Raw genomic sequence first — 55331 nt, forward strand, 5'->3', positions numbered from 1 at the left:
GGCTCGACCAGCAGCAGCGGCTGCGGGACGCCGAGAGCACGGAGGCGCAGAACCGCCTGAACCGGCTCAACAACCAGATGACGCTGTACCGCGCGCTCGGCGGCGGCATGCGCTGAACGGCGCGCGGCGCGGCGGCGGCCACGCGAACGCGCGGCCCCGCCGGCTGTGCGTCATTCCGCCAGCGCCGCCCCGCGCCGCGCGGGCGCGAACGCTAGCGCGCTTGCCGTCGCCAGCACGGCGCGCGGCGGCGGCCACGCAAACGCGCGGGCCCGCCGGCTGTGCGTCATTCCGCCAGCGCCGTCCCGCGCCGCGCGGGCGCGAATGCCAGTGCGCTCGCCGTCGCCAGCACCGCGCGCGGCGGCGGCCACGCAAACGCGCGGGCCCGCCGGCTGTACGTCATTCCGCCAGCGCCGTCCCGCGCCGCGCGGGCGCGAATGCCAATGCGCTCGCCGTCGCCAGCACCGCCACGCCCAGCGCGCCATACGTCATCACCCAGCCGAAACCATGCACGAGCGCCGCGTGCAGCGCCGCGCCCGTCGGGTCGGCGCGCGCGAGTTCCGGCGCGAACGTGCGCAGCCCGTCGGTGCGGCCGGCCGCGATTTCCTGCGCGAGCGCGCGCAGCGCCGCGTCGCCGATACCACCCGCCGCGCCCGCCTTCAGGCTCGACACGATCCCCGCGACCAGCACGAAGCCCATCACCGCGATGTTCAGCGCGAGCGAGATCATCCGCGCGCTCATGTCGATGCCCGACGCCATCCCCGCGCGCGCGCTCGGCACCGCGCCCGTCGTCGTGTTGGTCACCGGCGTGTTGGTCAGGCCGAGCCCGATGCCCGCGATCACGCAGCCGGGCAGCATCGTCAGCCAGCTCGCCGGCGCGGCCGCGCTGCCGATCCGCATCAGCGCGAAGCCAGCCGCGATCGTGAAGAGCCCGGCCGGAATCACGACGCCCGGCCCGACGCGCAGCGCGAGGCGCTCGCCGAACGGCGGCGCGACCAGCGTCGGCAGCGTGTATGCGAGCAGCGCGAGGCCGGCCGTCACGCTGTCGTAGCCGAGCGCGACCTGGAAGTAGATCGGCAGATAAATCATGAACGGCCAGAAGCTGAAGTTCATCCCCATCGAGCCGAAGATCGCGCCGGTGAACGCGCGGATCCGGAATACCGAGAAATCGAACATCGGGCGCGCGCTGCTGCGCTCGGCCATGACGAATCCGGCCAGCGCCAGCACGGTCGCGCCGAGCACGCCGCGCCCCGCCGCGCTCGTCAGGCCGAGCGCGTCGCCCTGCGTGATATAGAACGCGAGGCCGAACACCGCGAGCGACAGCGTGACGATGCCCGCGACGTCGAGCGTGCCCGCGTGCGGATCCCGCGACTCCTGCACCGCGCCGGCGATCAGCGAGAGCGCGACGGCCGCGAGCGGCGCATGCACGAGAAACACCCACGGCCAGCTCGCGAGCGCGACGATCGCGCCGCCGACGATCGGCCCGAAGCCGAGCCCGATGCCGAACACGATCCCCCAGATGCCGAACGCGCGGCCGCGCTCGCGCCCCTCGCGGAACTGGTGCGACAGCACCGCGATCTGGCAGATCAGCATCGCGCCGCCGCTCGCGCCCTGCAGCAGCCGGCCCGCGACGAGCACCGGCACGTTCGGTGCGAGCCCGCACAGCAGCGACGTCGCGCCGAACAGCACGGTGCCCGCGACGTAGACGCGCTTGCGGCCGAAGCGGTCCGCGAGGGTGCCGGCCGCCATCAGCACCGTCGTGCAGGCGATCGTGTACGCGTTCATGATCCATTGCATGCCGTTGAAGTCGCCGTGCAGCACGCGTTCGAGCGTCGGCAGGATCACCGGCACGCTCGAGATCTCGAGACCGAACATCAACGAAGTGAGACAGACGGCCGCGAGCGCGACCGCATTGCGGCGGGAAGCAGAAGACGTCATCGATATCGCGGCGTCGCCCGGCAGCCGGGCGACCCGCACCTCCAGAGTCGAACAGGGCGTTCGCTGCGCACGGGCCGCGGCGTCGCACGCGATGAACGGGAGTCGGTACTATAGTGAGAATCTTGCTCCCCATTGAGTCATCTGCTTCGCATGACTCGGGACTCCCAGGAACCAATAGACACTCACCAACGATGACCGACAAACTCGACGGCGTGACGACCTTCGTGCAGGTGGTGGAATCCGGCAGCTTCGCGCTCGCGGCGGAGCGCCTCGACATGACGCGCTCGGCGGTCGGCAAGGCGATCGCGCGGCTCGAGAAGCGGCTCGGCGCGCGGCTCCTGCAGCGCACGACGCGCAGCCAGAGCCTGACCGACGACGGCCAGGCGTACTACGACCGCTGCGTGCGCGCGCTCGCGGAGCTGGAAGCGGCGGAGGCCGATCTCGACTGCGGCCGCCACGAGGCGCGCGGCAAGCTGCGGCTGAGCGTGCCGCTCGCGTTCGGGCATCACTGCGTGACGCCCATCGTGCTTGACCTCGCGCGCACCTATCCGCACCTGCGGATCGACGTGTCGATCACCGACCGCTTCGTCGATCTCGTCGAGGAAGGCATCGACCTCGCGGTGCGGATCGGCACGCTCGCGGACAGCACGAGCCTCGCGGTGCGACGGCTCGGCACGCAATACGGCAGCCTCGGCGCGGCCCCGTCGTATCTCGCGCGCCACGGGATGCCGAAGTCGCTCGACGACCTGAAGCATCACCGGACGATCGCCTATTCACGTTCGGGGGTGCCGCAGCCGTGGGAATTGCGCGCGCCGGACGGCTCGACGGTACGCGTCGACATGCAGCACCAGCTCAGTTTCGACGACGTGCAGGCGATCGCGGCGGCCGGCGCGTCGGGGTTCGGAATCGCGTGGCTGCCGAGCTGGCTGCTCGACCATTACGTGAAGCGCGGCGAGATGGTGGTCGTGCTCGACCGCTGCTTCGTCTGCGAAGGCGACATCCATGCAATCTGGCCGAAAACCCGCTACCTGCCGCGCAAGACGCGCTGCGTGATCGACGCGCTCGTGCAGGCGATTCCGCCGATGATCGCGCGCGAGGACGAAACGAAATGATGCAATGAGATGGACCCGACGCGCCGCACGGCGCGTCCGGTCGTTACGCGCCGCCGAGATCGACGAGCGGATGCGCGAACAGCTTCCACGGCGACGTGAGGAAGTGCCGCACGCGCTCGGCGCGCAGCTCGACGAGCGACGCGGGCGCCCAGCGCGGCTTGCGATCCTTGTCGATCAGGTGCGCGCGCACGCCTTCGCGGAAGTCGCCCTCCTCGATCGACCGCGCGACGATCCCGAGCTCCATCCGGAACGATTCGGCCAGCGTCATCTGCCGGCCGCGCAGCAGGGCCTCGCGGGTCACCGCGAGCATCGTCGGCGAATGGCCGAGCAGCGCGTCGAGCGTCGCCTGCAGCCACTGGCGATGCTCGCGCGTCAGCTCGTCGCGCACGAGTTCCTGCCGCAGCGTCGCGACGATCCGCTCGACCGCGGAACGCTTGTCGAAATGGCGGACGATCCACGGCAGCTGGCTCGCCAGCGTCGCGTGCGGCACGATGTTGCACGGCGGCTCGAACACCCTGCGCAGCGCGGCGAGCACGTTGCCGTCCCATTTCACGTTGCCGATGCGCGTCTCGAACGTGTCGAGCCATGCCGACGGCACGCACAGATCCGCGAGCTTCGCGGTCAGCGCATCGGCGCCCGACAGCATCGCGCCGGTCAGCCCGACGTACAGCGACAGCTCGACCGGCATGCGTGCGAGGAAATGCGTCGCACCGACGTCCGGCACGAGGCCGATGCGCGTCTCCGGCATCGCGATCTTGCTGCGCTCGGTTGCCACGCGCAGCGCCGCGCCCTGCGCAAGCCCCATCCCGCCGCCCATCGTGATGCCGTCCATCAGCGCGACGACCGGCTTCGGGAACGTATGGATCGCGTAGTCGAGCCGGTATTCGTCGACGAAGAACGGCAGCCACGCATCGCGCCGCGCCGCCATCTGGTGCAGCGCGCGCACGTCGCCGCCCGCGCAGAAGCCCTTCTCGCCCGCGCCGCGCAGCACCACGGCGACGATCTGGTCGTCGTCGCGGCAGCGCGCGAGCAGCGCCGCCAGCTCGCGCACCATCTCGTGCGACAGCGCATTCAGCGCGGCCGGCCGGTTCAGCGTGATCAGCGCCACGCGGTTCAGCACGCGGAACAGCACGTCCGGCGCCGCTTGCGCGAGCGCGTCGTGCGTCGTGATCGGGGTGCTCATCGGCCTTGCTCTCCGTCGGGTTGCCAGTTCGGCGCGCGCTTGCCGAGAAACGCGGCCACGCCTTCGCGCGGATCGTTCGTGTCGAACAGGTCGACGAAGCGCTCGCGCTCCACCGCGAGCGCCGCGCTGCGCGGCACGCCGCGGCGCGCGAGGCCGATCAGTTCCTTGCTGTAGGTCACCGCGTGCGGGCTCTGCCGCGCGACGTTGCGCGCGAGCGCAAGCGCCGCGTCGCGGGCCGCGCCGCTGTCGACCACGTCCTCGACGAGGCCGATCCGCAGCGCGGTGGCCGCATCGACGCGCACGCCGGCGAGGATGATCTTCTTCGCCCAGCCTTCACCGACGAGCCAGGGCAGCGTCTGCGTGCCGAGCCCGCACGGCAGCAGCCCGACCGACGGCTCGGGCAGCGCCATCTGCGCATGCGTCTCCGCGATCCGCAGGTCGCATGCGAGCGCGCATTCGAGCCCGCCGCCCATCGCATAGCCGTTGATCGCCGCGATCGTCACGAAGCGCGCTTCGGCGAGCGTCTCGAACGCGGTGCCGAAGCGGATCGCCATCGCGCGCGCGACCGCCGGATCGCCGTCGGCGAACGTGTTCAGGTCGGCGCCCGCGCTGAAGAACTTCGGGCCGTCGCCGGTGATCACGAGCGCGCGCACGCGCGGGTTCGCGTTGAGCTCGGCGACGATCTGCTGCATCTGCAGCAGCCCGTCGGCGGTGAAGGCGTTCGCGGGCGGACGCTTGAGCGTCGCGCGCGCGATCGCGCCGTCGTCGACGTAGTCCAGTTCGATCATTGCGCGTCCTTCTTCGGGGCCGGTTGATAGAGGCGGATCACCGCCGAGAAATCGAGCTGCCCGTCGCCGCGGCTGCTCATCGCCTGATAGAGCTGCTGCGCGAGCGCGCCGAGATAGACGGGCTGGCGCGCCTGCTTCGCCGCGTCGTTCGCGAGGCCGAGATCCTTCAGCATCAGGTCGGTGCCGAAGCCGCCCGTGTAGCCGCGCGACGACGGCGCGGTGTCGATCACGCCCGGATACGGGTTGTACGTGTCCGAGCTCCAGCAGCGGCCCGTCGACGTGTTGACGATGCCCGCGAGCACCTTCGGGTCGATGCCGAGCGCGACGCCGAGCGACATCGCTTCCGACACGGCCGCCATCGAGATGCCGAGCACGAGGTTGTTGCAGACCTTCGCGACCTGCCCCATCCCGGTCGCGCCGCAATGGACGATGTTCTTGCCCATTCCCGCGAGCACCGGCTTCACGCGCTCGAAATCCGCGTCGCTGCCGCCGACCATGAAGGTCAGCGTGCCGGCCGCCGCGCCGCCCGTGCCGCCCGACACCGGCGCATCGACGAACGCGCCGCCGTGCTCGCGCACCAGCGCGCCGAACGCCTGCGCGCTCGCCGGGTCGATGGTGCTCGAATCGATCACCGTCGCGCCCGCGCCGAGCCCGGCCAGCACGCCGTTCTCGCCGGTCAGCACCGAGCGCACGTGCGGCGCGGCCGGCAGCATCGTGATCACGAACGCCGCGCCGGCCGCCGCGTCGCGCGGCGAGCCGGCCACCTGCGCGCCCGCGTCCTGCAGCGCGCGCAGCGCATCGGCGCTCAGGTCGAACGCATGGACTTCGTGGCCGGCCTTCAGCAGGTTCAGCGCCATCGGCGCGCCCATGTGGCCGAGGCCGATAAAACCGATCTTCATTGCAGCCTCCCTTGAACTGTCAGTGCAGACGGATCGTCGTGTTCACCGGGCCCGCCGTCGCGTCGTCGTCGAACCAGCGCGCGGTGACGGTTTTCGTCTGCGTGTAGAACTGCACGACCTGCTTGCCGTACGGGCCGAGATCGCCGAGCTTCGAGCCGCGCGAACCGGTGAAGCTGAAGAACGGCACCGGCACCGGAATCGGGATGTTGATGCCGACCTGGCCGACGTCGATCTCGCTCTGGAACTTGCGCGCGGCCGCGCCGCTCTGCGTGAACAGCCCCACGCCGTTGCCGAACGGGTTCGCGTTGACGAGCGCGATCGCGTCGTCGAGCGAGTCGGCTTCCAGCACGACGAGCACCGGGCCGAAGATCTCGTGCGTATAGATCGACATGTCCGTCTTCACGCCGGAGAAGATCGTCGGGCCGACGAAGTTGCCGCTCTCGTAGCCGGGCACCTTCACGTCGCGGCCGTCGAGTTCGAGCTTCGCGCCTTCCTTCACGCCCGCTTCGATCAGCGACAGGATGCGCGCCTTGGCCCCCCGCGACACGACCGGGCCGACGTCGGTGCCGGCTTCGGCGCCCGCGTTGACCTTCAGCAGCTTGGCCTTCGCGACGAGATCGGGCAGCCAGTCGCGCGCCTCGCCGACCAGCACCGCGACCGACGTCGCCATGCAGCGCTGCCCGGCCGCGCCGAAGCCCGCGCCGACCAGCGCGTTGAGGGTCTGCTCGCGATTCGCGTCGGGCAGCACCACCGCGTGGTTCTTCGCGCCCATCATCGCCTGCACGCGCTTGCCGTGCTCGCTGCCGAGCTTGTAGACGTGCGTGCCGACCGCGGTCGAGCCGACGAACGAGATCGCCTTCACGAGCGGATGCGTGCAGATCGCGTCGACCACTTCCTTGCCGCCGTGCACGACGTTCAGCACGCCCTTCGGCACGCCGGCTTCGACCGCGAGCTCGACGAGCTGCATCGTCGACAGCGGGTCCTGCTCGGACGGCTTCAGCACGAACGTGTTGCCGCACACGATCGCCATCGGGAACATCCACAGCGGAATCATCGCGGGGAAGTTGAACGGCGTGATGCCCGCGCATACGCCGAGCGGCTGGCGCAGCGTGTAGGTATCCACGCCGCCCGCGACGTTCTCCGCGAACTCGCCGAGCTGCAGCGTGCCGACCGAGCATGCATGCTCGACGACTTCCAGCCCGCGGAAGATGTCGCCTTCGGCGTCGGGCAGCGTCTTGCCCTGCTCGGCCGTCAGCGTCTTCGCGATCCGCTGCAGGTTCGTGCGCACCAGGTCCTGGAACTTCAGCATGATGCGCATGCGCGCGGAAATCGGCGTGTTCTTCCACGTCGCGAACGCCGCCTGCGCGGCCTGCACGGCCGCGTCGACTTCGGCGACCGTCGCGAACGGCACGCGCGCGAGCACCTGCTGCGTCGCCGGGTTGACGATGTCCCGCCACTCGTTCGTGGCGGATTCGACGAATGCGCCGTCGATCAGCAGCTTGACCGTCGGTGCGTGTTGCCCCGCCTGGGGCGTCGGATTCGCGTTCATCAGTTGATTCTCCTTGGGAGAGCCGCCGCGCGACATCGCGCGCAGGCGGCCGGTTCGGTTCGATCGCGGGCGGCACGCGCCGCGATCATTTCAGCTCAGCCGCAAAATCCTCTTCCCAGTATTCGCCGGGCATGCGCGCGCTCGCGTCGTCGCCGCGCTCGATCTCGCGGCGGCGCAGCTCGACGCGGCGAATCTTCCCGGAGATCGTCTTCGGCAGGTCCGCGAACTGCAGGCGGCGAATGCGCTTGTACGGCGCGAGTTTCTCGCGCGAGAAGCGGAAGATCTCCAGCGCCAGCGCCGGGCTTTCCTCGTAGCCCTGGCGCAGCGTGATGAAGGTTTTCGGCACCGCGAGCCGCACCGGGTCCGGGCTCGGCACGACCGCCGCCTCGGCGATCGCCGGATGCTCGATCAGCACGCTTTCGAGTTCGAACGGGCTGAGCCGGTAGTCGGACGACTTGAACACGTCGTCCGCGCGGCCGATGTAGACGAAGTAGCCGTCGTCGCGACGCATCGCGATGTCGGACGTACGGTAGTGGCCGTCGCGCATCGCGTGCGCGGTGGCGTCGGGGTTGTTCGCATAGCCTTTCATCAGGCCGACCGGGCGCTCGGCGCCCGCGCCGACCGGCAGCGCGACCTCGCCTTCGCTCACCGGCGCGCCGTCCGGGTCGAGCAGCGCGATCCGGTAGCCGGGCATCGGGCGGCCCATCGACCCGGCCACCACCGGCTGGCCCGGCGAGTTGCCGATCAGGCAGGTGGTCTCGGTCTGGCCGTAGCCGTCGCGGATCGTGATGCCCCACGCCTTCTTCACGCGCTCGATGATTTCCGGGTTCAGCGGCTCGCCCGCGCCGACGATCTCGCGCAGCTTCACGTCGAACGACGCGAGCGGCTGCTGCACGAGCATCCGCCACACGGTCGGCGGCGCGCACATCGTCGTCACCTGGTGCTTGACGATCGCATCGAGCACGACCTTCGGCTCGAAGCGCGCATAGTTGAACGCGAACACGCACGCCTGCGCGTTCCACGGCGCATAGAAGCAGCTCCACGCATGCTTCGCCCAGCCCGGCGAGCTGATGTTCCAGTGGATGTCGCCCGGCTGCAGGCCGACCCAGTACATCGTCGACAGGCTGCCCACCGGATAGGTGCGGTGCGTATGCTCGACGAGCTTCGGCTTCGACGTCGTGCCCGACGTGAAATACAGCAGCATCGGATCGCTCGCGTGCGTGACGCCGTCCGGCGTGAACGCGGCGGGCGCCGCGTAGCCGTCGTTCATCGCGAGCCAGCCCGCGCGCGGCGCGCCGGCGACGATCTTGTGCTTGAGGCCGAGGCCCGGCTGCTCGAATTTCGCGGCTTCGTTCTCGTCGACGATCGCGTAGGTCGCGCCGCCGATCTGCACGCGGTCGCGCACGTCGTCGGCCGACAGCTGCGTGGTGGCGGGCAGCACGACCGCGCCGAGCTTCATCGCGGCGAGCATCGCGTCCCACAGCTCGACGCGGTTCGGCAGCATCAGCAGGATCCGGTCGCCGCGCACGACGCCGATGCCGCGCAGCCAGTTCGCGACGCGCGACGAGCGCTCCGACATCTGCGCGAACGAATACGGGTCGCCTTGCCCGGTCGCGGCATCGACGATCCACAGCGCGGGCTGGTCGTTGCCGCGCGCCATCGCGTCGAAGTAGTCGAGCGCCCAGTTGAACGTGTCGAGCGCCGGCCACTGGAAATCGCGGTAAGCGGTTTCGTAGTCGGTGCGATGGCGCAGCAGAAAGTCGCGTGCGTCCAGGAATGCCTGTACCGTCATCGTGTCGTCTCCTGTTGATGCCCCGTTGTTTTATGTGCTCGCGGGCATGCGGCCGTTGCGGTGGATCACGCCTGCAACTGCCGCGCGATCACCATCCGTTGCACTTCGCTGGTTCCCTCGTAGATCTGCGTGATGCGCGCGTCGCGGTAGTGGCGCTCGACTTCGTAATCGGCGAGATAGCCGTAGCCGCCGTGGATCTGGATCGCGTCCGAGCACACGCGCTCGGCCATCTCCGACGCGAACAGCTTCGCCTGCGACGCTTCCGACAGGCACGGCAGGCCGGCCGTGCGCAGCTTCGCCGCGTGATGCACGAGCAGGCGTGCGGCGTTGATCTGCGTGGCCATGTCGGCGAGCTTCTGCTGGATCGCCTGGTGCTCGGCGAGCGGCTTGCCGAACTGCACGCGCTCGCCCGCATAGCGGCGCGCCTTGTCGAACGCGGCGCGCGCGATGCCGAGTGCCTGCGCGGCGATGCCGATGCGGCCGCCCTCGAGGTTCGACAGCGCGATCTTCAGCCCTTCGCCGCGCGCGCCGAGCAGGTTCTCCTCGGGAATCGCGCAGTTCTCGAACGTGATCGGGCAGGTGTCGGACGCCTTGATGCCCATCTTCTTCTCGGGCTTGCCGACGATGAAGCCCGGCGTGTCGGTCGGCACCAGGAACGCGGAAATGCCGCGCTTGCCGGCCTCCGGATCGGTGATGGCAAAAACGATCGCGATGCCGGCGCGCTGGCCGTTGGTCACGAACTGCTTCGCGCCGTTCAGCACCCACTTGCCGTCGCGCAGCTCGGCGCGGGTGCGCAGGTTGTGCGCCTCGGAGCCGGCCTGCGGCTCGGTCAGGCAGAACGCGCCGATGGTGCGGCCGGCGGCCATCTCGGCGAGCCAGCGATCCTTCTGCGCGGCCGTGCCGAAACCGAGGATCGGCCCGCAGCCGACCGAGTTGTGCACGCTCATCATCGTCGCGCACGCGGCGTCGCCGGCGGCGATCTCCTCCATCGCGAGCGCATAGGCGACGTAGTCGGTGTACGAACCGCCCAGCTCCTGCGGCACGATCATCCCGAGCAGGCCCAGTTCGCCCAGCTGCGCGACCACCTCGTCCGGCAGGTGCGCGTCGCGGTCCCACTGCGCGGCGTGCGGCGCCAGCACCTCGGTGGCAAAAGCGCGCGCGGCGTCGCGGATCATCCGCTGGTCTTCGGTGTAAAGCTCGTCCATGGCGCTGCTGTCTCCCGGCGGCCCGCGTCGCGCGGCCGCGTTCAGTTTTGGATGAATCAAGTGTAGGCAAGCGTGCGCTACTGTTCGATGCTCGCCCCGCTCATTTACACTGAGCGTTTTTGCCACACCAGCGCAGTCGATGAAGCAGGAAGAAAAGGGAACCATCGCGATCAGCCTGGTCGCGTACAGCGTCGCGCTCGCGACGCGGCGCGGCGTCGCGGCCGAGCCGCTGCTCGCGCAGGCCGGCATCGCGCCGGCGCTGCTCGACCAGCCGCGCGCGCGGGTGTCCGCGCAGCAGTACGGCGCGCTGTGGAACGCGATCGCGCGCACGCTCGACGACGAGTTCTTCGGCCAGGACCGCCACCCGATGAGGAGCGGCAGCTTCATCGCGATGAGCCAGGCGGCGCTCACCGCGCGCGACGGGCTGCGTGCGATGGCGCGCGCGATGAACTTCATGCACTGCGTGCTCGACGACCTGCATGCGGAACTCGACGCGAACCCGCAGCGCGTGCGGCTGCGCTTCGTGCACCGCAACAACGGCGCGACGCCCGCGATGTTCACGTACGCGACCTATTTCATCATCGTCTACGGGCTCACCTGCTGGCTGATCGGCCGCCGCATTCCGCTGCTGCACGCGAGCTTCCGCTGCGACACGCCGCCCGCCGAGCACGAGTACCCGTCGATGTTCTGCGACGACATGCGCTTCAACCAGCCCGATTCGTATGTCGATTTCGATCCCGAATTCGCGGCGCTGCCGGTCGTGCAGACCCCGAAGACGCTGAAGACGTTCCTGCGCAACGCGCCGGCCAGCTTCATCGTCAAGTACCGCAACCCGAACGCGCTCGCGCAGCGCGTGCGCACGGTGCTGCGCGGCATGCCGCCCGCCGCGTGGCCGGGCGCGGGGCAGATGGCCGCGCGGCTGCACGTGGCCGAGGCGACGCTGCGCCGCAAGCTGCACCAGGAAGGCCACGCGTACCAGTCGATCAAGGATGCGCTGCGGCGCGACCTCGCGTTCGAGGCGCTCGCCGATCCGTCGCGCACGATCGCCGACGTCGCCGCGGCGGCCGGCTTCGCCGAGCCGAGCGCGTTCTACCGCGCGTTCCGCAAGTGGAGCGGGCGCAGCCCGGCCGAGTTTCGCGACGAGGCGCTCGGGCGCACGGGGGGCACGGGCTGAGATCGCACGGCCCGCGCGGCGGCGCGCGTCATCGCGCTTTGCGCGGAAACCGCCTAATCTTTAAACATCGGGCCAGCGCCCTTCCTGCGGGCCGGACGGCGTGCACTCGCGCGCCGCCCGGACGCCCCGATGCGCTTTCACCGTTCCTGGCACCTGCCGACGCACGACGCGTCGGGCCGCCATCTTCCTCACCCGCTGCCGGCGCGGGTCGCGCGCGCCGCGCTGTTCGCGGCGCTGCTCGTCGTCTGCGCGGTGGCCGCGGCGCCGCCTGCCGCCAACGCGCCTGCCGCGCCCCCGCCCGTCATCGTGATTCCGATCAACGGCGCGATCGGGCCGGCCAGCGCCGACTTCATCGTCCGCTCGCTCGGCCGCGCGGCGCGCGAGCACGCGCCGCTCGCGATCCTGCAGCTTGACACGCCCGGCGGCCTCGACACGTCGATGCGGCAGATCATCAAGGCGATCCTCGGCTCGCCGGTGCCGGTGGCCGCGTTCGTCGCACCGAGCGGCGCGCGCGCGGCGAGCGCGGGCACCTACATCGTGTATGCGAGCCACGTCGCGGCGATGGCGCCGGGCACCAACCTCGGCGCGGCGTCGCCGGTCCAGTTCGGCATCGGCGGCGGCCCGCCCGGGGGCAACCCGCCGTCGCCGACCGGCGTGTCGCCCAAGTCGCCTGCATCGGGCGCGTCGGCCGCATCGGCCGCGCTGCCGTCCGACACGCAATCGACCGAGATCCGCAAGGCGATGCAGGACGCCGCCGCGTACATCCGCGGCCTCGCGCAACTGCGCGGCCGCAACGCGGAATGGGGCGAGCGCGCGGTGCGCGAGGCGGTCAGCCTGTCGGCGACCGAGGCGCGCACGCAGCACGTGGTCGACCTGATCGCGCAGGATCCGGCCGACCTCGCGCGCCAGCTCGACGGCCGCACCGTGACGACCTCCGCCGGCGCGCAGCGGCTCGCGACCGCGCACGCGCCGCTCGTCGTCGTCGAGCCCGACTGGCGCAGCCGCTTCCTGTCGATCATCGCGGATCCGAACGTCGCGCTGATCCTGCTGACGATCGGCATCTACGGCGTGTTCTTCGAATTCGCGAACCCCGGCTTCGTGCTGCCGGGGCTCGCGGGCACGATCTGCCTGCTGATCGGGCTGTTCGCGATGCAGCTGCTGCCGATCAACTACGCGGGCCTCGGCCTCGTGCTGCTCGGCCTCGCGTGCCTCGTCGCCGAGGCGTTCCTGCCGACCTTCGGCGTGCTCGGCTTCGGCGGGATCGCGTCGTTCACGATCGGCGCGCTGATGCTGATCGATACCGACGTGCCCGGCTACGGCATCCCGTGGCAGCTGATCGCGGGCCTCGCGCTCGGCGGCGGGCTGCTCGTCGCGGGCGTGTCGAGCCTCGCGCTGCGCGCGCGGCGCCGGCCGGTCGTCTCGGGCGCGGAAGCGATGGTCGGCAGCATCGGCGAGGTGCTCGACGACGGCCTCGTGCCCGACCAGCCGCATACGGGGGCCGGCCCTGCGCCGTCTGCCGCCGGCTGGGCGCTCGTGCACGGCGAGCGCTGGCGGGTCGCGAGCAATGCGCCGCTCGCGGCGGGCTGCCGCGTGCGTGTGACGGGCCGCCAGGGGTTGATGCTCACGGTCGCGCCGCTGTATGACCGGCCGGAAGCCGCGCTGCGTGGGAGCGGCGTAGGCGCTGAAGCGCCAGCGACGGCCGACTCCCGCGTGGGTGGGACCGCCGTAGACGCTAAAGCGCCAACGGCGGTCGACAAAGGAGAAAAACCATGATCGGCTACACCTTCGGCTTCAGCAGCCTGCTGATCGTCTTCGCGGTGCTGCTCGTCGCGTCGTCGATCCGCATCTTCCGCGAGTACGAGCGCGGCGTCGTGTTCATGCTCGGCCGCTTCTGGAAGGTCAAGGGGCCGGGGCTCGTGCTGATCATCCCGGTGGTCCAGCAGGTGGTGCGCATCGACCTGCGCACGGTCGTGTTCGACGTGCCCGCGCAGGACGTGATCACGCGCGACAACGTGTCGGTGAAGGTGAACGCGGTGGTGTACTTCCGCGTGGTCGATCCGGAGAAAGCGGTGATCCAGGTCGCGCGCTTCTTCGACGCGACGAGCCAGCTCGCGCAGACCACGCTGCGCTCGGTGCTCGGCAAGCACGAGCTCGACGCACTGCTCGCCGAACGCGAGCAGCTGAACGCCGATATCCAGAAGACCCTCGACGCGCAAACCGACGCGTGGGGCATCAAGGTGTCGACGGTGGAAATAAAGCACGTCGACCTGAACGAGACGATGGTGCGCGCGATCGCGCGGCAGGCGGAAGCCGAGCGCGAACGGCGCGCGAAGGTGATCCACGCGGAAGGCGAGCTGCAGGCGTCCGAGAAGCTGCTGCAGGCCGCGCAGCGGCTCGCGCAGCAGCCGCAGGCAATGCAGCTGCGCTACCTCCAGACGCTGACCACGATCGCCGCCGACAAGAACTCGACGATCGTGTTCCCGCTGCCGGTCGACCTGCTGAACGCCGTGCTCGACCGGTTCGCGCCGCCGCGCGAACGCTGATGCAGTTCGCTGACGGCTGATCTGCTATGCAATGCCCCGACAGAAATGCGCGCTAGCGTTTCGGAGCAATTTTCCCCATGCGATTCGAGGCCGGCACGCACTCGTGGATGCTGCCGGCATCCTCTTCCGCGTCAAGCAGCCGACGCCAAAATGGAATCTATCAACTCGGCGCCGCCCTCGATGTCTTCATTCCCCACGAATCGAGAGATTTCCATGTGCCCGTCGTCGAATACGTCGATCTCGATACGTTGCCCGACGACGGTTACGGAAACGAGGATGGAATCCGGTCGGTGACGACTGAGCGCGTAAGCGACGTGTGCAGCATCCAGTTTCGTCAGCAGGTCGAATATTGAATGGGCCATGCTGGATCCTATTTCTTGAACCGATTGTCGTTAAGGAGCTTGAGTGCTTTTCGGGCGTCCTTGACACCATTGCGCGCATCGCTCTGAATATCGTTGAGCGTCGTGCCCAGATACTGGCTCGGAAACTCGCGCAACACGGAGCCTTTGCATTCCGCCGAAATCACATCGCAAGCATACAGGTCGCCACGATCAATACCAGCCAGCGCCATCGCGTCGCCGGTCGGTTCATCGCGACTGTATTCGAACGCCTGCGCACTTCCGAGTGGCTTGGCGATCGTACCGTCAGGCAGTACGTCCCCCGGATTCGCAAACCATATCGCAATTCCATCCTGGGCTCGGAGCCTTTTCCATCCGCTGCTCGGCAATTGCCGACCGACCGCTGGCCTGGCCACCGCACGCCTGAATATTTGAGACGGCGTGAACGTGATCGATCGCGGACGCGGCCCGTCATCGGCTATTCGACTGGGCACCCCGGATGAACGTAACGGCTCGACGACCGCAATGACGTCGCCCCCGCTTACGGCGTGCTGCAATGCGCGTAACAGTGGCAGCGGCTCCGTGCGTTGAGCGTCGTGCCCGACATGGCAATTCCGAAGAAAATCGCAGAGGCGCGCCAGTTGCGCGGTATCGCGCGCCAGATCTCCCGCGACAGCCGATTCGATGAGCGTCTTTCCCGCGGTTTCCCCCGGCGCGCCGACAGGGCAGCATGAGCGATATTCAACGCGCGAATACAGCGTGCAGTGCCGACCACCGCCTACTGCCAGATGAAATGACATGCGATCTCCATTCGGAGAGCGTGCGACGGCACATGAGGCGCTTGGTCATGCCTCGCCGTTTCTCCCCCCCAAAGGACGCATCATAGAAACATTGGTGCAAGCCTCCGACAAGCAGAGACTTGCATGCCACACCCTTATCGGCAACAGAATGAGCGGAACGCTGCCGCAACGCAGTTGCGGCCGATTTTTTTCGAATTCACGACAGTGCCCAGCACTATTAGCAACTGTCATCACGGCCCCGCGCACACCGCGGCGTCGGCTCCTGCGCTACCTCCAGACGCTGACCACGATCGCCGCCGACAAGAACTCGACGATCGTGTTCCCGCTGCCGGTCGACCTGCTGAACGCCGTGCTCGACCGGTTCGCGCCGCCGCGCGAACGCTGACGGCCGCGCGTCACGCCAGCAGCCTGCGCTCCGTCTTGCCGTACTTGATCGACTTCTCGTCCGGGATCATCAGGCCCGTGTGCTCGTCGCGGCCCTGCAGGATGAAGCGCGCGTCCGGGCTGCCGATCTGCGCGGCCGCGAGCTTGCTGTCCGCGCCGATCTCGCCTTTCTTCATCCGGTTGACGATCACGCCCACCGCAGTGTCCTTGAAGTCACGCAGCATCCACGCGTCGCCGTCGCTGTCGCCGGCCACCAGCACCGGGCCGTAGCCCTTGCTCGCCTGCAGCACGTTGCGAATGCCGACCGTCTTGCCCGGCCCGTAGTTGAAGTGCCAGCCGTCCGGGTAATGGCTCACGTACTTGCCGTCCTTCTTGTCCAGGCGCAGGCCGATCACGTTCTCCGGCGGCACGCCGTAGCCGTAGTTCGGGTGGCCGGCGAACACGCGCACCACGTCGTCGATCGATGCGGTGCTCACGTACACGTCGATGCCGTTCGCGCGCAGCGTGTGCATCAGCCCGCGGATTTCCTCGTGGATGCGGATGCCGTGGAAATGCGTGGCGGCGACCACGCCGGCCTTGCCCGGCAGCGTCTTCGGGCTTTCGTACTTCACCTTGCGCAGCGCGTCGCCGATGGCGCGGTCGTTCGACGCCTGCGCCATCGCCTGCAGCTCGGCGGTCGTCATGTTCCGGTAGAAATAGATGATCCACTTGTAGCCGATCTCGAGCGGATGCGTGTCGCAGATCGCGTCGTACATGTAGTACAGCTTCGCGCGGAAATCCTTGAACTGATCGGTCTCGTGGATCTCGTCGAGGCTCTTGCCGCCGCCGAATCCCTGGTAGTTCGCGTAGAGCCAGCGATAGTCGGCCTCGACGTCGGCGGCGAGATCCTCCATCGTCACCGGCTTGCCGTCCACCGTCGTGTAGTCCTTCGCGAACGCGCCCTTCGGCACGTCCTGCCACATCACGTCGACGAATTCGTCCGGCGTCAGCTTGTACTGCAGATGGTCGATCTGGTACATCAGCAACGCCTCTTCGCAGTCGTTCATGATGCACGTGTTGTCCCAGTCGAACACCGCGTACGGGCGCCGCTTCGCGTCGTAGCCCGCGCGCCCCGCGCCATGCCGGTCGAGCACCGCCTGCAGGCGCGCGGCGTTGAACGGCGACCAGCGGCCCGGGTCCAGCGCGTCCGGCGCGGACGCGTTCTTCGCGTCGGCGGTGCCGGCCTTGAGCATCAGCGACGTCGCGGCGCTCGCCGCGGCAAGGGTATTCAGGAAGGTGCGGCGCTGCATGGACTCTCTCCGTGGAAACGACGATTCGGGTTCGGTCGCCAACCTGCTCGACGCGCGGCGCGCATCGCGGCGTACCTGCGGCTCATCCGTCCGGCCGGGCCGGGGCGGCGACGGATTGGGGACGCATGATCTGGCGAAAATATTGCGGCAAATTGTCCGTGTCGCCGCGCGATGCGACATCGAGTTGATCCGCAGCGACATGCCGGGGCCGCCCGGGAAGCGCGATTTGCGTGGAGGGATTCCACTAGATGCGCCCCGCGCCGGCCGAACCGGCCTCGCCGCCTTCCACGCCGGGCCCGCTCGCGAAAACCCCGCAACGGCACCCTCCGCCCGACCTAGGAAAAGCCCTCACCCCGAAACACTGGCATGTTCGGCCGAATTCGCTATGATCGTTACATCATTCAATGGCGCATTAAAAGCTGACTGAATAACCTGCGGCGGCGACGCGCGGCGGGCGTGTTCCGGATCAGCGCCTCGCTTTGCATGGGACCCGAGTCGGCGCCGAAGCGCCGACGCCGGTCGACACTGGAGACACCTCATGCCCGACCATCCGCTGCCGGAAGTCCACCAGGAAGAACTGGCGCAATTCCGCGCCGTCCAGCAACTCGCGTACCGCTGCGTCGAGACCGTCGGCGGCCTGCTGTATCCGGGCATCACCGAGAAGGAAGCCGCGCGCCTGCTCGCCGAATGGCTGCAGGACCACGGCGTGCGCGACTGGCTGCACAAGCCGTTCGCGTGGTTCGGCAACCGCACCGCGTTCGACGGCTTCTCGGGCCTCACGCACCTGGGCGGCTTCAATCTCGCGTTCTTCCCGAGCAACCGCCAGCTCGAGCCCGACATGCCGGTGATCCTCGACGTCGCGCCGGTGCTCGACGGCATCGTCGCCGACGTCGGCTACGCGCACTGCCTCGGCACGAACCCGATCCTCGAGCAGCTGCAGGACGACCTGATGGATCACCGCGAGCTGATCGTGCGGCTCGTGAAGGCGCGCCGCACGATGGCCGAGGTCGCGCAGGAAGTCGACGCGCTGTGCCGCCAACAGGGCGTCGAGCCGCGCCACAAGGCGTATCCGTTCAAGGTGCTCGCGCATCGCGTCGCGAAGATCCACAAGCTGTCGAAGCCGCGCTTCGTCGCGCGCTTCGGCCTGAACGCCACCCGCAACCTGCTGCTCGACCAGGGCCGCGCCGCGAAGCAGCAGGGCTGGTCGCCGCTGTGGTCGATCGACCGCCGCTCCGAGCACGCGCCGGTGCCGGGCCTGTGGGCGGTCGAGCCGCACCTCGGTTTCGCCGGCGTCGGCGCGAAGTTCGAGGAGCTGCTCGTGATCACCGACGACGACGCGTACTGGCTCGATGACGACCTGCCGCACGTGCGCCGCTGGGCACGCCGCCAGGCAGCGCGCACGCCCGCGCTCGTACCGGCCGCGCCGGCCGTCGCCGCCGCCCCGGCCGCGGCCTGACGCGGCGCGCGGCTCCCCCCCTTTCCGAACGAACGTGTACGGACCCACGATGCAGCCACTTTCCGATGAAGCGCCGCTGGCCCTGTTCGATTCCGTGTTCACCGAAACCGCGGTCGCGTCCGGCGACCTGACGCTCGCGGTCCGAACCTGGGGCGACCCGTCCCGCACGCCGGTCGTGCTGGTGCACGGCTATCCGGACACCAGCAGCGTCTGGCAGGACGTCGCGCCGCGGCTCGCGCGCCAGCACTACGTGATCGCGTACGACGTGCGCGGCGCGGGGCTGTCGAGCGCGCCCGCGCGCACCGCCGACTACCGGCTCGCGAAGCTGACCGACGATTTCATCGCGGTGATCGACGCGCTCTGCCCCGGCCGCCCGGTCCACCTGATCGCGCACGACTGGGGCTCGATCCAGGGCTGGGAATTCGTCACCGAGCCGAGGCTCGCGGGCCGCATCGCGTCGTACACATCATGCTCCGGCCCGTGCCTCGACCACGTCGGCCACTGGCTGCGCGAGCGCCTGCTGCGGCCGACGCCCGCGTCGCTCGGCAAGCTCGCCGGCCAGCTCGCGCGGTCGTGGTACGTGTACCTGTTCCACCTGCCGTTGATCCCCGAGTTGGGCTGGCGGCTGTGGCTCGGCCGCGCGTGGCCGCGCCTGCTGCGCCGGATCGAGAAGACGCCGGTTGCGCCGCGCGCGACGCAGGCCGACGACGGCGCGCGCGGCGTGCGCCTGTATCGCGCGAACTTCATCCGCTGCCTGTTCACGCCGCGCGAGCGCTACGCGCATGCGCCGGTGCAGACGATCGTGCCGCTCGGCGACAAGTACGTGAGCCCGGCGCTGTCCGAGGACCTGTCGCGCTGGGTGCCGCAGTACTACCGGCGCGAAGTGGCCGCCGGCCACTGGCTGCCGCTCGCCGATCCGGCGCGCTTCGCGGGCCTCGCGCAGCAGCTGATCGACGCGGTCGAATCCGGCGACGAGCCGCCCGCGCTCGCGAACGCGCGGCGCCGCGCGACGAGCGGCCGCTTCAGCGGCAAAGTCGCGGTCGTCACCGGCGCGGGTAGCGGGATCGGCCGCTGCGCGGCGCTGGCGTTCGCCCGCGAAGGCGCGACGGTGGTCGCGGTCGACATCGACCTCGCGAGCGCCGAGCGCACCGCGCTGCTGCTCCGGCTGATCGGCGCGGCGGCGCATGCGCGGCGCGTCGACGTCGGGGCCGCGGACGAAATGGCAGCGCTCGCCGGCTGGGTCGGCCGCGAACTCGGCGGCGCGGACGTCGTGATCAACAACGCGGGCATCGGCATGGCGGGCGGCATCCTCGACACGAGCGCCGCGCACTGGGAGCGGATCCTGCACGTGAACCTGTGGGGCGTGATCCACGGCTCGCGCCTGTTCGCGCAGCAGATGGCCGCGCGCGGCACGGGCGGCCACATCGTCAACACCGCGTCGGCGGCCGCGTTCGGGCCGTCGCGCGACCTGCCCGCGTACGCCACGACCAAGGCCGCGGTGCTGATGCTGAGCGAATGCATGCGCGCGGAGCTGGCCGAACAAGGCATCGGCGTGACGGCCGTGTGCCCCGGCTTCGCCGAAACGGGAATCATGGCGTCGACGCAATACGCGGGCGCCAATGCGCAGGACGAAGCGCGCCTGCGCAAGCGCGCGACGAAGCTCTACCAGATGCGCGGGCTGAAACCCGACACCGTCGCGCAGGCGATGGTCGACGCCGTGCTGCGCAACCGGCCGGTCGTCGCGGTCGGCACGGAGGCCCACGCGCTGCGCTTCGTCGGCCGCTTCATGCCGTGGCTCGGCCGGATCATCGCCCGCGTCAGCATGGCATCGCATTGACGGCGCAACGACACAGCAACAACGCCGCACAGGGAGACACGCATGAACGCACCCGCCGACTACCACCCGATCAAGGCCCGCCACGTGAAGTTCGACTTCAGCGCGACGCCGATCACCTGGGTGCCGGACGACCCCGGCAGCACGCACATCATCAACACGCTGAACCTGCTGTTTCCGGAAGGCGAGCTGTGGTTCTGCCGCGTGTATAACAAGGCGCTGCCGCACATCACCGATGCCCGGCTGCGCGACGAGGCCGAGGGTTTCCTGCGCCAGGAAGCCGTGCATTCGCGCTCGCACGGCGGCGTGCTCAAGCACTACTACGACCGGCACGGCATCGACACGAAACCGTTCACGCAGCGGCTCAACCGGCTGTTCACGCGCGTGCTCGGCGAAGCGCCGCTCGGGCTGAAGATCGGCCATACGCGATTCTGGCTTCGCCAGCAGCTCGCGGTGATCGCGTCGCTCGAGCATTTCTTCGGCTATCTCGGCAACTGGGTGCTCAACGCGCACGGGCTCGACGAAGGCCGCGCCGATCCGACGATGGTCGACCTGCTGCGCTGGCACGGCGCCGAGGAAGTCGAGCACCGCACCGTCGCGTTCGACATCTATCGCCACCTCGGCGGCTCGTACCCGGAGCGCTGCGTGCACATGGCGTTCGTGATCGTGCTGCTGCTCTACTACATCACGAAGGGCGCGAAGTTCATGTACCGGCGCGACCCGGGCGCGGGCCGCTATCCGGGCTTCGTGCGCGCGTGGGCGCAAGGCGCGCGGCGCGGGCACCTGCCGTCGTTCTGGAAGGTGATCGGCGCGGCGCTGCGCTATTTCAAGCCCGGCTATACGCCGCACCACGAAGGCTCGACCGAGCAGGCGCTCGCGTACCTCGCGCGCTCGCCGGCCGCGCAGGCCGCCGCGCACGGCGGCAACTGGGGGACGACGAAGGCGTCGTGACACCGTGACGCCGCCCCGCCGCCGCCGCGCGCGCACGGCCCGGCGAAATGCGTACAATCGCGGCTTCATTTCCCCGGAGGTGCCGCGATGGCCATGAAAAAAACCGATCTCGAGAAGAACAAGGCGCTCAAGCTGACGCACGCGATGAAGCAGTCGAGCTCCGCGCGCTTCGGCAAGGGTGCCGAAGACACGGCGAAGCTCGACCGCCGCGCGCAGCGCAAGCTCGACCAGGAACAGGGGCTCGTGCCGTTCGCGTGCAAGCTCAACGCGGATCTCGTCGAGCAGCTCAAGGCGCGCGCGGCGACGCATCCGAACGGCATGACGGGCCTGCTGAGCGAACTGCTGGTGAACGGGCTCGCGCAGCACGACGCGTGAACCATCGCGCCCCAAACACCGGTGAACGCCCATACGGGTCGATCACCGGAGGCGCTTGCGCTTCAGCATCGAGCGCCGTACTGCATGACACGAGGCCTCACCGGAAACGGATGAGGCTTTTTTGTTTTGGTGCGCGTCATCCCGGCCGGCTCGACGGATCGAGCTGACGATGGCGATGCCGGGGATGTCGGGGATGAAGGAAGCGTCGCCGCGCACGCGATGCGCGTGCCGGCGACGTCAGGAAAGCACCCACCTGCGACGCGTCGCATCGCGGGTGTGCACCGAATGACGCGGCACGCCGCTGCGTGCCGCGAGCGATCGCGCGCCGCGCGCGGACATCAGGTGCTGGCGGCGAGACGCGGGCCCGTGCCGCGAGGAGTGGACTCGACGTCCGGCTTTTGCGACGCCTGCGCGCTCACCCAAGGTTCGATGCCCTGCTTCTGCACTTCCTCGAGAAAGGACACGCGTGTCCGCCAGTAGTCCGCCTGCAGTTTGACATCGATCACGCGCTGCTCGGCGGCAAACAGCTCCATGCGCGCAGTGACGAGCATCGACGCGGCGGTTTTCTCCGGCGTGGGGGCGTGGCGCATTGCCCAACGGCTGATCCAGTTCAGCATACTGACCTCCGTGATAACGGACGAACCCGCATCGGGCAATCGCATTCGGCCGCGCGCTGCCCGCACGCGCATCGGCCGCCGCCGCACGTCACTGCCGGGCGCTGCGCGGGCCGCCTGCTCCCCCGCATCGGCGGCGATCGGCCCGGTGTGCGTGCACGGTTTCTCTATCCTAGAAACAGTTGCTGATTAACGCGATACGGTCTTGCACTCTTTTACACAGAAACCACAGTCCGCAGCGCAGCACGCGATGACTGTTGCGCACGGGACGGCTTCGGCGCAGGATTGTTCGATTCCCGCGCGGCAATGGACTGAAGAATAAGAATCACCGCGCGCCCCTTGCATCCAGCATGCGGATGCACCGTTTCAGCCGCGTGTCTGCGCCGCCCCCGCACGCGGCGGCGCATCCCGCCCGCCCGTTTTCCGCCGCGCTCCCCCCGTTTCGCCGCCGCTTGCCGCCCGAACCGGTAAAATGCGCGCCGCCGTCGCGCGGCCATGCCGCCGGCACGCGTGCCGCGGCCGATCGTGCCCCACGACTATATCGTCCGACCTATCCCGGCTATTACAATCCGCCGATAGTCGCGCAATAGTGGCTGGTTACAGTACGCCGGCCCTACCCGGCTGGCCGCACCGCTAAAACAAATCAACGCAACAAGCAACACGACAACCCGACCGGAGAAACGCCTACATGGAATCCATCAAGCGGTATTTCGGCTTCGATGAAGCCGGCACCGACTTCCGCACCGAAATACTCGCGGGCGTCACCACGTTCCTGACGATGGCCTACATCATCTTCGTGAACCCCGCGATCCTCGGCGACGCCGGCATGCCGAAGGAATCCGTGTTCGTGGCCACCTGCCTCGTCGCGGCGCTCGCGTCGATCATCATGGGGCTGTACGCGAACTACCCGATCGCGTGCGCGCCCGGCATGGGCCTCAACGCGTACTTCGCGTACACGGTGGTCAAGGGAATGGGCTTCACGTGGCAGGCCGCGCTCGGCGCGGTGTTCATCTCCGGCTGCCTGTTCCTGCTCGTCACGCTGTTCCGCGTGCGCGAGGCGATCGTCAACGGCATTCCGAAATCGCTGCGCATTTCGATCACCGCGGGCATCGGCCTGTTTCTCGGCATCATCTCGCTGAAGACGTCCGGCGTGATCGTCGGCAGCCCGGCCACGCTCGTCACGCTCGGCGACCTGCACAAGCCCACCACGATCCTGTCGATCATCGGCTTCTTCACGATCGTCACGCTCGACCACCTGCGCGTGCGCGGCGCGATCCTGATCGGCATCCTCGGCGTGACGATCCTGTCGTTCTTCTTCGGCGGCAACGAATTCCACGGCGTGTTTTCCGCGCCGCCGTCGATCGACGCGACGCTGTTCAAGCTCGACATCGGCGCGGCGCTGTCGACCGGCGTGATCAACGTGATCCTGGTGTTCTTCCTCGTCGAGCTGTTCGACGCGACCGGCACGCTGATGGGCGTCGCGAACCGCGCGGGCCTGCTCGTCGAAGGCAAGATGGGCCGCCTGAACAAGGCGCTGCTCGCCGACAGCACGGCGATCGTCGCCGGCTCGGTGCTCGGCACGTCGTCGACCACCGCGTATATCGAAAGCGCGTCCGGCGTGCAGGCCGGCGGCCGCACCGGCGTGACCGCGATCACCGTCGCGGTGCTGTTCCTCGCGTGCCTGTTCATCGCGCCGCTCGCGGGCGTCGTGCCCGGCTACGCGACCGCGCCCGCGCTGCTGTACGTGTCGTGCCTGATGCTGCGCGACATGGTCGACGTGCCGTGGGACGACGCGACCGAAGCCGTGCCGGCCGCGCTCACCGCGCTGCTGATGCCGTTCACGTATTCGATCGCGAACGGCGTCGCGTTCGGCTTCATCGCGTACGGCGGCCTCAAGCTGCTGACCGGCCAGGTGAAGCAGGTCAAGCCGATCGTGTGGATCATCGCGGCCGTGTTCCTGTTCCGCTTCTTCTACCTCGGCAGCGAATGAGCGCGACCTGACGCGCCGCAAAAAAACGACGACGCCACCTTCGGGTGGCGTCGTCGTTTTTGCGCGCGGCGCGCATGTGAACATGCCGCGCGGCATCGGCCGAACGGCACGGATTCGTCAGGAAGAGGGGTTCACCGGCATGCGCGGCAGCGGACAGGAAACCACCGCGCGCGTCGCTCGACGCGCGCAGAATCGATGCCGTCCGGGCGCCCGACTGATCGGCACCGAACGCGCTGCGCCGGCTCGACCGTCAGCGCCAGTTCGCCTCGTAGAAGCGCACGTAGCCGCTGCGCAACGTCACGCATTGCGCCCGCGTTTCCGACAGCAGGCGCCGGGCAGCCGCCTCGATCCGCTCCCGGTGCATGTCGAACGCGCCGACCATATCCTCGAAGCGCGGTGAAGCCGCCCCGAAGTGGTCTTCGAGCGCCTCCGCGGTGATGTGGCACTGGACTCGCTCGCCATTGACCAGCGCCGGAAATGCGAGCATCAGTTCGCGCCCCGAATACTCGGGCGCCTCATTCGGGAAATGAATCTGCATGAGCGCCTCAACCGTCCGGTAGAAAATGAATGACCGCGTACGTCGTCCGCTACCGGCCGGACGAAGTGTTCGCGGGCTGGCCGGCCACTGCATGACGCGCGGGGCATGGCGCGGACAATGCTGACCGGTTGCATTCACTTTAGACGGTTTCGCGCAGGAGGCAAATATTGCGACGCGCGGCGTTCCGACGCGGGTTTCGTCAGGTCAATCGGGGAGCCGGCGCAGGCGCCGGCGCGGCGTCAGTGCGGGTCTTTCGGCCACACGTTGAGCGTGATCGCGGCGGTCGTGACGCCCAGCGCGATCGCCGCCGCGCCGTATCGCAACGCGTCCTCGATATCGAAGAGCAGGCCGTGGATCGCGACGGCAATGCCGCCGAGCATGATGAACGTGGCGATGGCCGCCAGTACGATCCTCAGTTCCGTCCGAACCATGATGGTTCTCCCCGCACGGAGGCATGTCGCGGCGCATGCGTGCTGCAATGCGGAACCAGGCGCGAGCGTGCTCCGTTTCCATCATTGCAGCCGCCCGCCCAAAAGCAAGCAGAATTTGCCCGTGGTCGCGCATCCGGCGCGGCGCTTGTATGATGAAGCGTTGCCCGCGCGGCCGGCCTGGTGCTCGCGCGTCGCGAGCGGGGAACGTACCCCGCCGACGGCTTCAGGACTGGAGACACGTCATGCCCCAATCTTCCGTGCTGCCCGCCACCGCGGGCCGCGTCGACCTGCTCGCGCAGGCGCATGCCCGCTCGAGCGCGGTCGGCCTGCGCGCGGACGAACTGCCCGATTTCTCGCCGCTGTCGCGCGTCGCGCTGCGCGAGCTGATCGACGTCAATCATTCGCTGTTCGCGCACGCCCGCCCGGTGATGGAGAACCTGCACGCGCAGATCGCCGACACGCAGAGCCTCGTGCTGCTGACCGATCCGCACGGCGTGATCCTGCACAGCATCGGCGATGCGGACTTCATCGAGAAGGCCAACCGCGTCGCGCTGTGCCCGGGCGTGTCATGGGCCGAGGGCGCGCGCGGCACCAACGCGATCGGCACCGCGCTCGCGTCGGGCCAGGCGCTGGCCGTGCACGGCTCGGAGCACTTCCTGCGCGCGAACCGCATCCTCACCTGCTCGTGCGCGCCGATCGTCGATCCGTTCGGCCGCACGCTCGGCGCGCTCGACGTGAGCGGCGACCCGCGCGGCGTCAGCTCGCACACGCTCGCGCTCGTGCGGATGTCCGCGCAGCTGATCGAAAACCACCTGTTCGCGAACCAGTGCGCGGAGGCGCTGCGCGTGCGCTTCCACGCGCACGAGGAGTGCGTCGATTCGCTGTTCGCCGGGCTCGTCGCGTTCGGGCCCGACGGCGGGCTGATCGCCGCGAACCGCAGCGCGCTGTTCCAGCTCGGCGCGCCGTTCGACGCGCTGCAGCATCAAGGCTGCGACGCGCTGTTCGGGATGTCGTTCGGCCTGCTCGCGCAGCAGGCCGCGCGCGCGGCCGGCGCGATGGTGCGGCTGACGCTCGCGAGTGGCGTGCGCGTGCTCGCCCGCTGCGAATTCGCGGATGCGCAGAAGACGACGGCCGCCGTCACGCCGGCTGCCGTGCAGATCGCGCGCGCCCCGGCCGCCGATCCCGGCGCGATCACGTTCGCGACGCTCGACACCGGCGACGCGCGGATGGCCGCGGTGCTGGAACGGGTCGCGAAGATCCGCGGGCGCGACCTGCCGCTGCTGATCCTCGGCCAGACCGGCACCGGCAAGGAATGGCTGGCCCGCGCGCTGCACGACGCGTCGCCGCGCGCGGACGGCCCGTTCGTCGCGGTGAACTGCGCGGCGCTGCCCGATTCGCTGATCGAGGCCGAGCTGTTCGGCTACGAGGACGGCGCCTTCACCGGCGCCCGCAAGCGCGGCAGCCCCGGCAAGATCGCGCAGGCCGACGGCGGCACGCTGTTCCTCGACGAGATCGGCGACATGCCGCTCGCGCAGCAGGTGCGGCTGATGCGCGTGCTGCAGGAACGCGCGGTGATGCCGCTCGGCGGTGCGCGCGCGGTGCCGGTCGATTTGCGGGTGGTGTGCGCGACGCACCGCGACCTGCGCGCGATGATCGCGGAGGGCACGTTCCGCGAGGATCTGTTCTACCGGATCAACGGCCTCGCGGTGACGCTGCCGCCGCTCGCGACGCGCACCGACCTGCCGGCGCTCGTCGAACGGATTCTCGACCGGCTCGCGCACGGCGAACCGATGCCGCGCCGCATCGCGCCCGACGTGCTCGCGGCGTTCGCGCGCCATCGCTGGCCCGGCAACCTGCGGCAGATGACCAACGTGCTGCGCACCGCGGGCATGCTCGCCGAGGACGAAGCGGAAATCGCGCTCGCGCACCTGCCGGACGATTTCTGGCTCGATTGCGACGCGGCGCCGCCCACATCGGCCGCGCCGGAAGCGCCGGCAAGCCGGGCGGCGGCGCCCGAGGCGACGACGCTGCAGGATCACCAGGCGGCCGTGATCGACGCGGTGCTCGCGCGGCACGGCGGCAACGTGTCGGCAACCGCGCGCGAGCTCGGGCTCGCGCGCAATACCGTGTACCGGCATCTGCGCAGGCACTGACGGCGCGGGCCGCCGGCCGCCGCGGGCTGCTTCGGGTATGCTTGGCGGCTTGCCGTGGCGCCCCGCCGCCTTGTACCGACATGACCGATTCCACACACCCGCCTCTCGTGCGCATCGAACCGCTCGGCGTGAGCTTCGACGCACCCGACTCGCTGACGCTGCTCGAAGCCGCCGCGTTCGCCGACGTGTCGCTGCCGCGCTCGTGCCGCAACGGCACGTGCCGCACGTGCCTGTGCCGGATCGTCAGCGGCAGCGTACGCTATACGATCGAATGGCCGGGGCTGAGCCGCGAGGAAAAGGCTGAAGGCTATACGCTGCCGTGCGTCGCGATCGCGACCTCGGACGTCGTGCTCGACGTGCCGGATGCGGTGATGCGGTGATGCGCTAACGCGCACGCAGGACAGCGGCGACGTTTCATGAACCCAAGGAGAGCGTCATGACACAGCAGACCGATCGCATCGAAAAGCAGACCCTGTTGGCCGCATCGCCGGATCGCGTGTGGGAAGCCGTCAGCAATGCCGGCGAATTCGGCATCTGGTTCGGCGTGACCTTCGACGGGCCGTTCGTCGCCGGCCAGCGGCTGTTCGGCCGGATCACGCCGACGCGCGTCGACGCGGACGTCGCGAAGGCGCAGGAGCCGTACGCCGGCACGGTATTCGAAATCGTCGTCGACCGCGTCGAGCCGAAGCGCCTGTTCTCGTTCCGCTGGCATCCGTTCGCGATCAATCCGTCCGTCGACTATTCGAGCGAGCCGATGACGCTGATCGAATTCGTGCTCGCGGAACAACCGGACGGCACGCTGCTGACGCTCACCGAATCCGGTTTCGACCAGCTGTTCGCGGAGCGGCGCGCGAAGGCGTACGAGATGAACGACCACGGCTGGACCCTGCAGATGATGCTGATCGGCAAATACCTGGCAAAGCACGCGTAGCCCGCGCCGTCACGCCCCCGCCTGGCGCCGCGCGGCCAGCACCGCGTCCGCGATTTCGACGAACCCGGCGCCGCCGGGCCCGCGGGTGATCCAGCGCGGCGCCACCGGAATCTGGTCGAGATACGCGGTGACGGTGCTGACGCCGACCGTATGCGCGAAGAATTCGAACATCGGCGCATCGTTGGTGGAATCGCCGCTGTAAAGGATCGCGTGCCGTTCCTGTTCGATATCGACGCCGTAGTGCTGCGCGAGCACGCGGCGCGCCATCGCGAGCTTGTCGTATCCGCCCAGCCAGCCGAGCACCCACAGGTTGTTCACGGTGACGTCCGCGCCGGCCTGCCGGAGCGCCTGCGCGACGCGATCGTCGAACGCGGCGTCGCCGGAACGGGCGAACGCCACGCTCGTCATCCGGAACGGCTGATCGTCGGCGAGCCGTGCATCCGGCAGCAACTGCATCACCATCTGCGCGATCGGCGCGACACAGGCGGCGATCTCGTGCGCCGGGGTGTCCGCGTGCCAGAAGTGCCGGACGACGCCGTGCCCCGTGTCGTCGCGCCGGAAAAACACGCCGCCGTTCTCGCCGATCACGCCGTCGACCGGCCACATCCTCGCCATCTGGTCGCACCAGCCCGCGGGCGCCGCCGTCACCGGGATCACGCGAATGCCCGCCGCCTGCAGCCGCTCGAGCGCCGCGTAGGTCACGGCGGACAGCCGGCCGCGATACGTGAGGGTCTCGTCCATGTCGGTCAGCACGAAGCGGACCGCGCTGAATTCGGTATCGGGGGCGTCGGACAAGGCGCGCATCGTGACCTCGTGTGCGATGAAGGGAATCGGCATTATGCCCGCATCGATCGTGGAACCGGCGTCATCACCGACGTGAATATTCACCCGGGATGACGCGCGCGACATGGCCTGCGCTGTGAGGCTTTCCGTCCTCACGAAACTATCGGCCGTGCCCTCGATCGATCCAGTGCCGCGCGCCGCGGGCGACCTTGTCGCGGATGAATTCGACATCCACCGCCGCGTCGATCTGGCGCAGCAAGTGGTCCTTCGGCACGCGTTCCTCGAGCGTCACCCTCTCGAGTTCGTGCTGGGCGAGCGTCGGGGTCTTTAGCATGACGCCCATTAAACAACAAAGCCCAGGGAATGGCCCTGGGCTTTGTCGGCAATCTGGACCGGGCATTGCCCGGTCTTTTCATCTTCGTCGATGACGCGAATCAACCGCCCAGATACGCCTGCTTGATCCGGTCGTTCGCGAGCAGGTTCGCGCCGGTGTCCGCCAGCACCACCCGCCCCGTCTCCAGCACATACCCGCGATCGGCGACCTGCAGCGCCTTGTTCGCGTTCTGCTCGACGAGGAACACCGTCACGCCCTCGTCGCGGATCGTGCGGATGATGTCGAAGATCTGCGCGATCACGAGCGGCGCGAGGCCGAGCGTCGGCTCGTCGAGCAGCAGCAGGCGCGGCTTGCTCATCAGCGCGCGGCCGATCGCGAGCATCTGCTGCTCGCCGCCCGACATCGTGCCCGCGCGCTGCGCCGAACGCTCCTTCAGGCGCGGAAACAGCTTGAACACGTGCTCGATGCCGTCGTCGATCTCATGGCGGCTCGCGAAGAACCCGCCCATCTTCAGGTTCTCGAGCACCGTGAGGCTCGGGAACACGCGCCGCCCTTCCGGCGAGATCGCCATCCCCTGCCGCATGATCTGGTGCGTCGACATCCCGGTGATGTCGTTGCCCTCGAACAGCACGCGGCCCGACGACGCGCGCGGCGTGCCGCACACCGTCATCATCAGCGTCGTCTTGCCGGCGCCGTTGCTGCCGATCAGCGTGACGATCTCGCCCTTGTTCACTTCGATCGACACGCCCGCGAGCGCCTCGACCGCGCCGTAGTGCGTATGGACCTGTTCCAGCTTCAGCATCACTCTTCCCCCAGATAGGCCTTGATCACGCGCGGATCGTTGCGAACCGCCTCCGGCGTGCCGATCACGATCGGCCGGCCGTGCTCCATCACGAGGATGCGGTCCGACACGCCCATCACGAGGCTCATGTCGTGCTCGATCAGCAGCACCGACACGCCGAACTCGCGGCGCAGCCGGTCGATCAGCTGCTGCAGCTCGATCTTCTCCTGCGGGTTGAGGCCGGCCGCCGGCTCGTCGAGCATCAGGAGGCGCGGCTCGGTGATCATGCAGCGCGCGATCTCGAGGCGGCGCTGGTGGCCGTACGACAGCGTGCCCGCCGGCCGGTTGGCGACCGACGTCAGGTTCATCCGCTCGAGCCACACCGCCGCGCGTTCGAGCGCTTCCTTCTCCGCGCGCCGGTAGGCCGGCGTCGCGAACAGGCCGTGAAACAGCCCGGATTTCACCTTGCGGTGCTGCGCGACCAGCAGGTTTTCGACGACCGTCAGCGACTTGAACAGGCGGATGTTCTGGAACGTGCGCACGAGGCCCTTCACCGCGATCTGGTGGCTCGCGAGCCCCGCGATGCGGTGCCCGTCGAGCACCACTTCGCCCGCGGTCGGCTTGTAGAAGCCGCCGACGCAGTTGAACACCGTGGTCTTGCCCGCGCCGTTCGGCCCGATGATCGCGAACACCTCGTCGCGGCGCACGTCGAAATCGATGCCGTCGACGGCGAGCAGCCCGCCGAAGCGCATCTGCAGCCCGGCAACCTTCAACAGTTCTGCATTCGCGCTCATTGCGGCAGCTCCACGTGGGGACGGCTCGCGGGCAACAGGCCCTGCGGACGCCACATCATCATCAACACCATCACCAGGCCGAAGATCAGCATCCGGTACTCGGCGAAGCCGCGCGCGACTTCGGGCAGGATCGTCAGCAGGATCGCCGCGAGGATCACGCCGAGCTGCGAGCCCATCCCGCCGAGCACGACGATCGCGAGGATCAGCGCCGACTCGATGAAGGTGAACGATTCCGGGTTCACGAGGCCCTGGCGCGCCGCGAAGAACGCACCGCCGATGCCCGCGAACGCCGCGCCGAGCGTGAACGCCGACAGCTTGATGCGGGTCGGGTTCAGGCCCAGCGAACGGCACGCGATCTCGTCGTCGCGCAGCGCTTCCCACGCGCGGCCCATCGGCATGCGGATCAGGCGGCTCGTCACGAACAGCGTGAAGCCGACCAGCAGCAGCGCGAGCAGGTACAGGAAGATCACCATGTGCTCGCCGCTGTATTCGAGGCCGATCAGCTCGTGGAACGTCTTCGCGCCTTCGACGCTCGCCGAGCGCGCCATCTCGAAGCCGAACACGGACGGCTTCGGAATGCCCGAGATGCCGTCCGGGCCGCCGGTGAGGCTCGTCAGGTTGTTCGCGAGCAGGCGGATGATTTCGCCGAAGCCGAGCGTGACGATCGCGAGATAGTCGCCGCGCAGCCGCAGCACCGGGAAGCCGAGCAGGAAGCCGAACGTCGCGGACGCGATCGCCGCGAGCGGCAGGCATTCCCAGAACGTGAGCCCGAAGTACTGGTTGAGCATCGCGTACGTATAGCCGCCGACCGCGTAGAAGCCGACGTAGCCGAGGTCGAGCAGGCCCGCGAAGCCGACCACGATGTTCAGCCCGAGGCCGAGGATCACGTAGATCAGCGCGAGCGTCGCGACGTCGACGGCGCCGCGCGAGCCGAAGAACGGCCACACGAGGCCGACCGCGAGCAGCGCCCAGACGATCGCGCGCTGCTGCTTCGCGCCCATCTCGGGCAGCGCCGGCAGCGCGACCGCGGCTTTCGCGCGCGTGAGCCACGGCTTGAACAGCTGGAACAGGAACACGGCCGCGACCGCGATCCACACCGGGCGCCAGTGCGGCTCGAGCACGACCTGGTAACCCTCGAGCTTCAGCTGCAGCCCGAGCACGGGCACCGTGAGGATTGCCGTCAGCAGCGCGGCGGCCACGGCATTCTTCAGCGTATCGCCGAACGACGCGCCGGCGGCCGGCCGGCGAACGGAAATGACTTGACTCATCTGCGTCTCCCTCAAACCTTTTCGATGTCCGACTTGCCGAGCAGGCCGGTCGGGCGGAAGAGCAGGATCAGCACGAGCAGGCCGAACGCGACGACGTCCTTGTACTCGGCCGGCATGTAGCCCGCTGCGAAGGTTTCGGCCAGGCCGAGCAGCACGCCGCCGAGCATCGCGCCCGGAATGCTGCCGATCCCGCCGAGCACCGCGGCGGTAAACGCCTTGATGCCCGCGACGAAGCCGATGTACGGGTTCAGCTTGCCGATCGTCAGGCCGATCAGCACGCCGCCGACGGCCGCGAGCATCGCGCCGAGCACGAACGTGAACGAGATCACGCGGTTCGTGTCGATGCCGAGCAGGTTCGCCATCTTCATGTCTTCGGCGCACGCGCGGCACGCGCGGCCCATTCGCGAATGCGAGATGAACAGCGTGAGCGCGATCATCAGCGCGATCGTCACGCAGACGATCAGCAGGCGCGCATACGGCACCGTCACGTCGAAGTCGCCGCCGAGGTGGATCTCGAACGCGCCGGAGATCAGCACCGGCACGGACACGTCGCGCGCGCCCTGGCCGATCTGCACGTAGTTCTGCAGGAAGATCGACATGCCGATCGCGGAGATCAGCGGCACGAGGCGCGGGCCGCCGCGCAGCGGCCGGTACGCGACGCGTTCGACCGCGAAGCCGTACAAGCCGGTGACGAGCACCGACACGATCAGCGCCGCGCCGAGTACGAGCGGCAGCGGATAACCGGCGGAGATGCCGATGGCAGTGAGGGTCACGAGGCCCACGTATGCGCCGATCATGTAGATCTCGCCGTGGGCGAAGTTGATCATGCCGATGATGCCGTAGACCATCGAATAGCCGATGGCGATCAACGCATAGATCGCGCCCAGCGTCAGGCCGTTGACCAGCTGCTGGGCGAATTGCGGAAAGAAATCAGTCATGTGCGGGAAGCTCCCGGTAGCGCCGCGCCGCGCGCCGCCGCCGGATCGCGGCAGGGCTGCGGGCAAAGCGCACGGTATCGTCACGAGCCGCCCGATGGCCGCATGCGCAGCCAATACGCACCCGCCCCGCTCGGGTTTCGAGCGGGGCGGGTGCGTGGGCGGGTACTCCGTTTAGTTGGCGGCGACCGTCTTGGTCGCGTCCTTGTGCCACGTGTAGACGACGAACTTGAACGCCTTCAGGTCGCCCTGCGCGTCGTACGCGACCTTGCCGATCGGCGTGTCGAACGTCGTCTTGTGGATGTACGCGGCCACCTTCGTCGGGTCGGTCGTCTTCGCGCCCGCGATTGCGTCGGCGATGATCTTCACCGCCGCGTAGGCCGGCATCTGGAACGGGCCGTTCGCATCGCGCTTCTTGTCCGCGAACGCCTTCACGAGCGACGCATTGGCCGGATCGGCCGTGAAATCGGCCGGCAGCGTGACGAGCATGCCTTCCGACGACGGGCCGGCGATGGCCGTCACGTCCTTGTTGCCGACGCCCTCAGGCCCCATGAAGGTCGCCTTCACGCCCTGCTCGCGCGCCTGGCGCATCAGCAGGCCCATTTCCGGGTGGTAGCCGCCGAAGTAGACGAAGTCGACGCCTTGCGACTTCAGCTTCGTGATGATCGCCGAGTAGTCCGAATCGCCGGCGTTGACGCCTTCGAACAGCACGACCGGGATCTTCGCGGCCTCGAGGTCCTTCTTCACCGACGAGGCGATGCCCTGGCCGTACGACTGCTTGTCGTGCAGCACCGCGACCTTCTTCGGCTTCAGGCTCGAGATGATGTATTTCGCGGCGGCCGGGCCCTGCTGGTCGTCACGGCCGATCGTGCGGAAGATGAAGTGGCGCTTCTTGCCTTCGGTCAGCTGCGGCGCGGTGGCCGACGGCGTGACCATCACGATGCCTTCGTTCTCGTAGATGTCGGAGGCGGGAATCGTCGAGCCCGAGCACACGTGGCCGATCACGTACTTGATCTTCTGGCTGACGATCTTGTTCGCGACCGCGACGGCCTGCTTCGGCTCGCACGCGTCGTCCATCAGTACGACTTCGAGCTTGTTGCCGCCCGCACCACCCGCTGCATTGACCTGTTCGATCGCGGTCAACGCGCCGGCCTTCACCATGTCGCCGTACTGGGCGACCGAGCCGCTCATCGGCCCGGCGATGGCGATCTTCACGGTTTCCGCTTGCGCGGCGGCGGCGCCGGCGGCGAACAGCACGGCGGCGAGGGAAATGGACGTAAGACGGGACAGCGTCATCAGGAGCTCCTCGATGTTGTTAGTCATACGGGCAAAGGCGGCATGACTTGCGCAATCGAACAGCACCCGGGGCGAGGACATGGGACACGCCCGAGACGCGGAGACGGACCTGCGGCGGAATGAGACTTGTGCGGGGCCCGGCTCTTACCATCCCCGGAGGGGATGAGTGGTTCGGAAAGACAACGTGATGCGTCTTGCATTGCGCAAGCGTTTCGCCTGCCCCGCTTGCCGAACCGCACGCCGGAGGGATGGTCCGACAGCCGTTGGCAAGGCAGTCGAAATTATATGGGCGTTTTTCAATCATCTGTCAAAAATGCCGGCTGACCAAGGGAAAACACGTAGGATTGCCCTGGGTGCGGTGGCGATGGTGGCGCAACCCGATTTAAAAGGGCATGGTTGACGGAAGCGCAATCCGGTTGCGATCGCAACCCGGCGTCGCGCGCTTTGCCTTGTCAGGCAAGGCATTCTGGAATCCGTCCTATCCGGTGGCGGAGCAGCGCGATGCAAAGCGCCGGACCGGACCGGCGATAGGCACGGGCAGCATGTGGACCAGGCACCATTGCAGTGCGTCGCGCAGGGATCGAGACCCATTCAATTCGCCGACGATTATTGGCTGTGCGAAAGCATGTCGTTATTTTTATGAAATAATGCGAAGCCGTTTCCGCAGTCCAGCCAGCCCTCCGCCGCGATGCGCGCCTGCCGCCAGCCAGCGATCTGCCCGTTTGTTTCAACGCCTGTCGCTTGCCTTGCATCGTCCATGAATCACGCCATTCGCTTCGTTCCCGCCGCCGCGCTCGCCGGTGCGCTTTTCGTCATGACTGCCCGTGCATGGAGCCAGGACATACCCAACCCGGACGCTGCCGGCACGAACGTGTTCCGTGCCGAGCGGCGCGCGACGAACGGCGTGCGCGTCCCGCGCGACGCGCACGCCGGACGCTACGCCGCACCCACGACGCACGGCCCGTTCGAGACGAACGACACCCGCGAGCTTCGAATGTCCGGCGGCCGCCTCGTGCCGCGTGCGCGGGACAAGCGCGCCGGCGATTCGCACTGGCCCGCGAACCGCGTTACGCCCGGTGCGGACGGTCTCGGCCGTCGCGTGCCCGAGCATGAACGGCGGGCGCTCAACTGGGACGCGTATCTGAAGGACAACGGCTCGCCGTACGGGGGCGGCTTGTCCGCGACGCGGACGTACTCGCCGTCGAACCCGCGCGTACCGGTGCGTCCGTATGGCCGCCCGCACGGGCTGCCCGGCGTGCCGAATCCGTACGACCCGTCGGTGCCGCAGCCCGAGACACGCACGTTCTATGACAACGGCACCGGCACGCGTTGCACGGCGACGGGTGGCGCGGGGGTGTCGCGATCGTCATGCGATCTCGGATGGTGACGGCTCGCGCGTCTGACGTTCGCCCCTCCTTCACGCCCAGCTGAACCGGACGCTTCCGGTTGCCTAAAATGGATTGAACCAGCCCGCTCCACCCACCGTGGAGGATCGACGGCGCGATACATTCGTCGGTCACGCCCGGACGTTGCCCGAGCGTCGATTGGTCAGCGGATAGCAGGAGGGTAAGCGATGAAATTCTTGCTGACTTTCACTTGGGCCCCTGACACGCAATCCAGGGCGGAAGCCTTCGACCGGTTCAGGCTCACCGGCGGACTCCCACCTTCGGGCGTCACGCTGCTGGGCCGATGGACCCGGGCCGACCTGAGCGGCGGCTTCGACCTGCTCGAGACGGATGACGTGAAGAAGCTGACCGAGTTCGCGTACATGTGGAGCGACCTGATGTCGCTCGATATCGCGCCGGTGCTCGAGGATGCGGAATTGGGTGAAGTGCTTGGGCGCGTGATGAAGTAGTTCGGCGCGGCGGGTGTTCCGCGACGACGACGCGCGGCAGCGGGCTGCCCTATCCGCCGTGCTACGCGGTTTCGCGTAGCACGGCCGCATACGCGGCGGCGTATCTCACAGCGCCGTGATGATCAGCCTGCCCGGCTCGATCGTAATCCGCGCCTTTCGGCCCGGGACAAAGCCCGCATCGTTGATCAGCCACATGCCGCCGATCCTCAGCCACGGATAAAACGACTCCGGCCTGTTGTACATGCGTTTTGGAACACCCCAGGATTCCTGAATCGTCACGTAACGTTCCGTGATTGGTGGGCGTGCTTTATGATTCGCCTTAGCCATGGGCAACTCCTTGTCAGTTGGCTGTGGTCAGCGGGTCGTGAGTGTTGGTAGCACTTGCGGCCCGCGCTCGTTTACTGCCGCGATTTTATGGTTTGAATTCCTCCTTTTTTGCGTTCCAATGAAAGCAATGCTTTGACGGGAATCAGAGCGTGCAGCACTTTCATCCGCGCGCATCACGCACTCGCGATCCGTTTCAGTTGGACATTGCGTGTTGGACCGTGATTGATTGTCCGATGTTTTCGGATTGGGCGCACTTTAGCCGATGGTTATAGATATGCGATTTGGTCGGTGCACTGAGTGCATTGATGGCGAAGGCGGGGGAAGCGAGGGGCGAACGTCGTACTATCTCGGGACACAATTAGTCCGTACGTGACGATTCGAAACAGTTCACTGAAACCGGACTCACTGCATGAGCACGTTTCGATACTGATGTACTGTTGCTCGACCATGGTGATCGTTCGGATGCGCAGGAAGCTTTGAGTGGATGGCCAGTGTCAGACCTCCTAGCGACCGCAATCGACCCGACAGTGCCCGGAGCTATGGCTGATAGCGCCACGAGAGCAGCCATTCGATTTTGTTGAATCGCTTATCGCATCGGTTGAGTCAGTTCCACGCAATCAGTGCCCCATTCACTCCAAGCCTCGCGGCGCCCTGGAAATACTGGTGCATGTCCAGACGGCCGGCGATTCAGTTTTTGCTTTATTAGGGAAAAATGGCCCGCTATACCAGCATCAAGTTCCGCACAAATGCCGTACGATACCGGTGGCAAATTTGAGCCAATATACACTTCAAGGACCATTAAATGACGCATGAAAAAAGTCAACTGAATACGCCCCAGGTCAGCCAAAACCCCGAACCGTATAACAAATACAGCTATGACGACGTCGCGGCCCGGATCGACCGAGTTAGGTCCGCATTTTCAGAAAGAGGATGGCGAATTAATGACGGCAGCCCGATGGGGCGTCTGTTCAAACATACCGAGAAATTCGCACGTGATTGGAAGACGAAAGATCGTGATCAGATCGATCCGCTCACCGTTGTGCAAGCAGGCCATGCACATAGGATAACGGCGGCGGTTCTGCATGCCCTAGACAATCCAGCCGCTCACCAGACCTTGCACCGTATGCATGCAAAGCCATTCGTGCTGGGTAGCGTTGAGAGGTCGACCGGAAAGGACCTGCTCTGGGAACTGGAACTCTATTACCGCTTGTCACTCCAGGGCACAACTGTTCGGCTCGAAGAGCCAGACCTCATCGCCGACTTTGAACCATGGCCATGTTCCATCGCGTGCAAAAAAATCTACTCAGAGAAGAACCTCGATCGCACTCTCGCTAAGGGTGCAAGCCAGATTGCCAAGTCGGGGAATCATGGGATCGTGGCGTTGAATATCGAAGACCTTGTCCCTACGGAACAGCTGCGAGTTTGCCGGACAACCGGCGAGTTACTTGAAATTGGACGGAGCACTGCCGCCGCCTTTTGCACTCGTAATGCGTCGAAGCTTCGAAAATTGGTTGATCTGGGCAAAGTCGACGGCTATCTCGTCGCGCTGGCTGTCTCTGCGCAGGTTCTAGAGTCGACAACAGGCTTTGTGACTCTCCACTGGGCAACCATCTGGACCACACAAGAGGCTCCCGCAGGAACTAGCGAGCGGCTTGCCGAGGTGAAAAAGTCATTCGATGCCCTATTGACTCCGCAGGATGTAGCGGCTGACGCGTAACCCGCTGCTCCACACGCTGTCAGTACTGGCCACGAAGGCGCTGTCGACCGCTCCACGGCGGAGCCCTGTGCTACAGGTCAGACACGGTCGAACGTGCCGGTCCGCTACTCAAGCGCAGCCGCCTGAACGGCCAGTCACTTCGATGGAGAACTACCGTTCCTGGCCGGCTGCCGTCATTTCAGCGAGCGGCCGCTTCGGACGACGAGCCTGTTCCGCACGTCATAAACGTGAAGGTTCGCCGCTTGATGCTGAACAAACGCTCAGGTGTCTACGTGACGACCATGGAACACAGTACCAACTGGCCGTACCGGGACACGGGCCCTTACTGACCGGATTAGATCAGTCGACTCGCCTGTTGATGAACGACCAAGCGATCGCCGCGCATACATTCACGATTTGCGCCGCCGCCCTCGACCATCCCCCTGAAGCAAAAAACCGCCCCCTCACCGCGGCGAAACCACAATCGCCGCCCTTCGATTCTGCGCCCTGCCCGCCGGCGTCCGGTTATCCCCCACCGGTTCGCGCTTTCCTCTCCCCTCGATCGCAATGCGCTTCGCATCCAGCCCGACGTCGACGAGCTCGATCGCCACGACTTCCGCACGACGCCTGGACAACTCCAGGTCATAAGCATCCGCCCCCTCGTCATCCGAGTACCCATAGACGCGCACCCCATTGATCCCCGCCGACGTGAGCGTGCGCCCGATCCGCTCGACGATCCGGCGAACGTCGGGCTTGAGGTTGTACCGGTCGAAATCGAACAGGATCGGCCCGGCCGAGCCGAACTCGAAACCCTGCTCGGTCTCCTGGAACCCGGCCGACTTGAGCGCCGTGACCTGCGTCTGCGTCAGCCCGCGATGAAGCGGCGGCGTCTTGCAGCCGCCGAGCAGCATGCACAGCAGCAGCACGCCGCCGATGCCCATCCGCCCAATGCTCACAGGAAACGGGTTTTCCATCATCGCCTCCCCTCAAAGCGCGCCCGCCGCGCACGCATGGTTTCAAACCGCCACGACCACTCCGCCCACTGCGCGAGGCGATCAACCTCAAGCCGGCCCGGCGACCCCCTCAGCCAACTGCCACGACCCCGGCCGCGTGCGCTTGGCCCGGTACATCGCGGCATCCGCCGCGCGCAGCAAGCCGCTCGCGTCCGACGCGTGATCGGGATACAGCGCAACGCCGACACTCATCATGGTCGGCACCGCGCGGCCATCGGCCAATACGATCGACGGCACCATGCCGGACACGATCGCGTCGGCAATCCGCCCGACGCTGTCCGCTTCGCGTACGGGCGCCAGCATCACGGCGAATTCGTCCCCGCCCAGGCGGGCGACCAGATCGGCCTCGCGCAACTGCGCGCGCAGCCGGGCCGCGATGCCGATCAGCACCTTGTCGCCGGCTTCGTGGCCAAAGCAGTCGTTGATCTCCTTGAAGCGGTCGCAGTCGAGATACAGGACGGCAAGCCGCTGGCTCGTTACCCTGGCCTCGCGGAGGGCGAGCGCGAGGCGCGACTCGAACTGCTCGCGGTTGGGCAGGCCCGTGAGGGCATCGTGCGTGGCCTTGTGTTCGAGCGACGCGTTTTCGTCGCGCAGCGTGTTCTGCCAGTCTTCCAGCTCGTCGAGCAGCGCATTGAAGTCGTCGCCGAGCTCGTTCAGTTCGGCGATCGCCGCGGGCTTGACGCGCTGCTCGAACGCGCGCTCGCGCCGCACGGCGTGAGCGACGCCGGCCAGCGCGCGCAACGGCGAAACGATGCTGCGCAGCAGGCGCTTTGAACTGACATATGCGCCGAACACGCTGACGGCCAGGCAGCCGAGGATGCCGCCCACGCCGCCCAGCAGGAAACCGAAGAACTGGTGCCCCCGCCCGCGCACGACGACGTAACCGACGACGATGCCGTCGTGCACGACCGGAATCGTCACCGGCCCGGGCAGCGCAAAATCGGCGACGCCTCGCTCGAGCCGGGCGATTTCGCTGCCTGCGGGCAACTGCCACGTCGCGAACGGCTGGCCCTTGCCATCCGTGACCACCACCTGCGCGACGTCTTCGTCGCCGGCGATCAGCGCGATCGCCTCGGCCGCCGCGACGCGGTCGCCGAACACGAGCGCCGCCTCCACCGTATAGCCGAGCGAGCGGGCCAGCAGGTTCAGGTTGTTGCCGGCATACGCGCGCAATGCGATCACGGCGACCACGATCAACGACACGGCGGCCATCGCGACGGCGACGAACGCCAGCCGCAGGTGCGCGCGGCGCAGCACGCTCTGCAGCGTCGGGCGCAACATGCGCGAAGAGGAAGCGGCGGGCGCGGACCGTGTCATGGCGTCACCGGCCGCCGCGCAAGATTGAGCACATTCGGGTGAACACGCACGCCGCTGCGCGCCACGGCGTCGAGATTGACGTCGAAGGTGACGCGTTCGCCGTCGACATTGAGGCAGAACATGCTGCCCGCGGTGCAGGCTGGATCGTGTTCCGAAATCGTCAGGACCGGATGGCCGGCCACCGCGGCGCTCACCCGCGCACGCTCGTCGCCGCTCATGATGCCGAGATAGACGACGTCGCAGGCCATGCCGAGCGACGCATCGTCGAAGCGGACGCGCTCCACGTCGAGCTGCGTCGAGCCGGCCTGCAGCGTGTCGATCAGGCCATGCGCGTAGTCGGGCCGACCCGTCACGCACAGATGCAGGGTGACGGGCGTCGTCGGCCAGCGCGTGAAGCTGATGATGCCCAGCACGACCTGACGGACGGCGGCGTCGAGTGGCGACATGACGGGATCGGCTCGGCTCGCGGCGGTGACGATGCGCACGATGTCGGCCGGATCGTCGGCACTGGCGGGCGCTCCGACGAGTACGGCGGGCGCCGCGCCCAGCACGCATGCCACCGCGAGCAACGCATGGCGCAGCGACGCGGCCCGGCCGGGCCGGCCGCACGTCGTCCGCGCGGCGCTCGCCGCCGCGCCCGTTGGCGTCGTTGCAGTCGCAAGACTGGCAGCCGCCGCGCACACTGTCGCAACCATGATGGAAACTTCCGCTGGCGGCGCTCGCGGCGCCGCTTCTTGCCCCCCCCCGGCCTGCGCGTGCAGACACCGTTGCACGCGCACGATTGCTTCATATTAGGTAGAAAGTCGCGCGCACGACCAGTGGGAAACACCCGGCGGAAACGTCGGAAAATACGCTGAATGGTCGCGCTGCGCGATTTGTACAGGCGAATGCCGAACCCGACGTCGGCGAATTATTCAGCGGATTGGACGCACGCTCACCAGAAACCTCATACGATCTCTCGTGCCAGGCCGTCGCCGACAAATCAGAACCGCCAATCCAGCGTCACGATCGACGACTTTTGTACGGAGTGCTGGTCATTGCCATACGGCATCGCCTCGCGGTCGATACGCATAAATTGGATTGCTCCTTTATCCGCGACATCCACGCGAGCTCGGACGCACGAGTCATTATCGAAACGCTTGTCCGGCTTGGACAACGTCCAGGCAAGCGCACCGTCACCGGACACGTCGAAACGAAAGCCCATTTTGCATCGGCAAGAACGATGATGCGCTCGGCTATCCGACCGTCGCGCGCCTGCTCACGGCGCACACGCAAGAATTTCTTTTGTCTCCGACAAAATATCCTCGCTTGTCGTCGCGAATGCGCCCCGTGACAATCGCCCGTCCATCAATTTCCAACTCGGCATCAATCTCAAGGACGCGAAAAATATGAATCTCGGGATCAAATGCGCGCTGGCGGCCGCGCTAATTTCCACCTGCGCGGTGGCGACCATCGGTTACGCGGCCAATGATCGGAGCGACGCCGTCAAGAGCGCAACGGACAACGTCGTCTTGCCCATCATGACGAAATACGGCATCCCGGGGATGGCAGTCGGCATCGTTGCAGACGGACAGTCCTATGTCTTCAACTACGGCGTCGCATCCCGGCAAGACCAGCGGCCCGTCACGCGCGATACGCTGTTCGAGATCGGGTCCATCAGCAAGACGCTCACGGCAACCCTGGCATCCTGGGCGCAAGCCACCGGCCAGCTTTCGCTGTCGGACAAGACGGAAAAGTACCTGCCGAACCTTCAAGGCAGCCGGTTCGGCAACGTCACCCTGCTCGAACTCGGCACGCACACCCCCGGCGGCATGCCGCTGCAGGTTCCGGACGACGTCCGCAACGAAGCGCAGCTGATGCGGTATCTCGAGGCCTGGCAGCCCGCCTATTCGCCGGGCACCTATCGCACGTATTCCAATGTGAGCATCGGCATGCTTGGCCTGATTACGGCGACGAGCATGGGGCAAAAGGACTTCGCCGTGCCGCTGTCGCGTCATCTGCTGTCGCCGCTGGGAATGAAAAACACCTACATCGACGTGCCAAAGTCCCGCATGGCCGACTACGCGCAAGGCTATGCGAAGGACGGTGCGCCAGTCACGACGACCCCTGACGTCTTGTCGTCGAAAACGTACGGCGTCAAGACGACCGCCGCCGACCTGCTGCGTTTCGTGCAGGCCAACATGGGCGACGTGAAGCTGGACAAACCGCTTCAGCAGGCCATTACCGACACGCACACCGCGTACTTCAACGTAGGCCCGATGACGCAGGACCTGATCTGGGAACAGTATCCGTACCCGGTCGCATTGAAAACGCTCATCGCAGGCAATTCACCGTCGATCACGTTCGATGCCACGCCGGTCGACGCGATCAAGCCGCCTCAAGCCCCTCAGCCGCAAGTCTGGATCAACAAGACCGGTTCGACCGGCGGGTTTGGCGCCTACGTGGCGTTCGTTCCCGCCCGGCATATGGGCATCGTCATCCTCGCCAACCGGCACTACCCGAACGAGGAGCGGATCGCGGCCGCGTACCGGATACTGACGTCGCTTGGCCTTGACGCTCGATAAGCGCAATACGGGCATCGCCATATCGACAAGATCCGCGATGCCGAACGCTCGGCTCAGTCACACGCCCGGCCGAAGATCCTGATCACCGAATCCAGGTGCTCGGCCATCGCGCGGCGCGCGGCCTCCGGGTCGCGCGCGCGGATCGCGTCGAGAATCGCGCGATGCTCGAGTTCCGACCGGTGCGGCATGTCGCTCGGCGTGTACAGCGATTGCAGCCGCTGGAACATCGGGTCGTACTTGTGCGCGAGCAATTGCTTGATCATCAGCGCATAGGCCGGGTTGTCGCTCGCCTCGGCAATGCGGATGTGGAACAGGCGGTCGCCGGGATGCGTGCGCGAGCCGCTGCGGTTGTCTTCCTGGTTGCGCAGGAACGCGGCGTGGATGCCTTCGATCTGCGCATCCGAGCCATGCGTCGCGGCAAGCGCCGCCGCTTCCGGCTCGATCAGCCGGCGTGCCTGCAGCAGCGCGAACGGCGGAATCTCGGTGTCGAGGTCGAGTTCGATGCCGAGCTCGGGATCGATTTCGACCACCGCGAGCGCCCCACCCGGCTTCGCCTGCCGTTCGAGCGCGGGCGCAGCCGCCTCGGGATGCCGGACCTTCACGCCGTCGCCGACGCGCACGCTGACGAGCCCGCTCACCTCCAGCGCGATCAGCGCCTCGCGCACCGACGTGCGCGACACGCCGAACTGTTCGGCGAGTTCGCGCTCGGGCGGCAGGTAGCTGCCCGGCGGAAAATCGCCGGACGCGATCATCGCGCTCAAGCGGTCGGCGATCTGCTGGTAAAGGCGGCGGTTCTGAATCGGCTGGATGGACATACGTCGATGCACTGCGTGTCAGGTAGTCGGTTTCGGTCGGAACGGCCTGCGCATGTCACATACCGTTCGCGCTATTTTATCCGGCGGCGTCATTGCAGCGACTTGGCAACGATGCGGCAACGATTCGTCGACATCATGCCGCCACGCCATAACAGCGCGCCGCGGTGCCGCCCCACACCGCGTCCTGCTCGGCCGCCGACAGGCGCGTCGCGGCCCAGCGCTCGACCAGCCCCGCAACCTCGCGATACGACGCGGCCAGCAAACACACCGGCCAGTCCGAGCCGAACATCAGCCGCTGCGGCCCGAAGCATGCCAGCGCCGTATCCAGCGCCCGCTCGATCTGCGCGAGATCCCGCGCGCACAGCCCGCGCCGCCAGTCCGCTTCCGTGACGAGCCCGGACAGCTTGCACGCGACGTGCGGCAACGCGCCGAGCGCCTGCAATGCGTCGCGCCAGCGCGCGTACACGGTGTCGTCGCGATCGAACTCGGCGAGCGCGGGCTTGCCGAGATGGTCGAGCACGAGCCAGTGCGCGTCATGGCGCGCGCAGAATGCACGCACGTCCGGCAATTGCCGCTGGAACACGAGCACGTCGTACACGTAGCCATGCGCCTGCAGCCAGGCGACGCCGCGATTGAAATCCGGGTGCGCGACGAACGATGCGACGTCGCCTTCATCCTGAACCTGATGCCGAAAGCCGCGCAGTTTCGGGCTGCCCCACTCGGCGATGCGCTGCGCGAGCTGCGGCGAACGCAGATCCTCCCAGCCGACCACGGCGGCGATGCGCGCGTCGTCGCGCGCCAGGTCGAGCAGGAACGCCGTCTCGTCACGCCCGGCGCGCGCCTGCACCGCGATCGATGCATCCAGCGCGTGCGCCTGCAGCAGCGGCCGCAGTTCGTGCGGCAGGCGATCGCGCGCGAGCACGTCCATGCCCGCGCCGATCCACGGGTAGTCGTCCGCGCGATAGCGCCAGAAGTGCTGGTGGGAATCGATGCGCATGGCGTTCATGGGTTCCTCGCGTTCGCGGCGCTCAATCGTAAAGCGCCGCCGCCACCTTCGGATCGTCGATGTTGGTCTTGTCGTACCAGTAGAAACCGGTATCGATGATCTTCGGCAGCGTCTCGCCCTTGGTCGCCTTCACGGCCGCCTCGACCGTGCGGTAGCCGATGCCGACCGGGTTCTGCGTGATCGCGCCGGCCATCAGCCCGCTGCGGATCGCGTCCTTCTGCTGCTTGCCGGAGTCGTAGCCGACGATCACGACCTTGCGCTTCATTTCCCGCACGCCGTTGACGACGCCGATCGCCGAGCCTTCGTTGGTGCCGAAGAGCCCCTTCAGCTTGGGGTAGCCCTGCAAAATCGACTTCGTGACCTCGGTCGACTTGAGCTGGTCGCCTTCGCCGTATTGCACGGTCACGACCTTGATCTTCGGATACGCGGTTTTCATCCGCTCGAGAAAGCCGTCGCGGCGATCGATGCCGGTGCGGCTCGTCTGGTCGTGCGCGACCACCGCGACCTCGCCTTCCTTGCCGATCAGCTCGGCCAGCTTGTCCGCGGCGAGCGACGCGGCGGCCTTGTTGTTGGTGGCCGCGGTCGTCACCGGGATATCGCTGTCGACGCCGGAGTCGAACGCGACCACCGGGATCTTCTCCGCCTGCGCCTTCTTCAGGAGCGGCAGCGCGGCCTTGCTGTCGAGCGCCGCGAAGCCGAGCGCGGCCGGCTTCTTCGCGATCGCCGCCGACAGCATGTCGATCTGCTTGTCGATCATCGCCTCGGTTTCCGGGCCTTCGAACGTGACCTTCACGCGATAGTCCTTCGCCGCCTGCAGCGCGCCCGATTTCACGGCCTGCCAGAACTGGTGCTGGAAGCCCTTCGACACCAGCGGGATATAGGCCTCCTGCGCGTGCGCGCCGAATGCGAGCGACAAGCCGAATGCGATGCCGAGCAACCTGTTCCTGATCACTTCGTGTCTCCTTGTTGTATCGACCGAGATCGACCGAGGCGCCCGCCCCACCGGCGGCGGACCGGAAAACCCCTGCCGCACGCCGCTTCAGCGGCGGCGCCGGCGCAGGATGTCCAAATACACGGCGAGGATGATGATCACGCCGGTCACGACCGTCTGCCATTCCTGCGCGACCGACATGATGCGCAGGCCGTTGGTCAGCACGCTCATGATGAACGCGCCGATGATGGTGCCGAGAATGCTGCCGGCGCCGCCCGACAGCGACGTGCCGCCGATCACCACCGCCGCGATCGCGTCGAGCTCGTAGCCCTGCCCCAGCGCGGGCTGCGCGGAGTTCAGGCGCGACGCGATCAGCAGGCCCGCGATCCCGCACACGGCGCCGCTGAACGTATAGACACCGATCTTCCACGCATCGACGTTCACGCCCGACAGCCGCAGCGCTTCCTCGTTGCTGCCGAGCGCAAACGTGTAGCGGCCGAAGATCGTCCGGTTCAGCACGACCGACGCGCCGATCGCGACGAGGAACAGGATCAGCACCGCATTCGGAATCGGCAGCGCCGGGATCAGGCTGCCGACCAGCGAATCCTGCGCGATCGCGGTGAAGCCCGGCGTGTCGTTGAAGTAGATCGGGCGCGTGCCCGAGATCACCAGCGACAGCCCTTTGAGCAGCATCATCATGCCGAGCGTCGCGATGAACGGCGGCACCTTCATCTTCGCGATCACGACGCCCGACACGCAGCCGGACAGCGCACCGAAGCCGAGCGCGGCCGCGATGCCGGCCGGCAGCGGCAGGCCCCACTTCGTCAGCACGACGCCCGCCATCACCGCGCAGAACGTCATCAGCGTGCCGACCGACAGGTCGATGCCCGACGTGATGATCACGTACGTGCACGCAACCGCGAGCACGCCGTTGACGGCGGTCGCCTGCAGGATGCTGACGAGGTTGTCGACGTCGACAAAGTTCGGCGACGCGACGCTGAAGAACGCGAGCAGCAGCAGCAGGCTCGCGAACGCCAGCAGCTTCTGCCGCGCGGCCGGCTTGAAGAAGCGCGCGCGCAGGCCGGATGCGCCGGCCGGCGTGTCGCCGGCAGCCAGCTGCGTGGACGAGGCGGGATGCGTATCGTGGGGCATGGTGGTCGATGGGCGTCGGAGTCGGGGCATCAGCGCGCAACGGACGATTCGCGCCGGGTGGCGAGCTGCATGATCTTTTCCTGGGTGGCCTCGGCCGCGCTCAGTTCGCCGGTGACGCGGCCTTCGCACATCACGAGGATGCGGTGGCTCATGCGCAGCACTTCGGGCAGCTCGGACGAGATCATCACGATCGCCTTGCCGGCGGCCGCGAGCGCGTCGAGCAGCGTGTAGATCTCGTTCTTCGCGCCGACGTCGATGCCGCGGGTCGGCTCGTCGAAGAACAGGATGTCGCAGTCGCGCAGCAGCCACTTCGCGATCACGATCTTCTGCTGGTTGCCGCCCGACAGCAGCCGCGCGGGCTGCGCGACCGACGGCGTGCGGATCGCGAGCCGGCGCACGTACGCCTGCGCGGTGTCGCGCATCGCGCGCGCGTCGAGCAGCCCGCCGCGGCGCGCGAAGCGGCGCAGGCTCGACAGCGCGATGTTGTTCTGCACGTCCATGCCGAGCGCCAGCCCGAAATGCTTGCGGTCCTCGGACAGATAGCCGATGCCGTGCGCGACCGCGTCGGCCGGCGTGCGGATCGTCACCGTCGCGCCATGCACGCGGATCTCGCCCGCGTCGAGCGGATCGGCGCCGAAGATCGCGCGTGCGACCTCGGTGCGGCCCGCGCCCATCAGCCCGGCGAAGCCGAGGATCTCGCCGCGCCGCAGCGTGAAGCCGACATCGCGGATCGCACGGCCGCGCGACAGGCCGCGCACGTCGAGCACGACGTCGTTGGCCGACGTGTCGGGCGGCGTGCGGCGCTGCGTGTCGAGCGCGCGGCCGACCATCATCGTGATGATCGATTCCATCGACGTGCCGGCCATCGGCACGGTCGCGATGGTCTTGCCGTCGCGCATCACCGTCACGCGGTCGGCGATGCGCCGCAGCTCGTCCATCTTGTGCGAGATATAGACGATGCCGACGCCGTGCGCGCGCAGGTCGCCGATGATGCGAAACAGTTCGGCGATCTCCGCGTCGTTCAGCGCGGCGGTCGGCTCGTCCATGATCAGCACGCGCGAGTCGAACGACAGCGCCTTCGCGATCTCCACCATCTGCTGGCGCGCGACCGTCAGCCGCCCGACCGGCGTGCGCGGGTCGAGGTCGAGCCGCATCCGCGCGAAGATCGCGGCCGCGTCGCGGTTCAGGCGCGCTTCGTCGATGAATACGCCGAGCCGGCCGCGCGGCTCGCGGCCGATGAAGATGTTCTGCGCAACGCTCAGGTGATTCATCAGGTTCAGTTCCTGATGAATGATGCCGATGCCGAGCGCCTGCGCCGCGCGCGGGTCGGCGACCTCCACCGCGCGGCCGTCCAGCAGGATCTCGCCGCCGTCCTTCCGGTACACGCCGGCAAGGATCTTCATCAGCGTCGACTTGCCCGCGCCGTTCTCGCCCATCAGCGCATGCACTTCGCCCGCAAGCAGGTCGAAGCGGCAATCGTCGAGCGCCTGCACGCCGGGGAAGCGCTTGCTGACGCCGCGCAGCGCGATCAGCGGCGCGTGCGCGGGTGTGTCGTGCGTCACGCGCAGCGGGTTCGGGTCGGGTTGCATGGGGTGAGGTCCGGTGTCGGGCATCGCGCGCGTCAGCCGAGCGCGCGGTCGAGATGCGTATAGCCGCCGTCGACGAACAGCCATTGCCCGGTCGTGTGCGACGCGCGCGCGGACAGCAGGAACACGGCGGTGTCGGCGATCTCCTCGGCGGTCGTGAAGCGCCTGCCGAGCGGAATCTTGCCGGCGATCCCGGCCAGCTTCGCGTCGGGATCGTCGAAGCCGGCGATCCAGTCACGGTACAGCGGCGTCATCACTTCGGCCGGAATCACCGCGTTCACGCGTACGCCGTCGTCGCGCAGCGCGACCGCCCATTCGCGGGTCAGCGCGAGCTGCGCGCCCTTCGCCGCGCCATAGCCGCTCGTGTTGCCCTGCCCGGTCACGGCCGTCTTCGACGACACGTTGACGATCGCGCCGCGCGCCGCCTTCAGGTGCGGCACGCAGTAGTGCGCCATCACGTAGTAGTGGATCAGGTTGCGCTCCAGCGACGCGACGAACGCGTCGCGCCCCGCATCGAGGCCGACGCCGTCGTTGACGCCCGCGTTGTTCACGAGGCCGTCGAGCCGGCCGAAGCGCGCGACCGTCTGCGCGACCGCGTCGCGGCACCGCGCGTCGTCCCGCAGTTCGACCGGGAAAAACACGGCGTGCGGCTGCCGCTGCAACAGCGCTTGCCAAAACGCATCGTCCGGCGCATCGCGCGCGACGATCACGGGAATCGCGCCTTCGCCGGCGAGCCGCATCGAGATCGCGGCGCCGATGCCCGACGCGCCGCCGGTCACGATCACGACCTTCTGTTGCAGTTCCAGGTCCACGTTGCGTCTCCGTCGTTGTCTTTGTCGTTTCGCTTGCGCCGCGTCAGCCGCGGAAGCGATACCGCTCCAGCGATTCGCGCTTCATCTCGATCGAGAAGCCGGGCGCGGCCGGCGGCAGATAGGCCGCGCCGCGCACCACGCACGGCGTGACGAAATGCTCGTGAAGATGATCGACGTACTCGGTCACGCGCCCTTCCTTCGTGCCGGATATGCACACGTAGTCGATCATCGACAGGTGCTGCACGTATTCGCACAGCCCGACGCCGCCCGCATGCGGGCACACCGGCAGCCCGTATTTCGCGGCCAGCAGCATCACGCCGAGAATCTCGTTGACGCCGCCGAGCCGGCACGCGTCGATCTGCACGACGTCGATCGCGCCGCGCGCGATGAACTGCTTGAACATCACGCGGTTCTGGCACATCTCGCCGGTCGCGACCTGCACGGGCGCGATCGCGTCGCGGATCTTGCGATGGCCCTCGATGTCGTCGGGGCTCGTCGGCTCCTCGATGAACCACGGCCGCGCGAACGCGAGCTCGCGCACCCAGTCGATCGCCTCGTCCACTTCCCACACCTGGTTCGCGTCGATCATCAGCTTGCGGTCGGGGCCGATCACCTCGCGCGCGATCGTCACGCGGCGGATGTCGTCCTCGAGGTTCGCGCCGACCTTCAGCTTCACATGGTCGAACCCTGCATCGACCGCTTGCTGGCACAGGCGGCGCAGCTTGTCGTCGCTGTAGCCGAGCCAGCCCGCCGACGTCGTGTAGCACGGGTAGCCGTCCCGCTCGAGCGTCGCGATGCGCTCGGCCTTGCCCGGCGCCTGGCGCCGCAGGATCGCGAGCGCGTCGTCCTCGGTCAGGCAGTCGCGCAGGTAGCGGAAGTCGATCGCCCGCACCAGCTCCTCCGGCGACAGCCCCGCGACGAGCCGCCACAGCGGCTGGCCTTCCGCCTTCGCCCACAGATCCCACACCGCGTTGACCACCGCGCCGGTCGCGAGATGGATCGCGCCCTTGTCGGGCCCGATCCAGCGCAGCTGGCTGTCCGACGTCATGTGCCGCCAGAAGCGCCCCATGTCCGCGCGAATCCAGTCGAGGTCCAGCCCGACGACGAGATGCCGCATCGCGTCGATCGCCGCGCAGCAGATCTCGTTGCCGCGCCCGATCGTGAACGTGAGCCCGTGGCCCTCAAGGCCGTCGCGATCGGTGTCGAGCACCACGTAGGCGGCCGAGTAGTCGGGGTCCGGGTTCATCGCGTCGGAGCCGTCGAGCTGGCGCGAGGTCGGAAAGCGCACGTCGACGACGCGCATCGATCGAATGATAGGCATGACGAACCGTCCGATAAAGGAAATCAGCCCTGCACGGTGCGCTGGCGCTGCTCGCCGAGCCCCGTGATGCCGAGCGACATCACCTGCCCGGCGCGCAGGTAGACGGGCGGCTTCTGCCCGAGGCCGACGCCCGGCGGCGTGCCGGTCGAGATCACGTCGCCCGGCTGCAGGCTCATGAAGCGGCTCAGGTAGCTGACGAGGAACGGCACGCGGAAGATCATCGTCGCGGTCGTGCCGTCCTGATAGCGGCGGCCGTCGACGTCGAGCCACAGCCGCAGCGCGTGCGGATCGGGCACCTCGTCGGCCGTCACGAGCCACGGCCCGAGCGGGCCGAACGTGTCGCAGCCCTTGCCCTTGTCCCACGTGCCGCCGCGCTCGAGCTGGTACGCGCGCTCCGACACGTCGTTCACCACGCAGTAGCCCGCGACATGCGACAGCGCGTCGGCCTCGTCGATGTAGCGGCCGCCCCGGCCGATCACGACGCCGAGCTCGACTTCCCAGTCGGTCTTCTCCGCGCCGCGCGGAATCTCGACGTCGTCGTTGGGCCCGGCGATCGCGCTCGTCCACTTGCCGAACACGACCGGCTCCTTCGGCACCTCCATGCCGGATTCGGCTGCGTGGTCGGAGTAGTTGAGCCCGATGCAGATGAACTTGCCGACCCGGCCGACGCACGCGCCAAGGCGCGGCGCGCCGTCGACGCGCGGCAGCGTCGCCGGGTCGATGCCGGCGACGCGCGCGAGCGACGCGGGCGCGAGCGCATCGCCGGCGACGTCGTCGATCACGCCGGACAGGTCGCGGATGTGGCCCTGCGCATCGAGCAGGCCGGGTTTTTCGTGGTGTTTCTCGCCGTATCTCAGCAGTTTCATGGGAGCGGGGCGTGTTGGAGAGGAGAAGGGGGGCGCCCGGTCAGTTCGACCAGCCGCCGTCGATCAGGTGGATCGCGCCGGTCGTGAACGACGCTTCGTCGGAGGCCAGGTACAGCGCGAGCGCGGCCACCTCGTCGGCGCTGCCGATGCGGCCCATCGGCTGGCGCGCGACGAACGCCTGGCGCACGGTGTCGGCCGGCACCTGCCGCACGCGCGCCTGCTCCGCGATGCGCGCCGCCAGCGACGGCGACTCGATCGTGCCCGGGCAGATCGCGTTGCAGCGGATGCGCTGCTCGACGAAATCGGCGGCCACCGCCTTCGTCAGCCCGATCACCGCCGCCTTGGTCGCGCCGTACGCGCAGCGATTCGGCACGCCCTTCACGCTCGACGCGGCCGAGGCCATGTTGACGATCGACCCGCCGCCGGCCGCGATCATCGCGGGCAGCAGCGCGCGGATCAGCCGGACCATCGAGGTCACGTTCAATTGCCACGAGAACGTCCACGCGTCGTCGTCGCAGTCGAGGATCGTGCCGTGGTGCACGTAGCCCGCGCAGTTGAACAGCACGTCGAACGCGGGCTCGGCCGCCGCCAGCGCCGCGATGTCGTGCGCGCTCGTCACGTCGAGCCGGCGCGTCGCCAGCGTGCCGCCCGGCGCGACGGTCTCCGTCTCGGCCGCGAGCCGCGCGAGCGCCGCGTCGTCGATATCTGTCGCCAGCACCTGTGCGCCTTCGCGCACGAACCGCAGCGCGGTCGCGCGGCCGATGCCCTGCCCCGCCGCCGTGACCAGCGCACGCTTGCCCTGCAATCTCATCAGCACCGCTCCTGTGGAGGCCGGCTTGACACCGGCTAATTGGCACAAAGGACTAAAGGTCCAACCAATCATAGGCAGCGCCCCGGGATTTGTCACGGAAATGAGATTCAGTGTTTTCCCGGCCGTCAACCTGACAGAACCGCCATCTTCGCGTCAGCGTGCCAACCGGTCGGCCGCGCGATCATGTGCATGCCGGGTCGCGCCCCCAACACGGCGCCACGCGACTCCGCCCGCCGACGCAGGTCGCGGGCACTCCGTCCCGCGCGGCGCTGCACCGTGCCTGAGCGAGCAGGCGCGGCGGCGCACCCGGCTTCCCGCCCCGGACGCCCGTCCGGGGCGCTTTTGCCGCTGGATTGCCAAGAAAATAAGCCTGGATTGTTTCTAAATCGGCAAAAGGTAATTTGAGCGAAGCAGGATGTTTTTTCCCGTCACAGACGCTTACATTTAGCGCTCCACCACCGGAAACCGCTACGGAATCGACTTCGCGCAGTTGCAACCACTGCCCAGGCCGATATCGCACGCGCTTTAGGAACGGCCAATGAAGTCCTCCAAATCCTTGCCTGTGCTCGATCCTGCCGACGTCCACGTCGAAATCCTCGAACGTTCCGATACGCTGCTCGTCGTCCGCTGGGTCGAACCGGGCCGCTGTCATTACGGCGAACAGCGCTGGCGCCGCCGCTTCGCGCAGCGCACGGGCACCTGCGCGCTGTCGCGCCAGGTGATCCAGCGCGGCGACGAGGTGTTCCGCCCCGCCGAGCGCCCGGCCCCCGCGAACGCCGCCGCGATGATCTCCGCCGCCGAAGTGCTCGCGCTGGCCGGCGGCAAGTAAGCCGTCGCCACGGCGGCGCTGCCGTGGGAAGCGTCGGTAGCCGCGACGGGCGTGCGTTTCCTCGAGCCGGAGCCGCGCCCCCCGGGCCGGGCCGCGCGGCACCGCGGCGGCGACGCCCGATGTCTGGTGAAGATTTGTCGCACTTATTTACAACATGCGCAATGAAAGCCCGTTGAAAGACTGCTGAGGGCGCTTATTTTTGCAACCGGGTAAATGATCTTTAGCGGAAATCGGCGTTTACCCTGTACATCTCCGTGACTAAGATTTAGCCAATCGCTTAAGACAAGGCGTCGAGAGCGAAGCCCAATAAAACATCGGAGGTCACCATGAAATCGCTCGTTTATGCAGTCGTTGCCGCTACCGCCCTGTCCGCTTCGTTCGGCGCGTTCGCGCAAAGCACCGTGAGCCGCGCGCAAGTGCGCGACGAGCTGGTCCAGCTCGAGAAGGCCGGCTACAAGCCGAGCGAGTCGAGCCCGTACTATCCGCAAGACATCCAGGCTGCCGAAGCGCGCGTGCATGGTGCCGACAGCAGCGGCTACGGCGCGCAAGCCGCGCCGGTCGTCCGCGCAGGCAGCCCGGCTGCCGCCGCGACCACGTCGAACCCGCGCGACTCGATCTTCTTCGGTCAGTAAGCGCATCGCCGAGGCCCAGCGCCTCGCGCGACAGCAGTCAGGACGAGCCCGTCGGACGGGCTCGTCCTTTTTTGTGAACGGCATACCTCCGCCGCCCCGCAAGGGACGGCTTCGCCCGGGCGCTGCGCGTCCGGGCGCTTTTTCGCCGATGCGAACCGGTCATGCGGGCACAGCCGTGCGCGACAGCACCCGCCAGCGCGACAACAGCTCGTCGCGATCGACGTAACAGCCCTGCAAGTGCCGACGCCCGGTGCACGGATCGAACTCGGTGCGCGCGTGCAGCACGCGCCGGTTGTCGAACGCCCACATGTCGCCGGCGCGCAGCCGCCGCTGCACGCGAAACCGCGGTTCGCGCGCGAGCGCGAGAAAGCGCCGGTACGCACGATAGATCGCCGGCATCGACGCGGCCGGCGCGTCGAGCGGCCCGCGCAGGAAATTCGCGTGGCGCACCTCGATCACGTCGCCGCGCGCATTCAGCCCGATCACCGGCGCGGCGCAGCGATAGTCGCTGGCCGCGCTCTTGTTCCAGAACTCGAACGGCGTCGTCGCGAGCTGCGCGAAATCGTCCGGGGATTCGGCGCGCAACGCATCGGCGAGCGCAAAGCCGTCGATGAAGATGCTGTCGCCGCCCGTCGCGTCGTTCGCGAGGCAGTGCAGGAACTGCACGCCGGGCTGCAGTTCGCGGGTCGGCAAGTCGGTGTGCGGCGGCAGGTTGATCGATGTGTACGCATTGCTGTCCGGGCGCGGCTTCGACTCGACGTCGAACAGCACGCCGAAATTGCTCTCGCGGATCAGCCCGACCCGGCGCGCGACGCCGTCCACTCGCCCGCGCTCCGGCGGCACCCCTTCGACCAGCGTCAACCCGGTGCGCCGCAGCGCGGCGAGCCACGCGAGCAGCGCCGCGTCGTCGTGCATCACGTCGCGCCATGCGAACACCGCGAGCGCCTCGGGATCGTCGCCGCGCCACACGTGATAGCCCTGCGCGGCGTGGCGCTCCGCGCGCGACATGTCGTCGTACGCGTGCGCGCGCAGCCAGCCGGGCGACCACGCGCTGCGGTGGCCGTCGTGCCATTCGACCTGGAGCGCGCCGTCGCGATCCACCTGCACACTGCGCACCGCGAGCGCGGCGGGCGCGTCGACGATCTCGAACACCTGCTCGCGCGTCTGCGCATGCACGCAGCGCGCGCACGGACAGGTGTCGCGCAGCCAGTCGAAGTGAAACGGCGAGCGGCGGCCGTCGCTCCACGTCACGTCCAGCACGCCGTCGCCGGCCGTCGCGGCCGCGATCGTCACGTCGGTGGAAAACGTCCGCCAGTCCTCGATACGCAATTGCCCTGCTGCAG

54 protein-coding genes and 2 pseudogenes (2 of these 56 running past the window's edge) are annotated in these 55331 nt (G+C 67.9%); 20 read left to right on the forward strand and 36 right to left on the reverse strand.

Features of this window, described 5'->3' with window-relative positions; translation table 11 throughout:
* Positions 1-116, forward strand: the 3' portion of a protein-coding gene (locus HWY45_RS16170; protein ID WP_059884718.1) for an efflux transporter outer membrane subunit. It extends 1279 nt beyond the left edge of the window; only the last 116 of its 1395 coding nucleotides appear in the window; its start codon lies beyond the left edge, outside the window; it ends in the stop codon at positions 114-116.
* A 280-nt stretch (positions 117-396) separates the two neighbouring features.
* Here HWY45_RS16170 and HWY45_RS16175 read toward each other — a convergent pair whose 3' ends face one another.
* Positions 397-1935 (reverse strand): MFS transporter, encoded by a 1539-nt coding sequence (locus tag HWY45_RS16175; RefSeq protein WP_059884791.1) that lies wholly within the window; start codon positions 1933-1935, stop codon positions 397-399.
* A 191-nt stretch (positions 1936-2126) separates the two neighbouring features.
* On the opposite strand from HWY45_RS16175, the gene HWY45_RS16180 reads away from it, so the two are divergent.
* Positions 2127-3047, forward strand: coding sequence for a LysR family transcriptional regulator (locus HWY45_RS16180; RefSeq protein WP_059801639.1), 921 nt, complete (start codon positions 2127-2129; stop codon positions 3045-3047).
* A gap of 43 nt (positions 3048-3090) precedes the next feature.
* On the opposite strand, the gene HWY45_RS16185 is transcribed toward HWY45_RS16180, so the two are convergent.
* The 6 genes from HWY45_RS16185 to HWY45_RS16210 form a co-directional block, all read right to left on the reverse strand.
* Positions 3091-4230, reverse strand: a complete 1140-nt coding sequence (locus HWY45_RS16185) for an enoyl-CoA hydratase/isomerase family protein (protein WP_059884716.1) — start codon at positions 4228-4230, stop codon at positions 3091-3093.
* On the reverse strand, positions 4227-5018 hold the full coding sequence (locus tag HWY45_RS16190; RefSeq protein ID WP_059884714.1) for an enoyl-CoA hydratase: 792 nt from the start codon (positions 5016-5018) through the stop codon (positions 4227-4229). The genes HWY45_RS16185 and HWY45_RS16190 overlap by 4 nt, the downstream gene beginning before the upstream one ends.
* Entirely contained in the window at positions 5015-5917 is a 903-nt protein-coding gene (mmsB, locus tag HWY45_RS16195) for a 3-hydroxyisobutyrate dehydrogenase (protein ID WP_059801645.1), read from the reverse strand. The genes HWY45_RS16190 and mmsB overlap by 4 nt, the downstream gene beginning before the upstream one ends.
* A gap of 19 nt (positions 5918-5936) precedes the next feature.
* Positions 5937-7466, reverse strand: coding sequence for a CoA-acylating methylmalonate-semialdehyde dehydrogenase (locus HWY45_RS16200; protein WP_059884789.1), 1530 nt, complete (start codon positions 7464-7466; stop codon positions 5937-5939).
* 85 nt (positions 7467-7551) lie between these two features.
* Entirely contained in the window at positions 7552-9258 is a 1707-nt protein-coding gene (locus tag HWY45_RS16205; RefSeq protein WP_059801646.1) for an AMP-binding protein, read from the reverse strand.
* 65 nt (positions 9259-9323) lie between these two features.
* Positions 9324-10463, reverse strand: coding sequence for an acyl-CoA dehydrogenase family protein (locus tag HWY45_RS16210; protein ID WP_059884712.1), 1140 nt, complete (start codon positions 10461-10463; stop codon positions 9324-9326).
* A gap of 139 nt (positions 10464-10602) precedes the next feature.
* On the opposite strand from HWY45_RS16210, the gene HWY45_RS16215 reads away from it, so the two are divergent.
* The 3 genes from HWY45_RS16215 (at position 10603) to HWY45_RS16225 (ending at position 14180) form a co-directional block, all read left to right on the forward strand.
* Positions 10603-11637 carry an AraC family transcriptional regulator gene (locus tag HWY45_RS16215; RefSeq protein WP_059884710.1) on the forward strand — a complete coding sequence of 345 codons (1035 nt, stop codon included), beginning with the start codon at positions 10603-10605 and terminating at the stop codon, positions 11635-11637.
* Positions 11638-11766: 129 nt separating this feature from the next.
* A complete protein-coding gene (locus HWY45_RS16220; RefSeq protein ID WP_230946829.1) occupies positions 11767-13410 on the forward strand; it encodes an NfeD family protein in 1644 nt (547 codons plus the stop codon).
* Entirely contained in the window at positions 13407-14180 is a 774-nt protein-coding gene (locus tag HWY45_RS16225; protein WP_059562449.1) for a slipin family protein, read from the forward strand. The genes HWY45_RS16220 and HWY45_RS16225 overlap by 4 nt, the downstream gene beginning before the upstream one ends.
* A 131-nt stretch (positions 14181-14311) precedes the next feature.
* Here the strand turns inward: HWY45_RS16225 and HWY45_RS16230 are convergent, their stop codons facing one another.
* Together HWY45_RS16230 and HWY45_RS16235 are read right to left on the reverse strand one after the other, a co-directional pair.
* The gene (locus tag HWY45_RS16230) at positions 14312-14542 is read right to left on the reverse strand and encodes a hypothetical protein (protein WP_059562444.1); all 231 of its coding nucleotides are present in this window, start codon (positions 14540-14542) and stop codon (positions 14312-14314) included.
* An 8-nt stretch (positions 14543-14550) separates the two neighbouring features.
* Positions 14551-15318 carry a hypothetical protein gene (locus HWY45_RS16235; RefSeq protein WP_150998580.1) on the reverse strand — a complete coding sequence of 256 codons (768 nt, stop codon included), beginning with the start codon at positions 15316-15318 and terminating at the stop codon, positions 14551-14553.
* A gap of 247 nt (positions 15319-15565) precedes the next feature.
* On the opposite strand from HWY45_RS16235, the pseudogene HWY45_RS16240 reads away from it, so the two are divergent.
* A pseudogene (locus tag HWY45_RS16240) lies at positions 15566-15703 on the forward strand (slipin family protein); the annotation flags it as partial.
* Positions 15704-15713: 10 nt separating this feature from the next.
* On the opposite strand, the gene HWY45_RS16245 reads toward HWY45_RS16240, so the two are convergent.
* Complete coding sequence (locus tag HWY45_RS16245) at positions 15714-16991, reverse strand: HAD family hydrolase (RefSeq protein WP_059801648.1); 1278 nt, start codon at positions 16989-16991, stop codon at positions 15714-15716.
* Positions 16992-17529: 538 nt separating this feature from the next.
* Here HWY45_RS16245 and HWY45_RS16250 point away from each other — a divergent pair.
* The 4 genes from HWY45_RS16250 to HWY45_RS16265 all read left to right on the forward strand — a co-directional run bounded on the left by HWY45_RS16250 (position 17530) and on the right by HWY45_RS16265 (position 21607).
* On the forward strand, positions 17530-18447 hold the full coding sequence (locus tag HWY45_RS16250; protein WP_059884706.1) for a M24 family metallopeptidase: 918 nt from the start codon (positions 17530-17532) through the stop codon (positions 18445-18447).
* 49 nt (positions 18448-18496) lie between these two features.
* Positions 18497-20284: an SDR family oxidoreductase gene (locus tag HWY45_RS16255; protein ID WP_059884704.1), complete on the forward strand. Its 1788-nt coding sequence runs from the start codon at positions 18497-18499 to the stop codon at positions 20282-20284.
* 42 nt (positions 20285-20326) lie between these two features.
* Entirely contained in the window at positions 20327-21232 is a 906-nt protein-coding gene (locus HWY45_RS16260; RefSeq protein ID WP_059562430.1) for a metal-dependent hydrolase, read from the forward strand.
* 87 nt (positions 21233-21319) lie between these two features.
* Positions 21320-21607, forward strand: a complete 288-nt coding sequence (locus tag HWY45_RS16265; RefSeq protein ID WP_059562427.1) for a hypothetical protein — start codon at positions 21320-21322, stop codon at positions 21605-21607.
* A gap of 338 nt (positions 21608-21945) precedes the next feature.
* Here HWY45_RS16265 and HWY45_RS16270 read toward each other — a convergent pair whose 3' ends face one another.
* Positions 21946-22224: a hypothetical protein gene (locus HWY45_RS16270; protein WP_059562423.1), complete on the reverse strand. Its 279-nt coding sequence runs from the start codon at positions 22222-22224 to the stop codon at positions 21946-21948.
* Positions 22225-22909: 685 nt separating this feature from the next.
* Between HWY45_RS16270 and HWY45_RS16275 the strand changes: the two genes are divergently transcribed.
* Positions 22910-24211 (forward strand): NCS2 family permease, encoded by a 1302-nt coding sequence (locus tag HWY45_RS16275; protein ID WP_059562421.1) that lies wholly within the window; start codon positions 22910-22912, stop codon positions 24209-24211.
* 250 nt (positions 24212-24461) lie between these two features.
* Here the strand turns inward: HWY45_RS16275 and HWY45_RS16280 are convergent, their stop codons facing one another.
* Both HWY45_RS16280 and HWY45_RS16285 read right to left on the reverse strand, forming a co-directional pair.
* Positions 24462-24749, reverse strand: coding sequence for a DUF1488 family protein (locus HWY45_RS16280; RefSeq protein WP_059562417.1), 288 nt, complete (start codon positions 24747-24749; stop codon positions 24462-24464).
* A gap of 239 nt (positions 24750-24988) precedes the next feature.
* Positions 24989-25265: pseudogene (locus tag HWY45_RS16285) on the reverse strand (DUF2964 domain-containing protein).
* Between the two features lie 157 nt (positions 25266-25422).
* Between HWY45_RS16285 and HWY45_RS16290 the strand changes: the two are divergent.
* The 3 genes from HWY45_RS16290 (at position 25423) to HWY45_RS16300 (ending at position 28264) form a co-directional block, all read left to right on the forward strand.
* The gene (locus tag HWY45_RS16290; RefSeq protein ID WP_059801659.1) at positions 25423-27333 is read left to right on the forward strand and encodes a sigma-54-dependent Fis family transcriptional regulator; all 1911 of its coding nucleotides are present in this window, start codon (positions 25423-25425) and stop codon (positions 27331-27333) included.
* Between the two features lie 80 nt (positions 27334-27413).
* Positions 27414-27713, forward strand: a complete 300-nt coding sequence (locus tag HWY45_RS16295) for a 2Fe-2S iron-sulfur cluster-binding protein (RefSeq protein ID WP_059801661.1) — start codon at positions 27414-27416, stop codon at positions 27711-27713.
* A 56-nt stretch (positions 27714-27769) separates the two neighbouring features.
* Positions 27770-28264, forward strand: coding sequence for an SRPBCC family protein (locus tag HWY45_RS16300; RefSeq protein ID WP_059801663.1), 495 nt, complete (start codon positions 27770-27772; stop codon positions 28262-28264).
* A 9-nt stretch (positions 28265-28273) separates the two neighbouring features.
* Here HWY45_RS16300 and HWY45_RS16305 read toward each other — a convergent pair whose 3' ends face one another.
* The 8 genes from HWY45_RS16305 to HWY45_RS16340 form a co-directional block, all read right to left on the reverse strand.
* On the reverse strand, positions 28274-29068 hold the full coding sequence (locus HWY45_RS16305) for an HAD-IIB family hydrolase (protein ID WP_059884785.1): 795 nt from the start codon (positions 29066-29068) through the stop codon (positions 28274-28276).
* A gap of 139 nt (positions 29069-29207) precedes the next feature.
* Entirely contained in the window at positions 29208-29381 is a 174-nt protein-coding gene (locus HWY45_RS16310) for a hypothetical protein (RefSeq protein ID WP_155631193.1), read from the reverse strand.
* A 100-nt stretch (positions 29382-29481) separates the two neighbouring features.
* The gene (locus tag HWY45_RS16315; protein WP_059562405.1) at positions 29482-30183 is read right to left on the reverse strand and encodes an ABC transporter ATP-binding protein; all 702 of its coding nucleotides are present in this window, start codon (positions 30181-30183) and stop codon (positions 29482-29484) included.
* Positions 30183-30956 (reverse strand): high-affinity branched-chain amino acid ABC transporter ATP-binding protein LivG, encoded by a 774-nt coding sequence (gene livG / locus HWY45_RS16320; RefSeq protein WP_059562402.1) that lies wholly within the window; start codon positions 30954-30956, stop codon positions 30183-30185. Before livG ends, HWY45_RS16315 begins: the two co-directional genes overlap by 1 nt.
* Complete coding sequence (locus tag HWY45_RS16325; protein ID WP_059562399.1) at positions 30953-32224, reverse strand: high-affinity branched-chain amino acid ABC transporter permease LivM; 1272 nt, start codon at positions 32222-32224, stop codon at positions 30953-30955. Before HWY45_RS16325 ends, livG begins: the two co-directional genes overlap by 4 nt.
* 11 nt (positions 32225-32235) lie before the next feature.
* Positions 32236-33162 (reverse strand): high-affinity branched-chain amino acid ABC transporter permease LivH, encoded by a 927-nt coding sequence (gene livH, locus HWY45_RS16330; RefSeq protein WP_017328684.1) that lies wholly within the window; start codon positions 33160-33162, stop codon positions 32236-32238.
* 171 nt (positions 33163-33333) lie between these two features.
* Entirely contained in the window at positions 33334-34455 is a 1122-nt protein-coding gene (locus tag HWY45_RS16335; RefSeq protein ID WP_059562638.1) for a branched-chain amino acid ABC transporter substrate-binding protein, read from the reverse strand.
* A gap of 606 nt (positions 34456-35061) precedes the next feature.
* Positions 35062-35214 (reverse strand): hypothetical protein, encoded by a 153-nt coding sequence (locus HWY45_RS16340; RefSeq protein ID WP_155628641.1) that lies wholly within the window; start codon positions 35212-35214, stop codon positions 35062-35064.
* On the opposite strand from HWY45_RS16340, the gene HWY45_RS16345 reads away from it, so the two are divergent.
* Entirely contained in the window at positions 35213-35842 is a 630-nt protein-coding gene (locus tag HWY45_RS16345; protein WP_059884702.1) for a hypothetical protein, read from the forward strand. The two genes, HWY45_RS16340 and HWY45_RS16345, sit on opposite strands and share 2 nt — an antisense overlap.
* Before the next feature lie 186 nt (positions 35843-36028).
* The gene (locus tag HWY45_RS16350) at positions 36029-36310 is read left to right on the forward strand and encodes a DUF3303 domain-containing protein (RefSeq protein WP_059884700.1); all 282 of its coding nucleotides are present in this window, start codon (positions 36029-36031) and stop codon (positions 36308-36310) included.
* A gap of 105 nt (positions 36311-36415) precedes the next feature.
* Here the strand turns inward: HWY45_RS16350 and HWY45_RS16355 are convergent, their stop codons facing one another.
* Positions 36416-36637, reverse strand: coding sequence for a SymE family type I addiction module toxin (locus HWY45_RS16355; protein WP_059884698.1), 222 nt, complete (start codon positions 36635-36637; stop codon positions 36416-36418).
* 802 nt (positions 36638-37439) lie between these two features.
* On the opposite strand from HWY45_RS16355, the gene HWY45_RS16360 reads away from it, so the two are divergent.
* The gene (locus tag HWY45_RS16360; protein WP_124490879.1) at positions 37440-38354 is read left to right on the forward strand and encodes a hypothetical protein; all 915 of its coding nucleotides are present in this window, start codon (positions 37440-37442) and stop codon (positions 38352-38354) included.
* A 443-nt stretch (positions 38355-38797) separates the two neighbouring features.
* Here HWY45_RS16360 and yfiB read toward each other — a convergent pair whose 3' ends face one another.
* The 4 genes from yfiB to HWY45_RS16380 all read right to left on the reverse strand — a co-directional run bounded on the left by yfiB (position 38798) and on the right by HWY45_RS16380 (position 41867).
* Positions 38798-39307, reverse strand: coding sequence for an outer membrane lipoprotein YfiB (gene yfiB, locus HWY45_RS16365; RefSeq protein ID WP_059801797.1), 510 nt, complete (start codon positions 39305-39307; stop codon positions 38798-38800).
* Between the two features lie 87 nt (positions 39308-39394).
* Entirely contained in the window at positions 39395-40663 is a 1269-nt protein-coding gene (gene dgcN / locus HWY45_RS37165) for a diguanylate cyclase DgcN/YfiN (RefSeq protein WP_059884694.1), read from the reverse strand.
* The gene (gene yfiR / locus HWY45_RS16375; RefSeq protein WP_059801671.1) at positions 40660-41358 is read right to left on the reverse strand and encodes a regulatory sequestration protein YfiR; all 699 of its coding nucleotides are present in this window, start codon (positions 41356-41358) and stop codon (positions 40660-40662) included. Before yfiR ends, dgcN begins: the two co-directional genes overlap by 4 nt.
* Before the next feature lie 287 nt (positions 41359-41645).
* Entirely contained in the window at positions 41646-41867 is a 222-nt protein-coding gene (locus tag HWY45_RS16380) for a hypothetical protein (RefSeq protein ID WP_059884692.1), read from the reverse strand.
* Between the two features lie 184 nt (positions 41868-42051).
* Between HWY45_RS16380 and ampC the strand changes: the two genes are divergently transcribed.
* A complete protein-coding gene (ampC, locus tag HWY45_RS16385; RefSeq protein WP_059884690.1) occupies positions 42052-43227 on the forward strand; it encodes a class C beta-lactamase in 1176 nt (391 codons plus the stop codon).
* A 53-nt stretch (positions 43228-43280) separates the two neighbouring features.
* Here the strand turns inward: ampC and HWY45_RS16390 are convergent, their stop codons facing one another.
* The 9 genes from HWY45_RS16390 to HWY45_RS16430 form a co-directional block, all read right to left on the reverse strand.
* Complete coding sequence (locus HWY45_RS16390) at positions 43281-44042, reverse strand: FadR/GntR family transcriptional regulator (RefSeq protein WP_059801675.1); 762 nt, start codon at positions 44040-44042, stop codon at positions 43281-43283.
* Positions 44043-44175: 133 nt separating this feature from the next.
* On the reverse strand, positions 44176-45048 hold the full coding sequence (locus HWY45_RS16395; RefSeq protein ID WP_059884688.1) for an L-fucono-1,5-lactonase: 873 nt from the start codon (positions 45046-45048) through the stop codon (positions 44176-44178).
* 22 nt (positions 45049-45070) lie between these two features.
* On the reverse strand, positions 45071-46000 hold the full coding sequence (locus HWY45_RS16400) for an ABC transporter substrate-binding protein (RefSeq protein WP_059801679.1): 930 nt from the start codon (positions 45998-46000) through the stop codon (positions 45071-45073).
* An 87-nt stretch (positions 46001-46087) separates the two neighbouring features.
* A complete protein-coding gene (locus HWY45_RS16405) occupies positions 46088-47131 on the reverse strand; it encodes an ABC transporter permease (RefSeq protein ID WP_059884686.1) in 1044 nt (347 codons plus the stop codon).
* A 29-nt stretch (positions 47132-47160) separates the two neighbouring features.
* Complete coding sequence (locus HWY45_RS16410; RefSeq protein WP_059884685.1) at positions 47161-48720, reverse strand: sugar ABC transporter ATP-binding protein; 1560 nt, start codon at positions 48718-48720, stop codon at positions 47161-47163.
* Between the two features lie 32 nt (positions 48721-48752).
* Positions 48753-49529: an SDR family oxidoreductase gene (locus HWY45_RS16415; protein ID WP_059801682.1), complete on the reverse strand. Its 777-nt coding sequence runs from the start codon at positions 49527-49529 to the stop codon at positions 48753-48755.
* 43 nt (positions 49530-49572) lie between these two features.
* Positions 49573-50850 (reverse strand): L-fuconate dehydratase, encoded by a 1278-nt coding sequence (locus tag HWY45_RS16420; protein WP_059884683.1) that lies wholly within the window; start codon positions 50848-50850, stop codon positions 49573-49575.
* A gap of 23 nt (positions 50851-50873) precedes the next feature.
* Positions 50874-51716, reverse strand: a complete 843-nt coding sequence (locus HWY45_RS16425; RefSeq protein WP_059884681.1) for a fumarylacetoacetate hydrolase family protein — start codon at positions 51714-51716, stop codon at positions 50874-50876.
* 40 nt (positions 51717-51756) lie between these two features.
* Positions 51757-52527 (reverse strand): SDR family oxidoreductase, encoded by a 771-nt coding sequence (locus tag HWY45_RS16430; protein ID WP_059884783.1) that lies wholly within the window; start codon positions 52525-52527, stop codon positions 51757-51759.
* Positions 52528-53065: 538 nt separating this feature from the next.
* Between HWY45_RS16430 and HWY45_RS16435 the strand changes: the two genes are divergently transcribed.
* Both HWY45_RS16435 and HWY45_RS16440 read left to right on the forward strand, forming a co-directional pair.
* On the forward strand, positions 53066-53356 hold the full coding sequence (locus HWY45_RS16435; protein WP_059562354.1) for a DUF3331 domain-containing protein: 291 nt from the start codon (positions 53066-53068) through the stop codon (positions 53354-53356).
* Positions 53357-53682: 326 nt separating this feature from the next.
* Complete coding sequence (locus HWY45_RS16440) at positions 53683-53988, forward strand: DUF4148 domain-containing protein (RefSeq protein ID WP_059562350.1); 306 nt, start codon at positions 53683-53685, stop codon at positions 53986-53988.
* Positions 53989-54147: 159 nt separating this feature from the next.
* On the opposite strand, the gene HWY45_RS16445 is transcribed toward HWY45_RS16440, so the two are convergent.
* Positions 54148-55331 carry the 3' portion of a TauD/TfdA family dioxygenase gene (locus HWY45_RS16445; RefSeq protein WP_059884679.1) on the reverse strand. It continues 7 nt past the right edge of the window, so the window shows 1184 of its 1191 coding nt (coding positions 8-1191); its start codon lies off the right edge, out of view — the gene reads right to left on this strand; it ends in the stop codon at positions 54148-54150.

The sequence above is a fragment of the Burkholderia stagnalis genome (assembly GCF_902830275.1).
GTDB lineage: Bacteria > Pseudomonadota > Gammaproteobacteria > Burkholderiales > Burkholderiaceae > Burkholderia > Burkholderia stagnalis.

Bases quoted from the DNA above. Each gene is read 5' to 3' on its own strand.
- HWY45_RS16175 (WP_059884791.1), bottom strand. From the start codon at position 1,935: ATGACGTCTTCTGCTTCCCGCCGCAATGCGGTCGCGCTCGCGGCCGTC.
- HWY45_RS16435 (WP_059562354.1), top strand. From the start codon at position 53,066: ATGAAGTCCTCCAAATCCTTGCCTGTGCTCGATCCTGCCGACGTCCAC.
- HWY45_RS16295 (WP_059801661.1), top strand. From the start codon at position 27,414: ATGACCGATTCCACACACCCGCCTCTCGTGCGCATCGAACCGCTCGGC.
- HWY45_RS16290 (WP_059801659.1), top strand. From the start codon at position 25,423: ATGCCCCAATCTTCCGTGCTGCCCGCCACCGCGGGCCGCGTCGACCTG.
- HWY45_RS16335 (WP_059562638.1), bottom strand. From the start codon at position 34,455: ATGACGCTGTCCCGTCTTACGTCCATTTCCCTCGCCGCCGTGCTGTTC.
- HWY45_RS16235 (WP_150998580.1), bottom strand. From the start codon at position 15,318: ATGTCATTTCATCTGGCAGTAGGCGGTGGTCGGCACTGCACGCTGTAT.
- HWY45_RS16180 (WP_059801639.1), top strand. From the start codon at position 2,127: ATGACCGACAAACTCGACGGCGTGACGACCTTCGTGCAGGTGGTGGAA.
- HWY45_RS16340 (WP_155628641.1), bottom strand. From the start codon at position 35,214: ATGGACGATGCAAGGCAAGCGACAGGCGTTGAAACAAACGGGCAGATC.
- mmsB (WP_059801645.1), bottom strand. From the start codon at position 5,917: ATGAAGATCGGTTTTATCGGCCTCGGCCACATGGGCGCGCCGATGGCG.
- livG (WP_059562402.1), bottom strand. From the start codon at position 30,956: ATGAGCGCGAATGCAGAACTGTTGAAGGTTGCCGGGCTGCAGATGCGC.
- HWY45_RS16315 (WP_059562405.1), bottom strand. From the start codon at position 30,183: ATGCTGAAGCTGGAACAGGTCCATACGCACTACGGCGCGGTCGAGGCG.
- HWY45_RS16220 (WP_230946829.1), top strand. From the start codon at position 11,767: ATGCGCTTTCACCGTTCCTGGCACCTGCCGACGCACGACGCGTCGGGC.
- HWY45_RS16200 (WP_059884789.1), bottom strand. From the start codon at position 7,466: ATGAACGCGAATCCGACGCCCCAGGCGGGGCAACACGCACCGACGGTC.
- HWY45_RS16230 (WP_059562444.1), bottom strand. From the start codon at position 14,542: ATGGCCCATTCAATATTCGACCTGCTGACGAAACTGGATGCTGCACAC.
- HWY45_RS16265 (WP_059562427.1), top strand. From the start codon at position 21,320: ATGGCCATGAAAAAAACCGATCTCGAGAAGAACAAGGCGCTCAAGCTG.
- HWY45_RS16345 (WP_059884702.1), top strand. From the start codon at position 35,213: ATGAATCACGCCATTCGCTTCGTTCCCGCCGCCGCGCTCGCCGGTGCG.
- yfiB (WP_059801797.1), bottom strand. From the start codon at position 39,307: ATGGAAAACCCGTTTCCTGTGAGCATTGGGCGGATGGGCATCGGCGGC.
- dgcN (WP_059884694.1), bottom strand. From the start codon at position 40,663: ATGACACGGTCCGCGCCCGCCGCTTCCTCTTCGCGCATGTTGCGCCCG.
- HWY45_RS16355 (WP_059884698.1), bottom strand. From the start codon at position 36,637: ATGGCTAAGGCGAATCATAAAGCACGCCCACCAATCACGGAACGTTAC.
- HWY45_RS16430 (WP_059884783.1), bottom strand. From the start codon at position 52,527: ATGAGATTGCAGGGCAAGCGTGCGCTGGTCACGGCGGCGGGGCAGGGC.
- HWY45_RS16325 (WP_059562399.1), bottom strand. From the start codon at position 32,224: ATGAGTCAAGTCATTTCCGTTCGCCGGCCGGCCGCCGGCGCGTCGTTC.
- HWY45_RS16205 (WP_059801646.1), bottom strand. From the start codon at position 9,258: ATGACGGTACAGGCATTCCTGGACGCACGCGACTTTCTGCTGCGCCAT.
- livH (WP_017328684.1), bottom strand. From the start codon at position 33,162: ATGACTGATTTCTTTCCGCAATTCGCCCAGCAGCTGGTCAACGGCCTG.
- HWY45_RS16305 (WP_059884785.1), bottom strand. From the start codon at position 29,068: ATGCGCGCCTTGTCCGACGCCCCCGATACCGAATTCAGCGCGGTCCGC.
- HWY45_RS16210 (WP_059884712.1), bottom strand. From the start codon at position 10,463: ATGGACGAGCTTTACACCGAAGACCAGCGGATGATCCGCGACGCCGCG.
- HWY45_RS16250 (WP_059884706.1), top strand. From the start codon at position 17,530: ATGCCCGACCATCCGCTGCCGGAAGTCCACCAGGAAGAACTGGCGCAA.
- HWY45_RS16275 (WP_059562421.1), top strand. From the start codon at position 22,910: ATGGAATCCATCAAGCGGTATTTCGGCTTCGATGAAGCCGGCACCGAC.
- ampC (WP_059884690.1), top strand. From the start codon at position 42,052: ATGAATCTCGGGATCAAATGCGCGCTGGCGGCCGCGCTAATTTCCACC.
- HWY45_RS16245 (WP_059801648.1), bottom strand. From the start codon at position 16,991: ATGCAGCGCCGCACCTTCCTGAATACCCTTGCCGCGGCGAGCGCCGCG.
- HWY45_RS16270 (WP_059562423.1), bottom strand. From the start codon at position 22,224: ATGCTGAACTGGATCAGCCGTTGGGCAATGCGCCACGCCCCCACGCCG.
- HWY45_RS16215 (WP_059884710.1), top strand. From the start codon at position 10,603: ATGAAGCAGGAAGAAAAGGGAACCATCGCGATCAGCCTGGTCGCGTAC.
- HWY45_RS16405 (WP_059884686.1), bottom strand. From the start codon at position 47,131: ATGCCCCACGATACGCATCCCGCCTCGTCCACGCAGCTGGCTGCCGGC.
- HWY45_RS16350 (WP_059884700.1), top strand. From the start codon at position 36,029: ATGAAATTCTTGCTGACTTTCACTTGGGCCCCTGACACGCAATCCAGG.
- HWY45_RS16425 (WP_059884681.1), bottom strand. From the start codon at position 51,716: ATGAAACTGCTGAGATACGGCGAGAAACACCACGAAAAACCCGGCCTG.
- HWY45_RS16310 (WP_155631193.1), bottom strand. From the start codon at position 29,381: ATGCTAAAGACCCCGACGCTCGCCCAGCACGAACTCGAGAGGGTGACG.
- yfiR (WP_059801671.1), bottom strand. From the start codon at position 41,358: ATGGTTGCGACAGTGTGCGCGGCGGCTGCCAGTCTTGCGACTGCAACG.
- HWY45_RS16190 (WP_059884714.1), bottom strand. From the start codon at position 5,018: ATGATCGAACTGGACTACGTCGACGACGGCGCGATCGCGCGCGCGACG.
- HWY45_RS16440 (WP_059562350.1), top strand. From the start codon at position 53,683: ATGAAATCGCTCGTTTATGCAGTCGTTGCCGCTACCGCCCTGTCCGCT.
- HWY45_RS16225 (WP_059562449.1), top strand. From the start codon at position 13,407: ATGATCGGCTACACCTTCGGCTTCAGCAGCCTGCTGATCGTCTTCGCG.
- HWY45_RS16185 (WP_059884716.1), bottom strand. From the start codon at position 4,230: ATGAGCACCCCGATCACGACGCACGACGCGCTCGCGCAAGCGGCGCCG.
- HWY45_RS16380 (WP_059884692.1), bottom strand. From the start codon at position 41,867: ATGGGCTTTCGTTTCGACGTGTCCGGTGACGGTGCGCTTGCCTGGACG.
- HWY45_RS16280 (WP_059562417.1), bottom strand. From the start codon at position 24,749: ATGCAGATTCATTTCCCGAATGAGGCGCCCGAGTATTCGGGGCGCGAA.
- HWY45_RS16300 (WP_059801663.1), top strand. From the start codon at position 27,770: ATGACACAGCAGACCGATCGCATCGAAAAGCAGACCCTGTTGGCCGCA.
- HWY45_RS16395 (WP_059884688.1), bottom strand. From the start codon at position 45,048: ATGAACGCCATGCGCATCGATTCCCACCAGCACTTCTGGCGCTATCGC.
- HWY45_RS16420 (WP_059884683.1), bottom strand. From the start codon at position 50,850: ATGCCTATCATTCGATCGATGCGCGTCGTCGACGTGCGCTTTCCGACC.
- HWY45_RS16360 (WP_124490879.1), top strand. From the start codon at position 37,440: ATGACGCATGAAAAAAGTCAACTGAATACGCCCCAGGTCAGCCAAAAC.
- HWY45_RS16410 (WP_059884685.1), bottom strand. From the start codon at position 48,720: ATGCAACCCGACCCGAACCCGCTGCGCGTGACGCACGACACACCCGCG.
- HWY45_RS16255 (WP_059884704.1), top strand. From the start codon at position 18,497: ATGCAGCCACTTTCCGATGAAGCGCCGCTGGCCCTGTTCGATTCCGTG.
- HWY45_RS16390 (WP_059801675.1), bottom strand. From the start codon at position 44,042: ATGTCCATCCAGCCGATTCAGAACCGCCGCCTTTACCAGCAGATCGCC.
- HWY45_RS16260 (WP_059562430.1), top strand. From the start codon at position 20,327: ATGAACGCACCCGCCGACTACCACCCGATCAAGGCCCGCCACGTGAAG.